Origin of the sequence: Streptomyces sp. NPDC051976 (assembly GCF_040680795.1) — a bacterium.
In the GTDB taxonomy this organism is placed as follows: Bacteria; Actinomycetota; Actinomycetes; order Streptomycetales; family Streptomycetaceae; genus Actinacidiphila.
Window position 1 is genome coordinate 1 of the sequence record NZ_JBFAXL010000057.1, and the last position, 54,544, is coordinate 54,544.

Annotated in this window: 34 protein-coding genes and 1 pseudogene; 12 read left to right on the forward strand and 23 right to left on the reverse strand. The window is 68.2% G+C overall.

Annotation, left to right across the window (positions count from 1 at the left end):
- Positions 1-284 precede the first annotated feature (284 nt).
- Both AB0M29_RS36475 and AB0M29_RS36480 read left to right on the forward strand, forming a co-directional pair.
- Positions 285-737 (forward strand): hypothetical protein, encoded by a 453-nt coding sequence (locus tag AB0M29_RS36475; RefSeq protein ID WP_365390875.1) that lies wholly within the window; start codon positions 285-287, stop codon positions 735-737.
- A gap of 257 nt (positions 738-994) precedes the next feature.
- Positions 995-3,442 (forward strand): Helicase associated domain protein, encoded by a 2,448-nt coding sequence (locus tag AB0M29_RS36480; protein WP_365390877.1) that lies wholly within the window; start codon positions 995-997, stop codon positions 3,440-3,442.
- Positions 3,443-3,657: 215 nt separating this feature from the next.
- Here the strand turns inward: AB0M29_RS36480 and AB0M29_RS36485 are convergent, their stop codons facing one another.
- On the reverse strand, positions 3,658-5,835 hold the full coding sequence (locus AB0M29_RS36485) for a DEAD/DEAH box helicase (RefSeq protein ID WP_365390878.1): 2,178 nt from the start codon (positions 5,833-5,835) through the stop codon (positions 3,658-3,660).
- Positions 5,835-7,181 carry a BREX system ATP-binding protein BrxD gene (gene brxD, locus AB0M29_RS36490; protein WP_365390880.1) on the reverse strand — a complete coding sequence of 449 codons (1,347 nt, stop codon included), beginning with the start codon at positions 7,179-7,181 and terminating at the stop codon, positions 5,835-5,837. The genes AB0M29_RS36485 and brxD overlap by 1 nt, the downstream gene beginning before the upstream one ends.
- Before the next feature lie 184 nt (positions 7,182-7,365).
- On the opposite strand from brxD, the gene AB0M29_RS36495 reads away from it, so the two are divergent.
- Positions 7,366-9,183: a DUF262 domain-containing protein gene (locus tag AB0M29_RS36495; protein WP_365390882.1), complete on the forward strand. Its 1,818-nt coding sequence runs from the start codon at positions 7,366-7,368 to the stop codon at positions 9,181-9,183.
- Positions 9,180-10,220 (forward strand): CBS domain-containing protein, encoded by a 1,041-nt coding sequence (locus AB0M29_RS36500; protein ID WP_365390883.1) that lies wholly within the window; start codon positions 9,180-9,182, stop codon positions 10,218-10,220. Before AB0M29_RS36495 ends, AB0M29_RS36500 begins: the two co-directional genes overlap by 4 nt.
- A gap of 18 nt (positions 10,221-10,238) precedes the next feature.
- Here the strand turns inward: AB0M29_RS36500 and pglZ are convergent, their stop codons facing one another.
- The 5 genes from pglZ to AB0M29_RS36525 all read right to left on the reverse strand — a co-directional run bounded on the left by pglZ (position 10,239) and on the right by AB0M29_RS36525 (position 28,057).
- A complete protein-coding gene (gene pglZ, locus AB0M29_RS36505) occupies positions 10,239-13,130 on the reverse strand; it encodes a BREX-2 system phosphatase PglZ (protein ID WP_365390885.1) in 2,892 nt (963 codons plus the stop codon).
- Complete coding sequence (locus tag AB0M29_RS36510) at positions 13,130-17,020, reverse strand: phage resistance protein (RefSeq protein WP_365390886.1); 3,891 nt, start codon at positions 17,018-17,020, stop codon at positions 13,130-13,132. The genes pglZ and AB0M29_RS36510 overlap by 1 nt, the downstream gene beginning before the upstream one ends.
- A gap of 65 nt (positions 17,021-17,085) precedes the next feature.
- Positions 17,086-20,691: a BREX-2 system adenine-specific DNA-methyltransferase PglX gene (pglX, locus tag AB0M29_RS36515; RefSeq protein WP_365390888.1), complete on the reverse strand. Its 3,606-nt coding sequence runs from the start codon at positions 20,689-20,691 to the stop codon at positions 17,086-17,088.
- Positions 20,688-25,340 carry a BREX system serine/threonine kinase PglW gene (gene pglW / locus AB0M29_RS36520; protein ID WP_365390890.1) on the reverse strand — a complete coding sequence of 1,551 codons (4,653 nt, stop codon included), beginning with the start codon at positions 25,338-25,340 and terminating at the stop codon, positions 20,688-20,690. The genes pglX and pglW overlap by 4 nt, the downstream gene beginning before the upstream one ends.
- A 368-nt stretch (positions 25,341-25,708) precedes the next feature.
- Positions 25,709-28,057 (reverse strand): Helicase associated domain protein, encoded by a 2,349-nt coding sequence (locus AB0M29_RS36525; protein WP_365390892.1) that lies wholly within the window; start codon positions 28,055-28,057, stop codon positions 25,709-25,711.
- 183 nt (positions 28,058-28,240) lie between these two features.
- Here AB0M29_RS36525 and AB0M29_RS36530 point away from each other — a divergent pair, with 183 nt between their 5' ends.
- The 4 genes from AB0M29_RS36530 (at position 28,241) to AB0M29_RS36545 (ending at position 33,878) form a co-directional block, all read left to right on the forward strand.
- Complete coding sequence (locus tag AB0M29_RS36530; protein ID WP_365390894.1) at positions 28,241-29,281, forward strand: TniQ family protein; 1,041 nt, start codon at positions 28,241-28,243, stop codon at positions 29,279-29,281.
- A 190-nt stretch (positions 29,282-29,471) separates the two neighbouring features.
- The gene (locus AB0M29_RS36535; protein WP_365390896.1) at positions 29,472-30,227 is read left to right on the forward strand and encodes a TnsA-like heteromeric transposase endonuclease subunit; all 756 of its coding nucleotides are present in this window, start codon (positions 29,472-29,474) and stop codon (positions 30,225-30,227) included.
- 17 nt (positions 30,228-30,244) lie between these two features.
- Positions 30,245-32,605, forward strand: a complete 2,361-nt coding sequence (locus AB0M29_RS36540; protein WP_365390898.1) for a transposase — start codon at positions 30,245-30,247, stop codon at positions 32,603-32,605.
- 121 nt (positions 32,606-32,726) lie between these two features.
- On the forward strand, positions 32,727-33,878 hold the full coding sequence (locus AB0M29_RS36545; protein WP_365390900.1) for an AAA family ATPase: 1,152 nt from the start codon (positions 32,727-32,729) through the stop codon (positions 33,876-33,878).
- 255 nt (positions 33,879-34,133) lie between these two features.
- Here AB0M29_RS36545 and AB0M29_RS36550 read toward each other — a convergent pair whose 3' ends face one another.
- From AB0M29_RS36550 to AB0M29_RS36560, 3 genes are all read right to left on the reverse strand, one after another.
- Positions 34,134-36,599 carry a caspase family protein gene (locus tag AB0M29_RS36550; protein ID WP_365390902.1) on the reverse strand — a complete coding sequence of 822 codons (2,466 nt, stop codon included), beginning with the start codon at positions 36,597-36,599 and terminating at the stop codon, positions 34,134-34,136.
- Positions 36,596-36,967: a hypothetical protein gene (locus AB0M29_RS36555; RefSeq protein WP_365390903.1), complete on the reverse strand. Its 372-nt coding sequence runs from the start codon at positions 36,965-36,967 to the stop codon at positions 36,596-36,598. The genes AB0M29_RS36550 and AB0M29_RS36555 overlap by 4 nt, the downstream gene beginning before the upstream one ends.
- 258 nt (positions 36,968-37,225) lie before the next feature.
- A complete protein-coding gene (locus tag AB0M29_RS36560) occupies positions 37,226-37,513 on the reverse strand; it encodes a hypothetical protein (protein WP_365390904.1) in 288 nt (95 codons plus the stop codon).
- Between the two features lie 125 nt (positions 37,514-37,638).
- Between AB0M29_RS36560 and AB0M29_RS36565 the strand changes: the two genes are divergently transcribed.
- On the forward strand, positions 37,639-38,811 hold the full coding sequence (locus tag AB0M29_RS36565) for a hypothetical protein (RefSeq protein WP_365390906.1): 1,173 nt from the start codon (positions 37,639-37,641) through the stop codon (positions 38,809-38,811).
- 113 nt (positions 38,812-38,924) lie between these two features.
- On the opposite strand, the gene AB0M29_RS36570 is transcribed toward AB0M29_RS36565, so the two are convergent.
- From AB0M29_RS36570 to AB0M29_RS36610, 9 genes are all read right to left on the reverse strand, one after another.
- Positions 38,925-39,197 carry a hypothetical protein gene (locus AB0M29_RS36570; RefSeq protein WP_365390907.1) on the reverse strand — a complete coding sequence of 91 codons (273 nt, stop codon included), beginning with the start codon at positions 39,195-39,197 and terminating at the stop codon, positions 38,925-38,927.
- Positions 39,198-39,288: 91 nt separating this feature from the next.
- Positions 39,289-39,552 (reverse strand): hypothetical protein, encoded by a 264-nt coding sequence (locus AB0M29_RS36575; RefSeq protein ID WP_365390909.1) that lies wholly within the window; start codon positions 39,550-39,552, stop codon positions 39,289-39,291.
- A 436-nt stretch (positions 39,553-39,988) separates the two neighbouring features.
- Entirely contained in the window at positions 39,989-40,747 is a 759-nt protein-coding gene (locus AB0M29_RS36580; RefSeq protein WP_365390911.1) for a helix-turn-helix transcriptional regulator, read from the reverse strand.
- Between the two features lie 9 nt (positions 40,748-40,756).
- Positions 40,757-40,990 carry a hypothetical protein gene (locus tag AB0M29_RS36585; RefSeq protein WP_365390913.1) on the reverse strand — a complete coding sequence of 78 codons (234 nt, stop codon included), beginning with the start codon at positions 40,988-40,990 and terminating at the stop codon, positions 40,757-40,759.
- A 510-nt stretch (positions 40,991-41,500) separates the two neighbouring features.
- Positions 41,501-41,656 carry a hypothetical protein gene (locus AB0M29_RS36590; protein ID WP_365390914.1) on the reverse strand — a complete coding sequence of 52 codons (156 nt, stop codon included), beginning with the start codon at positions 41,654-41,656 and terminating at the stop codon, positions 41,501-41,503.
- Between the two features lie 270 nt (positions 41,657-41,926).
- A complete protein-coding gene (locus AB0M29_RS36595) occupies positions 41,927-43,285 on the reverse strand; it encodes an SMC family ATPase (RefSeq protein ID WP_365390916.1) in 1,359 nt (452 codons plus the stop codon).
- Between the two features lies 1 nt (position 43,286).
- A complete protein-coding gene (locus AB0M29_RS36600; protein ID WP_365390918.1) occupies positions 43,287-44,459 on the reverse strand; it encodes an exonuclease SbcCD subunit D in 1,173 nt (390 codons plus the stop codon).
- Between the two features lie 383 nt (positions 44,460-44,842).
- Positions 44,843-46,660: a hypothetical protein gene (locus AB0M29_RS36605; protein ID WP_365390920.1), complete on the reverse strand. Its 1,818-nt coding sequence runs from the start codon at positions 46,658-46,660 to the stop codon at positions 44,843-44,845.
- Between the two features lie 225 nt (positions 46,661-46,885).
- Positions 46,886-47,194, reverse strand: coding sequence for a hypothetical protein (locus AB0M29_RS36610; RefSeq protein WP_365390922.1), 309 nt, complete (start codon positions 47,192-47,194; stop codon positions 46,886-46,888).
- Between the two features lie 266 nt (positions 47,195-47,460).
- Between AB0M29_RS36610 and AB0M29_RS36615 the strand changes: the two genes are divergently transcribed.
- Entirely contained in the window at positions 47,461-47,718 is a 258-nt protein-coding gene (locus AB0M29_RS36615) for a hypothetical protein (RefSeq protein WP_365390924.1), read from the forward strand.
- Positions 47,719-47,946: 228 nt separating this feature from the next.
- Here the strand turns inward: AB0M29_RS36615 and AB0M29_RS36620 are convergent, their stop codons facing one another.
- From AB0M29_RS36620 to AB0M29_RS36630, 3 genes are all read right to left on the reverse strand, one after another.
- Complete coding sequence (locus AB0M29_RS36620) at positions 47,947-49,227, reverse strand: hypothetical protein (RefSeq protein ID WP_365390926.1); 1,281 nt, start codon at positions 49,225-49,227, stop codon at positions 47,947-47,949.
- Positions 49,228-49,496: 269 nt separating this feature from the next.
- On the reverse strand, positions 49,497-50,735 hold the full coding sequence (locus AB0M29_RS36625) for an IS110 family transposase (protein ID WP_365390928.1): 1,239 nt from the start codon (positions 50,733-50,735) through the stop codon (positions 49,497-49,499).
- Between the two features lie 367 nt (positions 50,736-51,102).
- Positions 51,103-51,609, reverse strand: coding sequence for a hypothetical protein (locus AB0M29_RS36630; RefSeq protein WP_365390930.1), 507 nt, complete (start codon positions 51,607-51,609; stop codon positions 51,103-51,105).
- 201 nt (positions 51,610-51,810) lie between these two features.
- On the opposite strand from AB0M29_RS36630, the gene AB0M29_RS36635 reads away from it, so the two are divergent.
- Positions 51,811-53,130 carry an ISAs1 family transposase gene (locus AB0M29_RS36635; protein WP_365390932.1) on the forward strand — a complete coding sequence of 440 codons (1,320 nt, stop codon included), beginning with the start codon at positions 51,811-51,813 and terminating at the stop codon, positions 53,128-53,130.
- On the opposite strand, the pseudogene AB0M29_RS36640 reads toward AB0M29_RS36635, so the two are convergent.
- Positions 53,083-53,255, reverse strand: a pseudogene (locus AB0M29_RS36640) (IS1380 family transposase); the annotation flags it as partial. The gene AB0M29_RS36635 and the pseudogene AB0M29_RS36640 overlap by 48 nt on opposite strands.
- A gap of 420 nt (positions 53,256-53,675) precedes the next feature.
- Between AB0M29_RS36640 and AB0M29_RS36645 the strand changes: the two are divergent.
- Positions 53,676-54,254, forward strand: a complete 579-nt coding sequence (locus AB0M29_RS36645; RefSeq protein WP_365390934.1) for an SMI1/KNR4 family protein — start codon at positions 53,676-53,678, stop codon at positions 54,252-54,254.
- Positions 54,255-54,544 lie beyond the last annotated feature (290 nt).

Sequence of the window (54,544 nt, forward strand, 5' to 3'; positions counted from 1 at the left end):
CGCGAAGTTGTCAGGCGTCAGGTGTTGTTGGCGAGGTTCTGCAGGCCGGCGTAGGCGCCGTTGAAGTAGTCCTGGTCGCCGGGGAAGACGCCTGCCTCGTTGCGGCCGAGGGGGTTCGCCGGCAAGCCGGCGAGGCTCCGCGTTGCGGAGCCTGGGCCAGGTCCGCTTCGCTCCCCTGCCTTGGTCTCTACGGCTTCGCCTTCGAGCCCTGGCCCGCTGTCGCGGGCTGCACCTGGGGTCAGGTGGCGGCTTGCCTGGCGGCCCAGTTGGGCATGGTGGTCTTTATGACTGATATGTCCAAGCCTCAGATTCGTTTACAGTTCACGGACTTCCTCCTCGACCCAAACGATCCGGACGTCATGCGCAAAGCCCTGACCCTGGAGGCGGACGTACTGACCTTCGAGGCGGGCCAAGTCACCTTCTGGCTGCGGGGCGTTGAAGTAGCTGCCTTCCCTTGGGATGCGGTGCGCGCGGTGGAGCTGGCTTCGGGCACCTCCTTACCGGCTGCTCGCGCCTACTCGGTGGACGAGGTCAGGAAGCAGCACGGCAACGCGTACCAGAGATGGTCGAAGGAGGAGGAGCAACTGCTCGTTGAGCTCCACTCGGCCGGGCACGGTGTCGAGGCTCTTGCGGAGCGGTTCTCGCGTCAGCCGGGTGCGATCCGTTCCCGGTTGACGAAGCTCGGAGTGGAGGAGCCCTCGGTCGTGGGTCAACAGGACGTCTCTCCCTCGATCTGACGGGTGCCCAGCTGTCGGTACGGACTCTGGCACTGCCAAGGAAGTAGGGCGGTATCCCATGGTCTCCTTCTGGGGTTCGAGGATGTCCTGGTTCCGCTTCGGGTCGTGGATGCTCCTGCCACAGTTGGTGGCGTGCGTACGCCGTGGAACGCCTGGGCTCGTTCGATCAAGGAGTTTGCATCATAATGGCCTGAGATAGAGTTTTCTCTCATGGCCTACTGCCCCCGTTAGGGGGCGAGGGAAGGCGGGTAGATCGCGTGGCGGGTAGGCAGCGGCTTCGGGCACATCAGGTCGAGGCGGTGGACGCGGTGGTGCGCGCGCTGGGCGGGCTGGCCGGTCCGGAGGTTCCTGAGGGTGGGATGCGGGCCCAGGTCGTTGCCGCCACTGGATCGGGCAAGAGCCTTGTCGCGGTCCATGCGGCTCAGCAGTTGCGTGCCGGTCGGGTGTTGGTGCTGGTGCCCACTCTTGATCTGCTGGCGCAGATGCTGGATATGTGGCGGGCGAGCTGGCGTGGCGGGCTCATGTTCGGGGTGTGTTCGCAGCGGGAGGGCACAGGACTGGGGGTTCGGTGCTCGACGGATGCGGGCGAGCTGGCCGAGTGGCTCAAGGATGCCGACCGGTGCACGGTGTTCGCCACGTATGCGGCGGTGGGGCTCGGGGTTGTCGAGCGGGCGCATGCAGCCGGGGTCGACCGGTGGGATCTGGTGGTGGTGGACGAGGCGCATCGGACCTCGGGGGCGCTGGGTAAGCCGTGGGCAGCCGTCCATGACGATCGCCGGGTGCCGGCGCTGCGACGTCTGTATATGACAGCGACGCCGCGGCTGTGGGAGGTGTCGGCGGAAGAGGCTGCGGATGGTGGGGGGTCGAGGGACGCGCGGTTGGTGGCGTCGATGGACGATGAGGCGGTGTTCGGGCCGGTGGTGTACCGGCTGACGATGTCGCAGGCGATCGAGCGGGGGCTGATCGCGCAGTACCAGGTGGTTTGTGTGGACATTACCGATCCTCGCGTGCAGGCCGCGCAGTTGCTCGGTGAGCAGGCCCGGACGGATGCGGTGCGCGGAGTGCGGCTGGCGGCGCTGCAGACGGCAGTGCTGAAGACCGGAGCGGAACACCGGCTGCGCAGGATCTTGACCTTTCACCATCGCACCAGCGAAGCGGAGGCTTTCGCAAGCGGGCTGGGTCGGGTGGCGAAGGCGCTGTGGGAGAGCGATCAGGAGGTATATGCGGAGCCGGGGCTGGTGTGGGCCGACTGGTTGTGCGGGGAGCACAAGACAGTTCACCGGCGCCAGGTGCTTGAGGAGTTCTCGTCGGGGATCGTGGACGAGACGGTGATGGAGCACGGTGTGCTGTCGTCGGCACGTGTGCTCGGCGAGGGCGTCGATACCAAGAACTGCGATGCCGTCGTCTTCGCCGACGTCCGGGGGTCCACGCCCGATGTCGTTCAGGCCGTGGGGAGGGCGCTGCGGATGCAGCCTGGTGAGGGCAAGACAGCATCCCTGGTCGTGCCGGTGTTCCTCGGGCCGGGCGAGGAACCGGACGAGATGCTTGTCTCCAGGGCCTATACCGACCTGGCCAAGGTGCTGACCGCGCTGCGCGCGCACGACACTGAGGCCGTCGAGCAGCTCGCTGTCCCTCAGGCTCCCAGTCGTCCGTCCGCCGGCGGAACCGCGATGGCGGCGGACGGTGAAGGAGGGGTCAGCGGGCCGGCTCAAGGGCTGCTGACCTTCTCCACACCGCGGGATCCGGTGAGACTGGCGGCGTTCATCTCCGCGCGGGTCCTCAAGCCTGAAGGCGAATACTGGCGCCGCGGGCTGCAGGCCGCCCTTGCCTACTACGAAGACCACGGGCACCTGAACGTTCCCATCGGGCACACGGCGCCCGATGGATTCCCTCTCGGGGCATGGATCGGCCGGCAGCGGCACGCGCACCAGCGCGGGGACCTCACCGAGGAAAGGGTGCGGCAGCTCGACGAACTCTCGATGATCTGGTCCCACCACGCGGTGGCCTTCGACGAAGGACTGGCCGCGGCGTGCGGATGGGCCGCCGAACACGGGCACCTCCTCCCCCCCACCGAAGCCACCTGGCAGGGCTACCCGCTCGGCATCTGGCTCAAGAACCAGCGCGCCGCCGCCCGGCGCCCTGCCCAGTCCCAAAAGGAGGAACGGGCGGACGGTGCGGCGGCAGGTGCCCTGAGTGCGGAACGGCGTCAAAAGCTGGACGATATCGACCCGGCATGGTGCCCCGTGTGGCCAATCGCCTGGCAACGCTGCTTCCATCTCGCTCGCACCCACCTCGCAGGTGGCGGGTTCCTGCCCGAGGAGGACGGCCTGCTCATCGTCCAAGGCGAGGACATCGGCCGCTGGGCCCGCGTCCAGCGCGCCGAGTGGGACACGCTGACTCCTCCGCAGCAGTGGCTGCTCACCGAGATCCTCGGCGTCGGCCCGCTCGACGAACCGGAGCCGGCTGCTGTTCGGACGCCTGTGCCGCGGCGCAGCCGGGCCGAGATGTGGGCCGACAACCTCACGGCCGCACGCCAATACGCGCAACGCGAAGGACACCTGAACGTACCCCGATCGCACATCGAGAACATCGGCGGTACCGAGCACGCACTCGGCGTGTTCATCGCCAACTCCCGGGCACGCAAGAGCAATCTCGCATCCGAACGGGTCGAGGAACTGACCGCGATCGGCATGAGATGGAGCTGACAGATGAGGTTCCCGGTCCTTGGTGTAGCCCGGTCCAGCAAGGTAGGTCGGCGGCAGTGCTCGGATCTAGAGGCCGCGGGGCCGTGACGTTTCATGATCCCTGCGGAATGACGGCGAGCGTGCGAGGGTCGCCGCCCGGTACTCGTGCGTCGGCTGCATCGTGCAGCGCGTACCCGGTCAGTCGTCGATCCCCGGCAGGGCGGGATATCGCCTCCTTAGCCGGTGCCACCGACAAGGTGGAAGCGGGCAGGTTCTGCCAGCGCCGCTCGCGCTCCCTCGAAGTCCGCCAGCCGGGCCGCGACCGTGGCGACGGCGAGCCTGTCTGGGAGCGCGGCGGAGAACTTCAGGCCGCGCACGGCTCGCGGGTCCACGTCGGGCAGTACGAGACGTTCGCCCGCGCCGTTATGGGCAGCGCGCCACAGGTCCGGAGTCAGGTCCTCCCGTAGCCGTACCCAGCAATCACTCGGCCGCTGTACGGGGTCTGCGATCGAGGACAGGGTGGCGGCGAGCGTGGCGTTCGCCCGGTATCCGGCCCAGGTCCACCAGCGCACGTCGTCTGCGATCCGTGTCACCAGCGTCCCGCCCGGGTGCACGCTGCCCGGGGCGTCGTCTTCGCGTACTGCGGCCAAGAACGCCTCTGCGCGGCGGGTCAAAGACACCGGCGGGTCGGTGCCGAGCAGCACCTCGCGCATGGCCCGCGTTAGCGCGTAGGACAGTCCGGCGACGCCGCCGTTCATCCACTTGGCGATCCCGCCTCCGTCCGCCGGCTCGACGAAGACCCGCTTGCGCACCCAGTCGATGAAAGTGACCTGCCAGCTTCGCCCGCCCAGCAGTAGCCGCCTCGGGCCTGGCCGTTCCTCGGTCAGTACGGACGGGTCTGTCTGGCCGATCTCGGTTCGGCCGGACAGGACGGTGAACTGCGGCGGCGCGGTGAAGGAGGCGGTGAGTTCGATGAAGTGCCGCCGCCCGAAACGGCGTTCCGCTTCGGGGCCGACGAACAGCAGCCCGCCGTCTTCGTCGAGAAAACCCTTCTCCAATAGGTGTCGCAGGATGGGAGCGGCCGAGCGATCGAAGGGCGCGAGTCCGTTCCATTGCCCAGGCCACAACTGGTCGCCGAGTTTGTGCTGTTGCAGGGTGACGGCGAGGAGCTGTTGCGCGACGAGGTGGCGTGGCTCGGGCGGTGCTGTCACTGGCTCCACCCAGCCGCGTCCCCAGAGCAGCAGCAGTCCGGCCGCCTGCAGGAAGGTCTCCTTGCGGGTGGCGAGGAACAGGCAGTTGCGTACGGTGTCGGCGCGTCGGCCGGTACGTCCGATGCGCTGCAGGAACGAGGCGACGGTGGCGGGTGAGTCGATCTGGATGACGCGGTCCAGGTCGCCCACGTCGATGCCGAGTTCCAGGGTGGAGGTGGAGACGATGACGCAGTCCCGTGCCTCGGCGAACGCCTGTTCGGAGCGGGCTCGCTCGTCGGCGGCGAGGGAAGCGTGGGACAGGAAGACGGTGACCTCGCGCGCCCGCAGTGCCGCGCCGAGTTGTTCGACCTGCCGGCGTGAGTCGCAGAAGACGAGGCGCTTTTCGCTGCGGTGCAGGGCGGCGATCAGTTTGGCGGCGTTGTCCAGCGACCCGACGTAGTCCAGCTCGACCTCGCCTGCGGGCCGGGGCGCTTCCTTCGAGGGAGTACTGCCGGGGGTCTGGGCTTCGTCGGCAGCAAGGACGGTGCCGGGAGCGATGACTTGGCCGGGCCGTGTCCCTTGGCCCGCCCCCTGCAGCCAGTGCAGCATCTGGTGCGGATTGCCTACCGTGGCCGATAGCCCGATCCGTTGGATGGGCCGTGCGGTGACTTGCTCCAGCCGTTCCAGTACTGCCAGGAGATGCCAGCCTCGGTCGTCGCCCGCGAATGCGTGCACCTCGTCGACGACGACGGTCCGCAGGGTGCCCAGCAGGTGCGCGTGGTCGGTCTTGACGCCGATCAGCATGGCTTCGAGGGACTCCGGCGTGGTGAGCAGGATGTCCGGTGGCTCGGTGCGGATGCGTTGCCGCTGGGACTGGCTGGTGTCGCCGTGCCAGAGCGCAGCTCGTCGTCCCAGCCACTGGGCGTAGGAGTCGACGCGCGTGAGGAGGTTGTTGAGCAGCGCCTTGAGGGGGCACAGGTACAGCACCGAGGTGCCGGTCCACTTCTGCTCGGCCATCGCGGACAGGATCGGGAAGCAGGCCGCTTCGGTCTTTCCGCCGGCGGTAGGGGCAAGCAGCACGGCGTCCTTGCCGTCCATGAGGGGTGTGATCGCCGCCCGTTGCAGGGGGCGCAGGTCCGGCCAGCCGAGGGTGTTGACGATGTGGTGCAGGACGACGGGGTCGAGTCGGTCGAGGACGTCGGCGCCGCTGGCGTCTGGCGGCATCACAGCTCCAGTTCGATGTCGTCGGCAGAAGCGGATGCGGTCATCGTGGCCGCCAGGTTCCGCTCCACATCGGTGAGTTCGCTGCTCTCGACGGTCAGTCGGTAGTGCTGGCGGGGGTCGAAGTCCGCGAACTGGTCGACACGGTCGAGTACGTCCCCTACGAGCTTCTTCAGGAACAGCCGGGGCGCGACTCCGACCTTCCCGCCGAGCGCTCCCCCGACGGCCTTGGCCAGGTCTGCGATGTAGGCGTCGTCCACGGTGGCTACGATCCGCTCGGGTGACTGGGCCCCTGCCGTGTACAGGTTGCGGATGGTGACGCCGAGGCCCACCAGCGACTCCTGGGTGAAGCCGGGGAGTCTGATCTGCACAGCGCGGGGGTTGTCGAAGCGCGGGTCGGTGGTGAAGTCGGTGGCCAGTCGCTGGGCGAGGGGCGCGAGCCGTTGTACGCCCTGCTGTCCGTCGTAGAACGCAGGTGTTCCGGTGATCACCAGGTACAGGCCGGGGAAGCGCCCGGAGTGCACCTCGTCGATGAGTTGTCGCAGCGCGTTGAGCGCTTTGTCGCGGGCATCGGAGCGTACCCGTTGAAGGGTCTCGACTTCGTCGAGTACGACGAACAGTCCTGCGTGTCCGGAGTCGCGCAGCACGGTGAGCAGGCCCTGCAGGAAGCCGAAGGCTCCGAAGTGGTCGAGGTCGCCGCGTACCCCGGCGGCCCGGCGCGCGGCGGCGGCGACGTGTGGCTGCCCGCCCAGCCATGCCAGCACCGCGGCTGCGGTGGCTTCGTCGCCGTCGGCGAGGGCGGCCCGGTAGCCGCGCAGCGCGGTGGCAAACGACGGTGCGTGCCGGGAGACCTCGGCGAGCCGCGCGACGAGCAGCTTCTCGACTTCCTGCGGCAGCTCCTCTTCGCTCGCCCCCGCGGCGAGGGCGTCCTCTTCCAGTGCGTAGAACCAGGCGTCGACGACGGGCCGCATCGCGCTGGGTGGGAAGCTCGCAGTGGTGAGGCGTTCGGTGAGCCGCCGGTAGACGGTCTCCAGCTTGTGCAGGGGTGTTTCGGTCTCCGATATTTGCATCTCGGCCACGGCGAGGTTCCGGCGCTTGGCCCGCTCTCCCAGCCACCGGGTGAAGAAGGTCTTACCGGACCCGTACTCGCCCCGCACGGCTTTGAACACGGACGCCCCGGACGCGACCGCGTCCAACTCCGCGTCGAGCGCCGCCTCGAACCGGCCGAGCCCGGTGGCGAGCAGGTCCAATCCGCTCTCGGGCACGGCTCCGCGTCGCAGGGCATCGATCACGGTGCGGCGGCGGGCGGCACTGACCTGCGCGGGGCGCTTGGATCCGGTGGCACTCACGTACGTCAGTGTCCCATTGCCGCTGTTCTGTCGTTCGCCAGCGGTTCGTGGCAGCGCACGTCCCGCCCGGGGTGGTCATCGCACCGTTTGCGTCGGGTAGGGCTGAATCGGTTGACGGTGACCCGATGATGTTGATGAAATCACTCTGCGTACAGGGTGGTGGGCAGGGTAGGGGGAGTTTCAGGTGGCTGCGCTCGACAACGTCAAACTCAAGGAAGTGCTGGCCGATGTCGCATCCGGCGCGCTGCAGTTACCGGACTTCCAGCGTGACTGGAAGTGGGACGACGACCGGATCCGGGCCATCATCGCGACGGTGACGCTCGACTATCCGCTCGGCGTGGTGATGACGCTGCAGACCGGCGGCAGCTCGCGTTTCCGGGCCCGTACCCTCACCGGTGCTCAACTCGACGAGGAGCGAGAGCCCGAACTCCTGCTGCTGGACGGGCAGCAGCGGCTGACGTCGCTGTTCCAGGCTCTGTGCCTGGATGTTCCCGTGGAGACGGCGGACGCGCGCGGCAAGCCCATCGAGCGTTGGTACTACATCGACATCGCAAAGGCGGTCGGGCCCTCCGCCGACCGCGACGAGTCGATTGTGTCGGTACCAGCGAACAAGCTCTTACGAACGGACTTCAACCGCACGATCGTCCTTGACCTGAGCACCACGGACAACGAGTGCGCGGCCGGGCTCTTCCCCCTCCATTTCGTCTTCGACAGCCAGCGGGTGAACTCCTGGAAGAAGGCCTACATCAAGGCCGACGAGGACAGGAACTGGGATCTGTGGGGACAGTTCGACGAACTGGTCCTGCAGCAGATCCGGACCTTCCAGGTCCCCATGATCCGGCTTGCTGCCTCTACCTCGATGGACGCCGTCTGCGCGGTCTTCGAGCGCGTCAACACCGGCGGTGTGCCGCTCAATGTGTTCGAGCTGCTGACGGCCACGTATGCGGGAGACCGCGACTTCGTGAGTCAGACCGGTGACTACTACCGGCTTCCCGACGTCTGGCGTGAGATCAAGCAAGGCCTGGCCGGCAAGTACCCCGTGTTCGGCCGTCTGGAGCAGGGCATCGAGCATGGCCTGAGCAGCAGCGACTTCCTCCAGGCTGTCGCACTGGTACGTACCTGGGAGCGCAAGCAAGCAGGAGCCGGTGCCGCGGTCTCCTGCAAGAGGCGCGATCTGCTGGAGCTGCCACTCGCCGACTTCGACCGGTTGGCGCCCCAAGTGGCCGAAGCTTTCGCCTGGGTCGGGGACTTCCTCCAGCAGCAGTGCATCGTCCGATCGGCTGACCTTCCGTACCGCACGCAGCTCGTGCCGCTGGCAGCCGTACGCGCCATTGCCGGCGAAGCCACTGAAGGTCTGCGCGCGGAAGAAATGATCACGCAGTGGTACTGGTGCGGTGTGCTGGGTGAGATGTACGGCGGCTCCACCGAGACCCGGTTCACTCGCGACGTCGAACAGCTCCTTGCCTGGATCCGGCGCGAGGGCGATGCACCGGACACCGTCACCGAAGCCTTCTTCATCTCCGACCGTCTGGACAATCTGACCACCCGCAACAGCGCCGCCTACAAAGGCATCTACGCCCTGCTCATCAAGCAGGGGGCTGTCGACTGGCACTTCACCGGGGCGCCTTTGAACCCCGGGCGCCTGGACGAATACGCCGTGGACGTCCGGCAGATCTTCCCGAAGAGCTGGGCGCAACGCGCAAACGGTCAGAGCCGCCCCACGAACTCCATCGTGAACAAGACGCCGCTTTCCTACCGTGCCGCCCAGGACATGACCGGAGCGCCCGGCTCCTATCTCCCCTCCCTCGTCGCGGCTTCGGACATGCGACCCGAATGGTTCGACGATGTCATCACCACCCATCTGATCGATCCCGACGCCTTGCGCAGCAACGACTACGAGCGGTTCTACGCCGACCGGTCCAAGCAGCTGCAGGACCTGGTGCACGCCGCGATGGGCAAGCGGACCATGCACCGCGATGCGACGGGTGACGACCGACGATGACAGCCAAGCCGACCGAGCAGCAGCTCGTGGCGCTCAAAGGCACGACCGTGCCCGTCCAGCGCATCCTCGATCTCTTCGACGTGCGGGTGCGCAATCACCAGACCGTGCACCGCATCTCTCAGTCGCTCACGGACGCCGGCCTGACAACCCTTCCTGACTTCGCTGTCTGCGGCTCCCGCGAAGAAGTCGATGTCGTACCCCTGACAGCCGTTGCTGCGCCACCGGACGAAAACGACGCGGACGAGGACGAGGAGACCCTGCCCTCGCATGCCCTGCCGCAACGCCTTCTCCTGGGGGACATCCCGTCCGCGCGCAGGGGCGTGAGATGCGTCAGCCCCGGCCATTCGCTGACGCAGACCACGTATCTGATGCGCACCAGGGGGCTCGCGCAGGTGCCGGTGACCACCGGGATGGCCGCCCTGCACGGCGTGGTCACCTGGCGTTCGGTGGCCAAGATGTATGAGACGGGGAAGGAGCAGACCCTCGAGAACGCGATGGACAAGGACTCCCTGCCGGTCGCCGACGCCCGCCAGGAACTGTTCATATCCCTTCCGACCGTCAAAGAACACGGGTATCTCCTCGTCCGTGGTGACGACGGATGCCTGTCAGGCATCGTGACAGCCGCCGATGTCACGGAGCGCTTCGAGGGAGCGGCACGCCCCTTCTTCATCGTGGGAGAGATCGAGTCGCTGCTTCGCCGATGCCTCGGTGCGGCACTGGACCAGGAAACGATCAAGGCCGTCCAGACCAACAAGAAGGCCGAGCACCGATCCGGAATGGTCACGGATCTCATGTTCGGCGACTATCTGAAGCTGCTGGACGGTAACCAGACAAAGACAGCCATGGCTGCGCAAGCCGACCAGAACTGGGCGACGCTCAACTGGCCTGCCATGGACCGGGCTCAGTTCATCGGCCATCTGGAGCGGGTGAAGGACATCCGCAACAGGATTGCCCACTTCGACGAAAAGCCGCTCCCGGAGCAGCAGGTTCGCGAACTGACGACCTTCGCCAAACTGCTCCGGGATTTCGTCTCCTGACCATGGTGGCGGCCTGTCCTACCCCAGTTCGAACTGATCGCGGAGCAAGCCCGTACTCAGCCGCAACGTGCGGCCGTCCGGAAGAGTCTCCAGCACCTGCACCCCGTCGTAGTTGAGGAGCTGGCGCAGTACGGCGGCGAAGCCGTCGCCCCGGGTGGGCGGCAGGCCGATGCGCTGGGCCAGGGCCGTCACCGGGAGGGTGCCACCCGCGTCGAGGAGCGCGCTGAGCGCCTTCTCGACCTGGTCCGGCTTGGGCCGGCGGGCCAGGAGACCGATCTGAGCCTGGTATGCCTCCGAGGCCAGGAGCAAGGAGACCAGAGCCTTGTCCGGGGAGACCAACGTGGGCGTGACGAGGGCATCGTCCCCGCCGGGTGCCAGGGTCACCTCGAAGAGGGAGTCGTGGGTGCGGGCGAGTTCGGCCTGCTCCTTCTTCGGCTTCGCGGTCGTATTCTTCACGGCTGCAGCCGCGGACAGGGGCTGCGGCCGGGCGGGGGCTTCCTGAGCGTCTACGGACCACCACACCGGGCGCTGGTCGCCCAGCTCACGCCACCCCGTAGGGGGTTCCGCGCCGAACGGCAGGAAGGCCAGGACCGGGATGGTGAACTCGGCGAGTGAGGCTCCGCCGTGGTAGCCGGCCTTCAGCGCGGTGTAGTGGGAGTCGGCGTCCCACAGGGCGACGATGGACGCGCCGGGCTGCGGCCAGATCACACGGGGGCCGGACAGAGCAACCTCCCGGTCGGCCAAGGTGCCGCCGGGCAGGCGGTGGCGGGCGGAGGCCGGCTCGGCGGCGTCGGCTCGTACTCCGTGCCGGTCGACGACGTGGCCGTGGTCGCTGGTGAGGATCACCGCCATGCCCTGCGCGGCAGCCACCCGCAGCAGGTCGCGGAGCTTGCCGATCTCGTCGATGTGCCAGGCGCCGTCGCCGAGCTTCTGCTCCTTGGCGAGCCGGTCGTCGATGGTGTTCAGGACGACCGCGACGTGCGTCTTGCCGTCGGTGAGGGCTTCGGACAGGGCCGGGCCGAAGGCGTCGCCGGCGGTCTCGGTGCGCAGGTCGTCCTTGTGGAACACGGCGGCCGGTGCGCCGCCCCACAGTCTGTGGCTGGGGAACAGCCGCTTCTCGTCGGCCTGGGTTCCCTTCATCAGGGTGCCGGCGAACAGCGAGGTGCGGGAGACGGCCGTCAGGGTGGGGAGGGCTGCGGCTATCGCGCGTCGGTGAGGTGCTCCTCCTGGCAGCGGGTCGAACTCGGCCCACGACTGGCGTAGTTCCTCGCCGAGTTCGCTGGCGATGGCCGCGCTCATGCCGTCCAGGACGAGGAGCAGGACGCGTCGTCCCACGGCGTCCTTCACGGCCGGTTTCACGACCTGGTCGAGGAAAGTCTCCACGGTGAGCATCGAGCCGGGCGAGGTGCCCGCCTCGGTCCAGACTGCCAGTGAGCGGGCGAAGGCCCGGTCGATCTGGTGACGTCGTTCGCGGACCCTCGCGGCGAGGGTGTCGTAGGCGGCCTTGAGTTCGGGGTCGGGGTCGCCGCCGGCTTCGATGTGCTGCAGCGCCAGGTCGGCCCAGCCCGTCTCGGCGATCTGGCGCTCTATGGCGGCAGCGACCGTAGGCGACTCGGCGGCCGGGTCGGTGGCCAGCCACTGCGCGAGCCGCTGCCCCATCCGCGCCCGTTCGATGCGGGCACGCGCGTCGGGATCGGCGGCGAGCAGGTGATCGTCCAGGGTACGGACTGCGTCGGCGGCGGCCTGGGAATCGGCGGCGGCGAGTGCGCGGCCCACGGCTGTGAACCGGGATTCAAGTCCGGCTGCCATGACGGGACTCGCCTCGACGGCCGCGCCGGCTCCGAACTGGCGGGCCAGTGATGCCGCCCTGTCCAGGACGGTGCTAGTGATCCTGCGGGCCTCACGCGCCTCTTCCACCTCGCCGTTCCCGGTACGGGTTCCGGCGGCCAGCAGCGCTGCGACATGGTCCTCGGCGGCTTGGCCGAACACGGACACCAGGGTGTCGAGCTGCTCACCGGCCGCCGGTGGCCGGTCACCGAACCAGCGCTCGGCCCGGCCCCGGGCCCGGTAAGTCTCCGCATCCGGCTCGGCGTGCAGCCACAGCGTCGCGCACACCAGGCCGAACGCCACCGCGTCGGCCCCATGCTCGGCGTCGACGAGAGCGAGCAGGACGCGGCCGGCAAGGCCCGCCTGGTCCTGCTCGCCGAGGAACGCGGTCAGTCCGGCACGTTCAGGTCCGCGCAATGCGACGAGGCGCTCGGGGCCGCCGCCGCTGAGGGACCAGCGCAGCAGGGCGTGGACGTCGAGGCGGTCGTCGCCGGAGCGGCGTACGTCCCGGTCGGTGTCGTAGCGGCCCAGGCGCAGACGCCGCAGCGCGAGCGCGGTGAGGGCGTCCCGCCGGGACAGTAGGCCGCCGGGCAGGGGCGGCCAGCCGCCGGGCGGGGTGGCGTCCAGGAGTGCCTCGGCGGCCCAGTTGGCGTCCTTGAGCCGGGGATCGACCTGCTGGGCTGCGAAGGCCTCGCGGACCACGTCCCAGCTGTCGACGGTCTCGATGCGCTGCTTGTGCACGCGGGCGAGGATCGCTGGGTCGAGTTCGGTCTGTTCGCGGTCGGTCAGCACGACCAGGACGTCCGGTCCAGGGACCCGGCCCGCCAGATGGTCGAGCAGCAGTTCGTGGACGGCGAGCGGTGAGGGCGCGACCGCGACGCGGGCGGTCCGGCTCTCGCCCCATGCGGGCTCGCGGGGGCCGTCCCACTGGGGCGCGGACCTCAGCAGGACAACCCTCCGCTTACCGCCTCCCGCGTGTGTGAGGGAGGCGGCGAGGGATGACTGGGACGACAGGTACTGGGTGACGGTCGCGGTGTTCAGCCGGACCGCGCCCGGTACGGAGGCAGCGGTGATGATGCTCATCAGTCGACGACCCGCCAGGTGATCTCGATGGTGGCGCCCGGTTCGCGGGACGCCAGCTCGGCCAGTTCCGCCTGGAGTTCGGCTACTGCGCGGGCTGCGGTGGTCCGGCCGCCGCCCGAGCGCCGGGCTGTGCCCGACCCGGTGGCGCCGGCCTGCTGCGGGATCTCGGGGACAGGCGGGTGGCTGGTGGGCGTATCCAACGGGACGTCGCCTGCTGTGGGCGCGGGCGGCACAGGAGCGACGGGTGCCGGTGGCGGGGTAGCCGCCGCCCGGTTGCGTTTCACCAGTGCCAGCACCTCGCGCTGGGTGCGGGACAGCGCGTCCCGCAGGTTTCCGGTGCGCTGATCTCCGCGGGCCACGTTCCGCAGGGAGTCCAGCAGTGCGGCGCCCTCGGGGCCTTCGGACGAGGCGAGGTCGAGGGTGGACCAGGAGGCCGCTGCCAGGGCCTCGGCGACGGCGCGGGCCTGGGTAATGGATGTCCCGTACCGGTCGGCGCTGACGACGCCCAGGTCGAAGGCGGCGAGCCTCTCCACGGTCTTCTTCGCGCCGGTCGCGCCCTGTCCGGCCGTTGCCGTGAGTGCCTTGAGGAGTTCCAGCGCGCGGCGGGCGAGCACGAGCCGTCCGGTGTCGTCGGTCTCGTCCAGGCCGAGGAATGCGGCGTGGTCCTCCAACTGCCGTACGAGGTCGGCGGCGTGGTCCTGGAAGGAGCGGGCGGATTCGATGATCTGCCGTGCGAACTGGTTGACCATCCGTCCGCGCTTGAGCGTGGGCGCCTTCTGCCCGAAGATCGTCTCGTACCGCTGCCGGGCGGCCTCCCAGTCGCCGTCGCTCGGCAGGGGCTGGCTGCGCAGCGCGTCGTGGTCCTTGATCCCCGACAGCTCGGGCGCCGGGTCCAAGACGGTGCCGCCGCGTACCCACACCCGGTCGTCCATCTCCGCGAAGGCGGCGACGACGAGCCTGGCGAGGAAGTCGGGCAGGCCGCGCGGGGTGGGCTTGTCGGTCCAGTCGGTGAGCGTGATCAGCGAGAGGTCACCGGTCACACCCTGGCTGCTGGCGAGCTGGCGGAAGTGGTCGGCCCAGTAGCGGGACAGCTCGAAGTACGCCTCCTTCTGCTGCCCCAGCCGCAGCGGCCCCGCGATCCGCTGCATCAGTTTGCGGTCGGCCGCCGGGACCTCGATCCGCCCGTCGCGGGCCTCGGCTGCGGCCCGTACGTGCGTGAACACCTTCCGCGCGTCGGCGGGCTTGACGGCGCTCTCGGTCGCGTCGGGGTCGAGGTTCGGGTGAGCAGGGTATTGGTGGGCGAGCAGCTTGCCGGCGACGTGCCGGATGCCGTCGTGGAGGGACTGCCCGAAGGACAGGGTGAGGTCGTCGACGTCGGGCAGCGCCAGGAGGTGGTGGTCGAAGTCGAGCGCCACGTCGGCGGCCTGCTTCTGCGCGAGGCCGTACGCCTGCTTGAAGGCGCCCTTGACCTGCTTGAGCAGCGCGTCGCGCTGAGTGGTCAGGAGGCCCTTGGCACGGGCGCGGTTGTCGGCGTTGAGGTGGCCGGCGTACTGGGTGTCGAAGCGCTGGTCGTCGGCGAGGGCCTTGTCGATGACGACGAGGCGGCGGAAGTCGGCCAGGCGCTGCGCGGACAGGTGCGCGGGCAGCCACGCGATGGTGCGGGACCGCTCGCCCTGCTGGCGTTCACGCAGCCGCTGCATCCGGTTGGCATCCTCGGCAGGCCCCCACTCGCCCTCGTCGAAGGGAATATCGACGGCTATCCGCCAGCGGCCCTCCTCCTGCGGCATCAAGTCGTGGTCGGGCAGCTCGTCCTCGTCGGCAACGTTCCCGAAGACGATCTCCGCGGTACGGCTGGTGCCGCGCCACACAAAGCTCAGATCGTCGCTGAACTGCCCGTGCTCGACCCCGAGTTCGGCCGACAGCAGCCGCTTGGCGAGGGCGAGCCGATTGCCGGGGTTGTCGTTGACCTGGGCGTTGGCGATGACGGAGTCCACATCGACGCCGGACAGCTCCAGCCGGACGCCGGGATTGGCGTCGGTACCGGTCTCCTTGATCTCAGGGAACCGAGCCGCCCACTCGGCGACCTTGTTCTTGATGATGCCGACCTCACTGCCCGGGATGGGCGCCATGACCGACCCGTGGTTGAGCGCACCCAATCGGCGGATGGTGAGCTCGGACAGGGCGGGCACGCTCGGGGCAAGAGCGGACAGCAGGAGGGTGCAGGCGAGCCGGTTGTCGCCGGTGAACATGCGGCAGCGATTGGCCAGTTGGGGATCGTTGAGGGTGTCGGGCCGGTTCAGGTACTGCTCGACGTCGTCCTCGGTGACGTCGTACGAGGTGAGCAGATACGGCCGCAGCTTGGTCTTGTAGAGCTTGTCGGCGGCCTCGAAGACAACCTTCAGGCTGTCGGTGAACGGCTTGTCGCCACCTCCCGCGATCACCGGGTACAAGTCGCCGACGGGGATCAGCTGCCCCAGCCGCAGCTCGTTGCGGTGATCGGCCAGGAGCTGGCCCATCAGCTTCAACCCGGTACGGGAGCGCTGCAGCGCGGACGAGATGTGGACGAGGGTGTCCATGAACGCCGGCGAGAACGGATACGTCAGCCGAAACGACTCGGCGTCCGCACCAGTCGTGGCCTTGTCCGAGCCGAGCAGGGTGTCCCATATCTGCGTACCGACCCGCTTGGTCTGCTCAAATGCGGCGTCGACGAGCCTGGTCGCCTCGTCGTCCTTCGGGCTGAGGAGCCGGGCGTGGGCGATCTGCGGGAGGTTGCGGTCCTCCAGCGTGATCTTGTCGAAGCGACCAGAGGCCAGGTTGAGGGTGTCCTGGATCGACGACTCCGCCGCGCCGGACACCTCCTCACCCACAAGTTCTCGCAGGTCGCGCTGGCGGGCGATGAACGACACGATGGGGACGGCGCGGCGGGCATCGCCGCCCTCCACAAAGTTCGTGATCTTGCTGGCTTCGCGAGCGACGAACTTCTGGTCGTGGATGAGGGTGGCCAGCCACAAGATCAACTCGTCCATGAAGAGGATCAGCCCGTCATAGCCCAGCGACTTCGCGTGCTCGGCGATAACGGACAAGCCCGCGTCGAGGGAGACAAAGCCGTGCTCGTCCTCAGCGGCATTCTTCGCGAAGCCAGGGAAGAGATACGTGCTCGCGTCCTGGACCAGGCGGGCCCGCAATTCCGACGGTGTGGAGGGGCTGACCAGGTTCAGCGCCACTCCGGCCTCGTGCACCTCCTCGGCGCCCAGCGCCGCATCCAGGAGCTCCGGGGTCCAGGCGAAGCCCTCGCCCCACTCGTCCTCCTCATCCCCGCCATCAGCCCCAACGCCCAGTCGGCGGATGACAGCTTCGTCACCGAAGTTGGCACGGTTGGCGCGGATGTCGTCGAAGAGGCTGTCGGTCCGGTACACCTGCGGCATGGACGCCTGCGGGTGCAGCTTCTTGACGTGGCTGACGTATCCGCCGAGGACCCGCTGCTCCAGGGCCTTCGCCCCCAGCATGTGGTACGGCACGAGCAGGAATTTCTTCCCGTCCGTGCCGAGCCACGCGTGCTTGGTCAGGACCGGGTCGAACTCCTCGCGGGCCAGGGCGGCCCGGTTGCCGCTGAGCAGCGCGTACAGCACGGCCATGAAGTGCGACTTACCGGAACCGAACGAGCCGTGCAGATAGGACGCCTTCGACCGGTGACCATCCAGGGCAGACTTGATGAGGTCCAGTGCCTCATCGAAGTTTGCCAGCAGCCGCTCCGTGACCACGTAGTCCTTCAGCGCGTACTCGGCGCCCTCCGAGGTCGTCGCCTCGGCGAGGGACAGAACAAAGTCCGAGGTGGAGATGGACTCCTTGATGGTGATGACATCACGGAGGAGGGGCTGCTGCTGGACCATCGTCGGTCTCGCTCTCCTTACGGGTGGGGCAGTTCGGCATGGGGGGTGGGCTGGGCTGGCCGGTGTCACTTCGCCGCGGCGCGGCGGCCGCGAGTGGCTGCCGCAGGGCGCCAGTTGCGAAGATCGTCGTCGGTCAGGCCGTGCTCGCCCTGCTTCGTCTGGCGGTACCCGGCGAAGAAGTCCGCCGGAGAGCCGCTGTACGCCATGTCGAACTCGCCATGCCACTGATACAGCCACGGCTGGAGCTCCAGCAGACCCGCAAGGAACGGCGTGATCTCCTCCGTCGACAGCGCCTGGTTGGTGAAGTACGTGGCCACCGCCTGCGCCTGCTCGCGATGATCCCAGCCCGCCCACCCGTACAGCTCCGGGGTGGCGGTGTTCGTCGGGGCGTAGGAGATGAACCGCTCCTTCGGCACGTCCAGCTTGCCGCGCGCCTTCCAGTAAGAGGGGCGAAGGAAGTCGGCCAAGTCGTACTTCGGCGGCACGGGGATCCTGTCGCGGACCTTGCTCTTGGCCATCTCGTCGGGCGCAGCGTCCTCTTGACGCTGGAGGTCCCACACCTCCTCCCAATCGGCGCGCTTCTTCAAGCCCGAAGGTTTGTAGCGCAGAGCAGAAATGAACGGCACGTGCTCGTCGGAAAGCAGTTCAGCAACGACCATCGGAAGGTCCTTGCGGGGCGAGTAGAGATTGGCGACGGAGACAAATTCCTCGTCGCGCGAAAGAGCGTCCGTGAGCCGGGAGAGGGTAACGAGTGCGGGCAAATCGTTCTCGTCATACCAATGGTTCCGGCTCCCAATCCGGTCGAGCAGCCAAGATTGGAGTGCCTTTTCCTGGAGCGCGTCCCAGCCCTCGGTTGCCCAGCGACGCTTGTACTCCGGGCGCTCGACCATGCCGATCGCACGGGACGACTCGATGACATCAATGCGCTTCTGGACGATCTCGCGGTAGGAAGCGGGCCAGTTGGCTGGAATCTCGGTAGTGGGGGTGGACTTGTGCTGCTTGAACCATTCTTCGGAAGCTTCCCCCGCAGCAACCCGGCGCGCGAGCACAATCTCAAACGCACGCTGCCCAAGAGCGATCTCAGGGATCGCGATAGAATCAGGATCTTCGGCAACGCGTAGATCGTGTGGACAAAGATTATAGAGGAAGTAAACTTGCCAATCCAGTTCCTCCTGCAATGCAATCATCCGCGCATAGATCGACATCCATTTTCTTCGGGCCTCACGGAGGGCCGTAGCCGTAGGGGCACTAGAGGCAGCAACAACGGCAGGGCTTGCTTCGGTCAATCTCCCCGCAAGTGAGTCCAAAGAACTAGCGAGACCCATTGGGAAACCTGAGGGAAGTGGCAGCTTCGCTACGTTAGTTCCAGTGAATTCATAAACCCAGGACCAAGGCTTATCGGACTGTCCGCCACCAGACTCAGGGCTTCCCCCCTTGGGATGGCTTACCTGCTTAAGCCAAAATCCAGCTGTCGAGCTATTGAGCAGTCCCAGCAGACGGAGATGTTGATCCCCGTCCGCTCCGACGTGCAATTTAATCACTGGCGCCGTCTGCTTGAAAAGCGACTCCCCTCGGTCAAGGACAAACTGACCATGAGACGAGTCGCGCGCAAAAGAAATAACCCATGCGTGGGCGCCCTCATCCTTAGGGAGCTGGTGCCACTCCCACCAAGCCCTCCCCGCCGAGTAATAGGTACCACCAGAAAACGTGGCGCGACTTCCCAGCTCGGTTCGGTAAGGCCACAGCGCCGGTGAACCGGCTATCTCCGAGGTCAAACTGAGCAGGGCCCGGTCTTTCGAGTAGGGGTAGAAGGCGAGATTCTCAGTGGTAGCACGCCAGTCGCGTACCCCACCTCCGGAAATTACCGGGCGCAGCAACCCATCCAGAATTCCCCGCCAAGCTCGCTTGGGACGAATCATCACATCATCTGCAGCCGTCATTCCCACATACCCGAACCGCTTGGCCTGATGCTTCAGGATGATCGATGAGTTGGCACCTATAGTCTCGTTCAGCTCAAGTCCCCCATCAGCTAGGATCCATGGCTGTTTGGCGAAGTAGCGTCCTCGATCAAGGTCGTCAACGGATACCCAGGGACTGATCGATCGCGGATTGTCGACCTGATTGACGATGGCGCGCCAAACAAATCCCTCTTCCGCGACCTGAGGGGTCTTGGGCTCACCCTGAATACTTCTCACCGTGCGGATCGTGGGCGAGCGGTCGGGACCCTCACGCCTCTTGCCGATTAGGATAACGGTTGGAGTACCGTGCTCCGGAATGTAGGCACCTGAGGTGTCAATCACCTCCGTGAGCTCGACCTTGTGCGCAAAGTAGTCCTCGATCAGCTTCGCCCCGAACTCGCGCCTCATGAATGAGTTCGCTGTAATCTGCCCAACCATTCCGTAGCCACAACCCCGGCCGTTGCCACGTTTGGCCAACTCGAAGAAGCGTTGAGCGAACGGCACCGATAGCGCATAGGTTCCGCTGCACGCGTCGTACAGATCCCTGTACAGGGAATTAAGATTCTTATCCTTTACTGTGATGTATGGCGGGTTCCCGACCACGACATGGTATCGTCCCTCCTGCAAAATCCGGGGATGGTCATGCAGGTCCTCCGTTGTGTACGCGAACGCCGCCAGTTCGTCCTCGCCTTCGATCTCATCGAAGAGTCCAAACTGCCGTGTCTTCATGAGCGAATCACCCACCGCGAGGTGAATTGGCCACTGATACTTCGTTGCATCCGCCATGCTCCGCACGCCGCTCGCCGCCATCGCGGCAACCAGCAGACGGAACCGGGCAATCGCGACCGCGAACGGGTTCAGGTCCACCCCGTGCACTGAGTCCAGCGCGGCGCGCACCCGCTCGTGCACGTCACGCCCGGGCTGGCCCTCACCCCACAGCCTCACGAGCCGACGAAAGGCGCCCAGCACGAAGTGGCCTGACCCGCAGGTGGGGTCGATCATCTTCAGGTCCTCGTAGCCGAACTCGCGGACTGCCGGGTCCATCGTGCGATCGAGGATGAACTCCTCTACGAACTCCGGGGTCTGAAGGAGCGCGTACGTTTTCCGGGCGGACTTGCTCAGGTCCTGGTACAGGTCGCCCAGGAAGCGCGTGTCCCAGCCCTTTGTGCCGTCTTCGTTCAGCGGGTCCGTGAAGTCGTGGACGAGCGTGCCGGCCTCGTTCCTTCCGCGCCAAAACTCGACCAGTTCGCGTGCGCCGTCGTGGGACAGTGGGATCTGGTACAGCGGGTTGTGGCCGCTGTCGAACAGCAGTCGGCCCGCCTGCCCCTCGCCCAGCTCTGTGAAAGCTCGTCGCAGCCACCCGCGATACGTCGGGTCGTCGTCCACCTCCACGTACGCCTCGTACCGGGCCTCTGCCAGTTCGCGGCGGTTGCCGTCCGCGCCCGTCAGGTACGGCTCCGGGATCAGCCGGTTGTCCTCGCAGAACCGGACGAACACCGTTCCCAGGACCCACGCCACCGCGACCTGGGTGACCCGTTCATCGAGCCACGCATTCCACGTCGCCGCTGTTCGGCCCAGCTTGCGGGCCTGCTCGTACTCGGCCTTCAGACGCGCTCCGACCTCGGCGACGGCCTTCACCTGCCGTGCGAGGTCGGTTTCGACCGCCTTGACCTGCTGCTTCAGGTCATCTAACAGAGCCTTGCGGTCGATCACTTCGCGTCTCCTTCGGCACTGACAATGAACTCGCCGGACGCCGCGCGGTGGGCGTTGCCCACCCAGGTGTCCGGAAGCTGTATCCACTCGCCCAGGCCGGCCTGGTACGGCACGGCTGTCTGCCCGAGACGTGGCTCTCGCGAGGGGTCGGCCTGCGGGACGAGCAGCCACAGGCCGCGCCCGCCCTGACGCGCCGCTTCGGCCAGCCGGTCCAGGACGCCCATGGCGTCGTAGCGCGCGAACACTCCGGCTTCCGTGAGCAGCACCGGGCCGCTCCCAGAATTCGCCCCCGAGGCGAGCGGTTTACGTATCCGAGGTTCGACGGCGCCCCAGGCGGTGCGTGCGTACTCTGCGAACTTCAGGGCGCCGCGCGATCCGGGTTCGGCCACGTCCGCCTTGAGCAGCGTCTCCCAGGTGGGTTTCGTGCCTGGCGCAACCAGCCCGTGCATGGACTGCAGGAATAGCTCGGTCACGGAGACGATGAAGGCCCCGAGGCGGTCGCCGCCCAGCTCCCGTATTGCGTCCCGCGCAAGCTGCTGGCGCACGGTCAGCACGCGGTAGCCGTCCCGCCGCGCTGACGCGAGCAGCCGCTCTTCGGCGCGGACCGCACCGGCCAGTTGCGGGTCGTCCGCGTAGCGCGTCACGGTACCGTCTTGCGTGGACTGCCGCCAGGCTCCGCTCGTCAGGTAGCTGGAGGCATGGTCCATGCGCGTCGGCAGGTAGCGCAGTGTCTTGGTGTCCTCGCGCGTGGACAGGGACAGGTCGAAGCCCGCGTCGCGTAGCGCCTTGGTCAGCGGGCCGTCCGTCGGCAGGCCGTGCTGCAGGCCGCCCTTCCCGTCAGGGACGACCAGCTCGGGGAAGCGCGCCCGGACCCGTTCGTGGACGTCCTGGCCGGTCAGGCCGGGCTGGCGTCCCTCGGGGACGCCGGGGATGAGCGGCACGAGGCCCGCCTGTGTGAGTCGCAGCGCCCGTACCAGGGACAGGTCGCGCGGATACACCTCAAGGCGGGGGGTGGCCGCCGCGTTGAGGGAGGCGGCGGCGGCCAGCTGGACCATGCGCCGCTCGTCCCACTCGATCGCGCCGGGCGGCACGGTCAGCACGCCGAGCTCGGCCAGGACCGTCGAGGCGGTCGGCAGGGTGTCGAGCTTGGCCAGCCGGTCCGCTGTCTTCCCCAGGCGCATCGCGTAGTCGAGGAGGCCCGGGGCGGTCGGTGTGTCCGGTCCGTCGTCCTGTCGGACGTCCAGGGCCAGCAGGCCCGCGCCGAGGGACTCCTCGGTCGCCTTGCGGTTGGGCTGGTGCTGGAACTCGGCCTCTTCCGGGTCCAGTTCCTCGACCTCGACCATGCCCCGTACCGCGGCCAGGGCCAGTGCGCGCCGCTGCTCGCGCTCGGTGAGCTGGGTGCCGCGCCGGACTGCCAGCGCGTCCGCGATCTCGAGAGCAGACGCGACCCTTCCCATGTCGGCCAGCAACTCCAGGATCTCCTCGCGTAGCGCCTGGAGGGCCGGGTGGTCCTTCCAGCGCTTGCGCTCCTCCTTGAGCATCTGCGAGATCCGGCCGGCGCTCAGGCCCAGGGTCACCGCGACGTCCTTTGCGTGGGGCCAGACACCGATGTCTGGCAGGACGCCGTGCTCGTCGGGCAGGCGCAGCAGCAGCCGCACCATCTCGGCCTTGTTGCGGTTGGAGCCGTTGTTGTTGATCGCCGGGACGAAGATCGTGGCGAGGGTGTCGAGGCTGAGGGAGCGCAGGGTCCGTGCCGACAAGCCGCCCGCGGCGTTACTGGTGGCGTGGTCGCCGGTGAGGGCGGGCTCGGCGGCGGTCAGCTGCTCCAGTTCCTCCTTCGCGTCGGCTCGTCCCTTCGGGGTGAGCGGCGAGGCGGGGACCTGGCGCAGCTTTTCGCCCCACTCGCGCTGTCGCCGTTGGACCTCGTTGCGGGTCTTGGCGCCGAGGCCTGGGGCGTTGACGAGTTTGCGGCGGCTGTAGTCGAGCAGCTCGCCGACCGTCGTCACGCCGAGGCCGTAGAGGAAGGACTCGGCGGCGCCGGTGAGACCTGCCACCGACAGAGGGGTGCCCCTGGTGACCTCTGCGGCGAGCCGGTCGCGCTGCTGCTCGGCGGTCTCCGGCTCGGCCTCGGCAATGGCTGCCGCGGTCGACTCGTCCGCGGATTCCGGGTGGCGGCTGCGGTGGCTGGACGGCACGGTCTGGGATGCGTCGAGGAAGATCTTCTTCCAGGCGTCCCGCATGTGTTTGAGTTCGGGGTAGCGCTTGGTCGCGTCCCGGTGGAGGGCCTTGTGGAAGAAGGCGGCGAGCCCGTCGCGGACGGCCGGGTCGAATGCCTCGGCGGCGATCGTCGGGAACGGCCACTTCTTGTGGTCCGTCATGCGCGGCAGGACGGAGCCGTCGCCCCATTTGGGGAGCTCGCCCGATGCCATCTGGTGCAGGGTGACGGCCACCGCGTAGCGCTCGGCGTGGGAGTCGTAGGACCCGCGCGTGATGATGTCGACGAAGGGGTCGAGGTAGCCCTCGGTGCCTGCGTCGATGTTCTTCGCCGGGTATCCGGCGAGCGAGAAGTCGATGAGGACCAGCTCGCGGGTGCGGTTGGGCCGGATGCGGATGGCAATGTTGTCCGGCTTGATGTCGCGGTGCCAGACGCCCTCGCCTTCCAGGAAGTCGACGGCGCCGAAGAGGTAGTCGCCGTACGCCTCTAGCTGGTCGACCGGAAGGCGTCCGCTGTCGCGGAGCTGCCGGGCGACCGTCTCCTGGCGGCGCCGCGAACGTGAACTTCCCTCCCCCGCCTCGCCGTTGTCGTCGCGCTCGTCGCCGACGTACTCCAGCGCGAGAACCGTACGACCGCAGATGTCCAGCGGTTCGGGCTCGACGAGGCGGATGATGCGCGAGTCGGGGCGCAACCGCCCCATCACCTCGGCCTCGTGGAGGAGGATCTCGCCTCGCCTGTCGGACAGCGCGACCTTGAGTACCGCCAGCGGGCGGGTCTTCTTCGCCTCAGCTTTGAGGTCGCGGACGAGGAAGGCGCGGCTGGTGGAGCCGGTGCCCAGGCGGCGGCGGACCTCCCAGCGGCCGGCCAGCACATCGCCGGCGACGGCTTCGAGGGGATCCTTCTCCGGTGCGTCGCCGGCGTGGGGTACCTCGGGGTCGGCGGGTGCCGGAGCGGTGAGGGAGTCCTCGACGAGCTCCAGCATCTCCAGGAACTCGGCCACCGTGGACAGGCGCTGCTGCGGCCGATAGGCCGTGGCGGCCTGCACCAGCTCGTCGATGTCCTCGGACAGGCCGTCCACCAGGGAGCTGGGACGCAGCCCCTCCCCCGCCTCCAGGCGGACCAGCAGCTCGGCCTGGCTGGCGGCCGGGGCCCTGCCCGTGACCAGCAGATAGGTGAGGACGCCGAGTCCGTAGACGTCCAGGTACACCGGATCGGCGTTGCGGGCGGTCAGCTCGGGCGCAAGGTACGCGTCCGAGCCCTCGGCCAGGTGCATCGCCGACAGCGCCGTCGGTGCGAACCGTGTCGCGCTTTGGCCTTGGGACGAGTCGCTGCTGCGCTGGGTGGCGATCTGCCAGTCGGAGATCTGCAGGTGCGGGGTGAGCCAGGCGGCCTCGTCACCTACGGCCTTCCCCTGACGGCCCCGGGGGCGGGGCATCACGTGCACGGAGCGGGCAGCCAGCGCGCGGTGGTGGATGCGGCTGGAGTGCGCCGACCGCATGGTCTCGGCGAGCTGCCGCACCAGCGCCATCCGGCTGAGTATGTCCAGCTTGTCCCCGTACTGAACCAGGTACTCATCCAGCTTCAGGGTCTGCGGGTGGTGGTCGAAGATCAGCGCGGGGCCGGCGGAGTGCCCGGAGGGGTCGTACTGCTTGAGCTGGACGACGCCGGGGTGGCGGAAGCGGCGCAGGACCGCGGCCTCACGCCGGGCGGCATTCTCAACGGACTGCCGGATCGAGGCGTCCGAGCCGCGTTCCCGCAAGTAGATGCGGACACGGGCCAGCTCGGGCAGCTCGCTGTGGCGGGCCAGGTAGTCCGCCCAGGTCGGTCCGGAGTCGAATGCCTTCCGCTCCAGTTCGTAAGGGCCGACCTTGTACTCGGCGTCGCTGCGGCGGATCCCGATCCGGTCCAGCGCAGCCTTGATCTCGCGGGAGCCGGTCGCGGTGATCCGGCGCCGCTCGTCGCGCGGCGGCTGCTTGAGCAGCTCGACCAGCTGGTGGACGGTGTACACGCCGTTGTGGTCATGGGCCGGCAGATGCACCCGCAGCGAGTTGTCGGTGAAGCAGACCGCCTCACCAACCCACACCCGCTTGCCGTTCTGCCCCAGCAGACCGGCCAGCTCCTTGGCCTTCTTGTTCACCAGATGCAGCGGGTTGCCGTGCGTGCGGCGGTGGCCGCCGGGCGTGGTCTGTACCCACGTGCCGTTCTCGGAAATGACCGAGCCGTGCCAGTCCTTCAACTCGACCAAGCACACGCCGCCGGGCGCGACGACCAGCAGGTCCACCTCACGCACATGCCCGGTGTTCGCGGTGAACGTGAAGTTCGACCAAGCCCGCCACGGATCGGCGTCCGGCAACTCCCCCCGGATCGCCTCCAGGCCCCGGCGCTCGTGGTCGAACTCGGACTCGGTGACCGTCGTCCACCGGCCTTCCCGCATCAGCTGCCCCTGCTCATCGATCCCTCGGGGCTGCTGTTCCAGATGACCGGTCCCCCCGCCTCAAATCCTAATATCCGAACGGGAGTTGAGGAGACCCCGACGCGAGACGGAAGCACCAGACGTTCAGTCCGCGCGGCAGGAGCTCCCCTGCCTCCCGCCGCTCGGGCAGGCTCCGCCGTCGTCGGTGCCAGAAGGAGGGAGCGTACCCGTTTCAGCGTATGCAAAGCTGTTGGGTGCCGTGAGGGGCCTTTGGCCCGGCGTTCTTCACATTGCTCTACTTCACCGATCAAGCGCTGCCGACTGTGCCAGGGCCGCGCGCATCGATCCTCGACGGAGTGCTGGCCAGCGTGCCGCGCGCCAGACGGTGTTCAGTCCCCGTGGGAGCGGGGGCGTGGCAGCCAGCGCATGTCGAGGGCTTGGAGCGCGTCGAGCTGCTCCCGGGTCAGTGCCCCCGGAGCTCGTCGCTTGTCGGCGATCCATCTGCCGAGCAGGAACCTGGGGCCGTCCTGGCGGCAGGCGTACGCGAAGGGGACGTCGAGGTGCTGGTGAGCGCGCCAGAAGGTACGTGCTGCGCGCAGGCCGCGGGCGAAAGCCCATTCCGAGGCGCCCCGGGGGCGGCGGAGCAGGAGGGCGAGGGGGTGCTGGAGCGGGAGGGCGCCGAGAAGGTTGTGCTGGTTCGGGTGCAGGGAGGGCAGGGCATCGATCTGCTGGTCGAGCCAGCGTGTGAGGGGGCTGTCGTCACCGTCGGGCCGCAGGTCGGGAAAGGCGAGATCGCCTTTGCGGGCTGCGGCCAGGGCCTTGGTGTAGGCGCGGTTCCATGAGCTGTGCCAGCGGGCGTTCCACCAGGGATAGATCTCGTTGAGGGCGCGGTGGTAGCAGAAGGGGAGAGTGCGCTCGCGTGCTTCTTTGCGGCGCTCGGCGACCCAGCGGCCGAGGTGGATGCCGCCGTGGCGTTCGTCGGTGCGTGGTGCGAGGTGTCCGTGGCGGGCGGTGTACTCACGGGCGACCTGGAGCGTGTACTCGATGCTGTGCCGTGGGTGTTCCCAGGTCATGCCGAGGGTGTCGAGGGCGTTGATGCGTTCGGGTAGGAGCATGTGGTTCTGGCGCAGGGAACGTTGCTGGCCGATCCACCAGCCGAGGTAGAAGCGGTCGGCGCCCAGGTGGCGGCTGGGGACGTCGAGGTGGCCGTGCTCGGCGTGGAAGCGTTCGGCGCTTTCGAAGCCGTGTTCCCACACCTTGTTGGGCGGGGAGGCGTGGGTGAGGCCGAGGAGAGGGATGATCTCGTCGGCGCGTTCAGGGCGTGCGGCGATGTGGGGGCGGTCGGCATCGTCGTCGTGCCGCAGGTATTCGACGCGGTGGAAGACGTGCTCGTCGTAGACGCTGAGGGCGATCATGACCTGGTAGAGCAGGTGGAACGGGGTCCTTTTGGTGCCTTCGCCGAGGTCTTCGCCCGGGGCGATGTAGACGGGGACGATGATCCGGGAGATCTTGCCGTCTCCGGGTGTCTGGCGCAGGGCGCGGCCGACGGCCTGGACGATCTCGACGGAGCTGGTCTTGGGGTCGGCGAAGAGGATGGAGTCGATGGTGGGGATGTCGACGCCTTCGGTGTAGCAGCGGCAGTTGGTCAGGACCGCGCGTCGCGGGGGTGTTCGCGTGGGCTGGGTGTGCAGGGGCGTGGCGACGAAGTTTTCGGTGGCCCGGTGGCGTTCGAAAGGACTCTGGCGGGAGTTGACCGTGCAGACCTGGAGGGGTGCCTGCGTGGTGGCCGGCATGAGCGCGGCGGTCTCGTGCAGGGTCTCGGCGAAGGTGGTCGCGGCTGCCACGAAGGTGTGGAAGGTCAGGGTGCGTCTGAGGTCGTAGCGGTGTTGGGCGCGTAGCAGCGCGACTTGAGCGGCAGCGACGCGAAGCCCTTCGGCGGTCTGCGTGCTGGTGGTGTGCCGGTTCAGGATGCGGCGCAGGTCTTCGTCGGTGATCTCTACGGCGACGATCTCGTAGTCGGCCAGCAGCCCCTGGTCGATGGCCTCGGCGAGAGAGATGCGGTAGACGACCGGGCCGTACAGGCTCAGGTCGTCCATGGACGCGATCTCGCACTCGGGCGCCGGACGCAGACCACGGCTGACCGCTTCATGATCGAAGATGCGGGGGGTCGCGGTCATGTAGAGGCGGTGATGGGCGGGGAGGGCGTCGTTGCTGTGGATGATCGCCCATGTCTTGCCGAGGTTGCCCGCGGAGCGGTGGGCCTCGTCGGAGATGAGCACGTCCCATCGCGGCAGATGGAGGTCGCGGTGTGCGGCCTCGATCTTTTTCAGTGAAGCGTAGGTGCTGAACACGTTCACCGGGCCGTCGGCACGTGCGCTTGCGGCCTCGGCGGCCAGGTGCTCCGGGGTGTGGACCATGGTGAGGACGCTGCGCAGGTCAGGCTCTTCGGGCGCGGGCAGTGAGCAGACTCCGAGGTAGCGGCCGCGGCGGCCTTCCCGGCGCCAGACGGCTGCTGTCTGCTCCAGCAGTTTCAGTGTCGGCATGACCACCAGGGCGTTGCCGTGGGGGGCTGTTTCCTGGACGGTGTTGAGGCCGACGAGGGTCTTGCCGGTTCCGGTGGCCATGGTGACCGTGACGCGCGGAGTGCCCTGGGCGAAGCTGGTCACGCAGGAGTCCACGGCGATCTCCTGGTGTCCCCTCAGCGGGGTTCTCAGGCCGTTGGCGGTCAGCGTGGCCACGGTCTGTACCTCCTGATGGGGTGCGGCGCGGTGCGGTTGCCCTTGATCACAGGGTGGAAGGGCATCTCAGGAGCGTGCCGGGGCCTTTGAGGTGGTTCACCGGAACGAGTGATGAGGGTCTTGACTGGCCGCTTTGGAGCTGGCGATGGTGCGGTGACGGCGTCTGGAGTGAAGGGGAGAGCGGTGCTGGACATCCCCGTTGTGTACGGTCCGCGCCGGCCGCTGCCGCTGTCGGCGCCGTACCTTGTCGGCGAGTCGACGGGCTCGTTCGTGAACCGGCTCGCCCACCGCAACGGGATGGAGCTCCACGAGTTCCTCGACCGTGTCGGCCAGGGAAAAGCGTCGGAGGATCCTGCACGGGTCGGAAAGTACCCCCCGTACACCGAGATGTATGTGAACGCCGCAGGCCTGCGCTACCTGGCCGTTCTGACGGGCCAGCCGGAGGCGCTCCTGCAGCGGACACTGCCCAGCCTCGCCGATCAGCACCTGCTGCCCGGCACGGACGAGGCAGTGTGGAAATGGCCATGGGAACCGTCCGAAGGGCACGTCGTGCGCAGCTGCACGCTGTGCGCCCAAGACCGCGGGGTCGCAGAGCCGGCATGGCTGATGTCGCCGGACAGCTGGCGGGTGTGCCCGCGCCACCTTCGCTGGACGGATGACTCCCGAAGCGATGCCCCCGCCTTCGTAGAGCTGGCGGAGCTGCCGGAGACCGTCCACGCGCACCGGCAGCGGCAGCAACTGCGGCGGCGGTTCGGGCCGGCGGGCGAGGAGCTGTTCGCCGACGCCTTCCAGGCCGCTATCCACTGGTGGACGAGCATGCCGGACACGACACGCTGGGTGCGGCGGGCACAGTCTGCCAAGCTGGAAGCCCGCGCGATGAGGACGGCGCCGCTGGTGGTCTACCCCGAAGCGGCAGCGCTCGCGCTGGCCATGCTGCGGTTCGAACAGGACGGGAAGCGTGACCCGGCGGGGCGCGCCCGGTGGCTGGCCGGTATGCAGCAGCTGATGGACAGGTGGGAGGTGGACTTCGGGACCGGGAAGCAGCCCTTGCTGGCGTGGCTGGAGCTCCATAGTCAGGCGGCGCTGCCCGCCCGAGCCCACTCCCCCGGCCGTCGCCGTCTGACGCTGGCTCTGGGACACAACCGCATCGCCACCCGGACCGGCTCGCTGGACAGGCGCTCCTGCCTGCCCTGGCAACTGGGCATGGCAGCCGCCGAACTGTAGATCTGGTCGGGGCGTCACGTGCGTGCTCGATGTCAAGAGCATGTTCCTCGTTCGGGTGACACAAGCAGCCGTTCTGGCGGGCCGCCACCGGCACAGCGTCACGCTGGTGGTCGGTCGCGTAGGAGGTGCTGGTGAAGGTCGTCGTGGGGGCGGCACCGGGAAACCGGCGCCGCGGCAGGTGGTAGGCGCCGTGAGCGCGGTGGTGGACTCCGGCGGCCTGCCAGACGAGGCGGTGCCGGGCGCGGGGCAGGATGTCGTGGCCCTGTACCGGGAGCCGTATGGGCCGGTGCACTCGTCCGGCGCGACCGGGCTTCGGGGGGTGGCGTTGGAGGAGTTCGGGCCGGTGAGCGAGCCGGTGCCCTACCGGGGCCGCAGGGGCATCATCACCTACTGGCCGGTGGCGACCCGAGAGCAGACGGTGGTGTGCGGCAGTCTGCGGCAGTGGCGGCTGGCAGTGGAGCTCGACTTCGAGCCGGTCTGGGTGGCGTTCAGTGCCGGCCCGGTGGAACTGCGGTGGCGGGCGGGCGGCCGCCTTCGCCGGTGGCGCCCGGATTTCCTGGCGCGCACGGCCGATGGCGTGCGTGAGGTGCTGGTGTTGAAGCCGCCCGGCCAGGAGAGCCTGCCCGTGTCGAGGCTTCAGGTGATCGAGGAGGTGGCGCGGACAGCCGGGTGGCAGGTGCGACAGGTGCGTGAGCCGTCAGGACTGCGCGGGCGCAACCTGGGGTGGCTGGCCGGCTACCGGTTTCCCACGGGCGACGAGGAGGGCCAAGGGCGAGCACTGCTGGAGGCGTTCAGGGCACCGACGGGTCTGCGGGCCGGGGTAGCGGCAAGCGGGCTGGACGAGCTGACGGGGCTGGACCTCGCTTACCGGATGCTCTGGCAGCGGCGGCTGCTGTTCGACATCACGCAGCCCCTACTGCCCGATGCCGTGGCCTGGACGGCCTGAAGGACAGGGAGGGGCGCATGGCGAGATCGGGTGAGGGCCGGCTTGCGGGCTCGCTATCCATCGAGGCGCGAGTGCGCTGGCAGGAGCGTGAGTGGGAGGTGCTGGAGTGGCAGGGGCCGCAGGTCACGCTGGTACCACAGGACGGCGAGGAAACGCCCCGGGCGGTGTCGTACCGGTGGCTGGTCGGCGCGGACGACTTCGCTGTCCTCAGCGGCGGCGGGGCGCCGGCCGCGGATGGCACGGCTCTTGAGGGGTGGGGGCGGCAGCAGGACCGGGAGGAAGAAGCCGCGCGGTGGCAGGGGCGCATGGTGGAGATCGACACCGGTCTGGCACCGGGCCGGAGCGAGCATGAGCGGGGATTCGGGCCAGGGACGACGCTGGCCCAGCGATGCGCCGCAATGTCGGCGCGGCTGGCCGCCGAGGGTATCCGCTATTCCGCCCACACCCTCGCCGACAAGCGGCGCAAGTGGAAAGCAGCCGGGGAGAACCCGGTCGTCCTGCTGCCCGGGCCACGGAAGGGACGGCCGGGTGGCTTCACCGACCCGCAGTGCCTGGCCGCCATACAGGAGGTGGTGGCCCGGCGCGCGCACGAGTCGGATGTGACCATCGACGTGATCCGCGAGGAGGTCGAGGATCTGCTGCACGCGCGCTACGACAAGGAACTCGGCGATCCGGCCGCCGTGGCGGCCCTGCTGCCCTCCCGGTCCACCTTCTACCTGCGGATGAAGGAGTCCGGCCTGGCCGATGTCCTGGATCGGCCGACGCGGGCCCGGGCCGCACTGGCCTCCACCCCGCCCCTGCCGCACGGCGGACGCGAGGCAGTACTGCGGCCTGGACAGGTCACCCAGGTCGACACCACGCCGCTGCGGATCCTGGCCCGCGGCGACGACGGCCGGCCCACCGCCACCGAGATGTCCTCACTGATCGACGTGGCCACCCACAGCATGTGCGCGCTGATGATCACGCCCAGTCGCCCCCGGGACGCCGAGAACGGACACGCAGGCCGGGCGACCCGGGCGATCGACCTGACCCTGATGCTGGCCCAGGCTCTCGCGCCCTGGCCGGTGATGCCCGGCTGGGACCCGCTCAGCGCGGCCGCCGCCTCCAGCCTGCCGTTCGGGGCGCTGCGCGCGGCGGACGAACGGTTCACCGAGGCCACCGCCGCCCGCCCGGTCATCCGCCCCGAACTAATCATCTACGACCAGGGCAGCCCCTACGTCAGCGAGCACTTCACCGAGGTCTGCGACCGGCTGCGCATCGCCCGCCGCCCGGCGCGCAAGAGAACCGCGCCCGACAAGCCGCTCGTCGAGCACTTCTTCATCACCCTCGCGCACCGCTTCAGCCAGCACGTGCGGCACGGCTGGCAGGGCCGCAGCCACAAGAAGCGCGGCCGCGGCATCGAGCGGATGCCGCTGTACACGATTGCCGAGCTCCAGCAGATGGCCCAGGAGTGGGTGGCACTGGAGTACCAGCAGACCCCCGATGCGGGGCTGCGCGACCCGTTCCGGCCCCACATGGTGCTGTCACCCAACGACATGTACGCCGTCCAGGTGGCCCGCAGCGGCTACCGGGCCGTGCCGCTCTCCCCCACCCAGAACCGCTTCTTCCTGCTGTCGCAGTGGGTCACCCCCGGCAAGGGCGGCTTCATGATCGACTATCGGACCTATCAGCCCGTCGCGCAGGACGCCGGGCACTACCGGGAGATCCTCCTGCGCGGCGGCTCGAAGCTGCCCGGCCGAGCGAACCGGTGGGAATGCCGCTTCAACCCCTACCGTCCCGAGCGGGTGTGGCTCTACGACCATGCGGCGGGCACCTGGGTCACGTGCGACTTCCGGCTGCGGCACCTGCTGCACGACCCGTGGACCGCGGACATGTGGCAGGAACACGCCGAGCAGCACCGTGCGGCCGGCGGCAGCGAGCAGGACGAGGAGGCGATCGCCCTGGCCCTGGCCCAGCGCGACCGGCGCCGCCGCAGCCGCAAGCCGCCACCGAAGCGCACAGCAGCCGAACCACCCTTCCAGGGCCTGGAGTTGGAGACCGAACAACCCTCCCACGACCCCTACGCGGACCTGGAGGAGTTCGACCTGTCAACCCTGCGTCCCTACCCGGCGCTGCCCATCTCTCCTCTGGCTCCCCCGCCCGCGCCCGCCCCGCCGGCGCTGCCCGCCGGCACGGGCGGCGCGGACCAGCCGTCGGACAACGGGCAGGCCCGGCATCCGCTGGCAGCGCTCTTCCCCGACGACGACGACGGCAGCCCGCCGGACGCCCCCACGGCCGAAACACCGGCAGTTGCCTACGAGGTCGTCGAGGCGGAACTCCTCGACGACCTCGATCCGGACGGTGATGACGGTGCCGAGGACGACGTATGGGAGATGTAGGCGGCCGGCGCAGGGGCCGTGGACGACGCGGCCGTGTGCCGGCCCCGGGGGCGGACGCGTCCTCCGGGGCCGGGGCCGGTCTGGAGGTGTGAGGCAGGAACCGTGATGAGGGAGAAGCGTGATGAAGGCGTCCGTCGAACTGCGTGACAAGCGTGAAGCCCGTCTGCGTCAGCAACTGAGGGACACTCCGATGCGGCCCCTGCCGCTGTTCCAACTCACCGGCTGGAACCACTTCGTCGACGAGGAGGTGAACCCGCCCGTTCTGGCGGCGGGCAGCAGTCCCACCGAGGGCAGGGAGACGGACGAGCAGGCCATCGCCTACCACCGGCACCTGCGGATAGTGCCCACCGACGCGATGACGCACATGCAGGAGACGGTCGTCGAGGCGGTCCACCGCAACAGCGGGTGCCGTGAGGGCCTGATGGACCATGTCATCGACGGGCCCGCAGGCACCGGCAAGACCTGCCTGTTGCGTGCGATCGGGCGCACCGCCCAGCAGGAGGTCGAGGCCGCCACGAACGGCAGGCAGCCAAACACGATCCCGGTGGTGCACATCACCACCCCCGCGGACCCGGAGCTGAGGGTGAACTGGGTCTGGGAGATCGGATCCTACCTGGGTCTCAACCCCGAGCCGAAGAGCCTCGCGGAAGTGCTGGAGATGCGCCGGCACCAGGACGTGACCCTGCCGGTCAACTACGTCCTGGAGACGGCGCAGACCCGTCTGCTGCTCATCGACGACATCAACCGGGCCTCACCGCAGCAACTGGCGAACGTACTGTCCTACTTCGACTACCTGCGCGACAAGCTGGGCATCTCGCTCATCTTCTCCGGCACCGGCGCCAGCCACCTCCTGCACCAGGCCCGCATCCTGGCCCAGGACCTGACCCGGGTCAGCGAGGAAAACCGGGTACGGCTCGAACAGGCGGGACAGCCAGCCCAACCCGTCTCACCCTCACCCACCGCGCTGCTGCCGGTGACCTGGCTGCACCCCCTGCCCCTGGGCACCAAAGCCAAGGAACAGGAGATGTTCCGGCGCGTACTGGCGGGCTTCGAGGCCGACTTGAGCCTGTACCGGCTCGAGGAAAACGCCCTGAGCAAACACGCCGCCGAACTGCACCGGCGCACCGGCGGCTACTTCAAGGCCCTCACCTACGTCATCTCCACCGCCGCCGTCATCGCGATCCGCACCGGCAGCGAGAACATCACCGACAAGGAGCTCAAAGCCGCGACAGCCCAGCTCGGCTCCTGGCAACCAGCCGCAGACCAGACGTGAAGCCGGGCTAGCCCTGATCAGCTCGGCTACCGGATGGTCGGAGCCCGCCTGGCGAGCGCCACCCCATTCCGGCAGGAGGCCGCTGTCTTGCCGGGTCGGTCACCGGCCCAATCGGCGCGCTCGTACCTCCGGGGGCAGGAGCCCCTTCGCCCCGACCCGCATCTTGCCCTTCGGCTTCGCCCGGTTCTGTTCAAACCAGCTTCGAAACGTCATCTCCTCGATCTGCGAAGGGGGGATGCGACAGAGTGCGTGAACTCACCTGTCTGCGGCATCTTGCTGACGGTGCGACAGCCGATCCATGTTCGTGTGACGGTGACCGGCGTGCCTGGCGATCGCCCGGTCGAGGTCTTCCGGTGTCGTGTTGAGGCGGCTGCCCTCCAGCGACATCAAGCGCAGGCCGCCGTGCTCCTGCCGGTAGAACCACCAGAGCGATCGGGGCGGCTTCGCCCCGGGCCTGAGCCACATCATCAGGGAGTGCTGGGCGGTGGGCCGCTGGGCATGGACGATGCCGACGCTCTCGATGTCTCCCCAGGGGACGCGCAGGGACTGGGGGCGGAGTCCGCAGACGGTCAAGGTGAGCCCACTGGTCCCCACGTGGAGCTCAATTCGGTGACGACCCGTCAGAAAATAGGCTGCGAGGACCGCGTAGGGGAGGAAGGGGAGCAGAAGGGCGCTGAGTGCGGCGATCGGTGGGGGCAGGCTCCCCGCGTTGTACCAAAGAAGCATGGCGATCAAGGGTGCCGTGCTCACGCCGAAGAGTGCCACGCTGGCCCGCGTCGGTCTGAGGCCCGAGACGGTCGTTCCGTCCTTCGGTGCCTTCGTGGTTCTGGTGGCCTTCGGTGCCAGGGGCCGGAGCCAGCCGTGGGCAGGGGGGACAGCTTGTGATGTGTCCGCGAAGCGGTTGAGGGCGGCTCGGAGCCTGTGCGTGTTGCCGGTGACTTCTGGGAGCATGCAGAGGGTGACGCAGCCATTGTCTAGTTTCGGCAGGTAGAAGGCCGTGCGGCCGACCGGCGTAAAGTCCGGCCGGGCAACGGGACGCAGTACCAGCAGGTCGCAGTGCGGCAGGCCCGGCAGGTTACGCGGACCCCGCTGCCAGGGGAGGATGCCGATGTGTTCGATCTCGGACCAGGCGTAGGTGGTCCTCGTCCGGGCACGAGCGAGCGACACGCCGGCCGCGCTGACCACCAGGCGTACGGGATGGACGACACGGGAGAGAGCGAGGCACGCCAGTCCGGCGGCAAAGGCCGCCGCGCCAAACAGCGGCGAGAAGGCCATGGAGAGGGCCCCGTAGGCGAGGAAGGCGGCGAGCAAGGCGACGCCGGCGAGAGCTGCCCGGTCCGTGGAGAACGTCGCCTCGGATTGGTCGTCAGGAGCTGGACCGAGCTGCCCGTTACTGGGCGTCCACGCGGATCCTGCAGCCTGCGACAGCATCTTCTCCACCGCAGCAGGCGATTGGTTCAAGTGCCGCAGGTTGGCAATGCGCAGGGCGCCCGTTGCCTTGTCGCGCCGGGGGCCTGGCGCGCCTCGCTTGGCGGTCTTGGGCAGGACGCCCGGCTTGGGCCGTAACAGCAGCGTGTAGCTGGTGCCGAGGAAACGTCCTCGGTACCGGGCGGCCACCCAGACGCGGCTGACACGGTGCCACGGGTAGTAGAAGTGCTGGTCCTCGTAGCGCACCTCGATGCCGTGCTGGCCTATCACCAAGGAGTAGTCGTTCGGAGCGCTCCGCCCCAGCCACGTTGCGGGTAAGAACAACGCGCCGAACAACGCGACCAGTACGCCGTGCACCGATATCAGCGATCCGCCGCCGCCCGGAAGAGACTTGGCGATCCCCCAGACTGCCGCTCCTGCCAGTAGCAGGCCGGCCAACTGGCGCAGTAAGTAAGAGGCGTTCAAGGACAGCTGCGTCTCCGGCACACGGCCCGTGTCCCGTTCGGCGGTGTGCTGCCGTGGGCCGCCCGTAGCCGGCAGCCGTCCTTGTGGCGCGGCCCGGTTGCGCACCAGCGCCAGAGCCGCGTGGTCATCGGAGCCCTGCTGGCGCGGACTCGGCAGCCGGCGCCTTTCCAACGCCGAGCTCAGTGGCTCGAACAGGACGCTCAGCGGGAGGAGTTCGGGACCCCCCGGCAGCCCGTCGCGCAGGAGTCTGACGAGTTCACCGGTGAAGGCGGTGTACCGGTCGCCGGGCGGCGCGTACGACTTGAGCTCCGCGGAGGAGGACGTGAGCAGGTAGGTACCGCGGATGTCCAACGGCACCCCATCGTGATCGTTACCGCCCATCATCGCGTCCAGGATCCAGCCGCTCTGGCAGCAGTCGAGGATGAGGATCTTGTTGCGGCAGGCGGCAGTCTCGAAGATTTCCCGGATCGCCTGGAACGGGACGGTCGTCCATCGCAGGTCGCTCTGATCAGTGCAGGTCAGTGCCAGATGCAGATGGGTCAGATCGTCGCTGAGGATCCCGTGCCCGGAGAAGTAGACGAGCAGTGTGTCCGAGGCCTCGCGGGCCGCTTCCCGGATCGTGCGGCACACGCCCCGCGGGTCCGACGAATCCTGCACGACGGTGCACCTGCCGGGCATGAACGCACCGCTGTCCGAGGTGAGCAGTTCCTGGAGCACCTCGAGGTTGTTGCGCACGGCCAGCAGGGGTTTGAAGTCCGGGCTGTCGTAGGCGGATGTACCGATGAGGACAGCCCGCGAGATGCGGGGGTCCGGCAGCCTGACGGTCACGGCTGCGGCGGGTTCACGTGTTCGCGCATGGCCGCCTCCAGCAGGGTCCGGGCGTCCTCGGCAGAGTCGGCGGTGACTTTGGCGCTGCGGCCATCAGCAAGGGTAATCTCGACGGATGTGGGCGAGCGGCGGGCGCGGAGCAGCGCGGGCAGCGTCCCGAGGAACGCGGAGAGGGCGCTGCCGCTGCCCAGAAAGACGGCCAACAGTGCCGGCCCTCCGCCCATCTCGCCTTCCGCCGGGCTTTTGCGCAGGACGTTCACGTGGCCGCGAAGTTCTGGCTGGGCTGCCAACTGCCTGCGCAGCGCAGCGGCATCGGAGTCGGTGGTGTTTTTTCCGCTCTCCTCGACCAGACGTAGCTGTATGTGCACAGCACGGCTCCTCTCCCCCGGTGGGCGATCCAGTGTGCCGCGCACGAGAGCATGGATGCAGCGCAAACGCTGGTCAAGTGGGCGGGGACGACCGGGCCTTGCCCTCCACGCGGTCAGCGTGCAGAAGACGCTCGCCGAACGGCCTGAGTGCGAGTGTCCTTCCTCTTCCTCGTGGGGTGTGCACCGCCTGGCCGGTGCCGTCCGGGCGTCGGCCGCATCGGGGCCGTGTATCCACCGCAGGGCAGGAAGCCGCGTACCTCAGTGCTGGCTTCCCCTGGCGCCCCGACGCTTGGTCCGCGTCCGCTGTGCGCTGGCGTGGGGGTACCAGGGGGCGAGGCGAAGGAGGAGCTGGAGGGTGTGGCGGGCGGCGGTGCGGTGGGCGGGGCGTGGGGCGTAGGCGGCGCCTAGGGCGAGGGCGGCGGTGAGGATCAGGAGCAGCAGCAGGGCGGCGCCGACGTAGGCGAGGGCGGCGCGGACGGCAGTGGTGGGGGCCAGGAGGAGCGCGGCGGCGGCCGTGCGGGCGGGCCATCGGCGGCGGGTGGGCATGAGGGCGGGGCTCCTTGGCAAGTAAGACCCGGGTGTGCGGGCGTACGAGATGGTGTCCTGCCTCAGTTCACCGGGGGCGGCGCTGTGTGCTTCTCGGTGCCTCGAGGGGTTCTAATGTGGTGCGGGTGGTCAGAGGAGTGCCGAGCCCTGCGGATCGGGAGCTGATCGAGCGCCTTGCGGCGCTCGACGTGGTGGTGTCGGGGGCGCAGCTGGAGCGGTGGCGGGCGGCGGGACTGCTGCCCGGGCATGCGCGTCGGTGGCTGGGGCGGGGGCGTGGCTCGGTGTCGGTGCTTGTCGAGGAGGCGGTCGCGGTCGCGGCGGTGCTGGGGCGGCATGCGCGGCCGGGGCGGGATCTGCGGTGGACGGTGATCGCCTGGTACGCCGAGGCCGGACTTCCCGCTGGGCCTGGGGAGTTGGCGGTGCCGGAGCCGCCGTGGCCGGCCGTGCGCGAGGCGTTGGTGTGGGCGATGGACGGCTCACCCGCCCGGCGGCTGGTGGTGCAGGCTCGGGCCGCGGGCGGCGGGAGCGAGGAGGCGCAGGACGCCTTCTACGCCGAGGCAGGGCGAGTGGTGGGGCGGGGTCCGGCCGGGCTGCCACATCCGGACGAGGTACGGCGGCTGGTCGAGGACCCCGAGGGTGAGTGGGAGCCAGGGCTGGAGCGCGCGCGGCGGCGCGCGGCGGTGCACCTGGCCGCGGCCGCCGGGATGGGGGCCAGCGAGGTCGGCGGTGAGGCACTCATCGAGGCGCTCGCCACCCTGATGCCCGGCGTGGACTGGGCACCGGTCGCCGGGTCTGCGCGGCAGGCCGAGGGGGACGGCACCCTGGAGGACTGGGTGCAGGCAGGGACACTGGTCGACCCGCTCGCCCGCCTGTCGGCGGCCAGCGAGGCCGAGATGGCCGCGGCGCGCGGTGCGGCGCGGATGCTCACCATGATCGGTTTCCTGTACGTGACGCACGGGCTGCTGATGCCCGACAACCCCGCCCTTGCGCGCCTGCGGACGAGGATCGACGAGTCCGGGTTCGCCCTGCTCGTCTCCCAGTTCGTGCCTCAGATGGTCAGTCCGTCCGGCATCCCCCACGCGCTCGCGATGTGCCTGTCTCCCGAGATGGCCGCGCTCGCCGCCTGGCTGGAGGCGCCGCTCGCCGAACAGACTGGTACCGGACAGGGGTTGTTCCGGCTGCCCGGCGCCGAGGAGGACGGAGCCGAGGCGTTCATGCAAGCCTGGATCGGCCGCCTCCACGACCTCACCGATCGTGCGCGGGCAGGGCGTACTGGTGCCGAGGCATCCGGCCGGTGATGGCGGCGTAGCCGGCGAGCGGATCGGGACGGCGAGGGGCGCGCCGTGGCCGGGGAGATCGTGCCTTGGGTGCCGCCGCGTCGCACTGCTCACGGCCGTCACCGTGGTCCGGCTCAGGGCCGGAGGTGGTCCTGCGTCGGCGTTGTGCGGAAGAAGGCGTCCAGGGGTTCATCGACGGCGCGTTCGCGGTTGGTGCCGGCGGCCGCGGCGTCGAGGAGGGGGGCGAGGTCTTCAGTGTCGCAGGGGGTGAGGACGAGCCAGCGTAGGACGACCTGCCGCACGGTCAGCCTGAGGTCACGCAGGGCGGCCAGCTTCGTCCTCTCGTCCTGGTCTTTGAGGACGTCCCCGTGCACGTACTTGGAGCGCGCGCTGTACGCCTCCTGCACGATTGTCTCGACCTGCTGGCGCAGGGACGGGGTGGGGAACAGGGCCGCTGCGCGAGACCGGATCTTTTCGCTGATGCCCTCATGTTGGTCGTTAGGCAACCAGGCGGGTCGCGTCCCCCAGGCCTGATCCGCCCAGGAGCGTGGACCATCGGGGCGCCCAGTCACCATCGGCCTTGCCGTACAGGTCGCGGTGTTCGGATTTCGGCGCGGCGCCCACCACCGCGTTGGCCACGGCATCGAACTCCGGTCGCGTCGACAGCTCTGCATCGGTGATCGCCTGGGGTATCGGGGGCAGGTCCCGTGCCTGCTCGAGCCAGGCGAGGACGGCCTGACGCAGTGGGGCGGTGTCTTCCATGCGGCACGAAAATAGCGCACCTTCACCCGCGAGACTCGACCACCGGGCCACCGCTCCTGACCGCACCAGCGATCACCTGCGCCCCACGGCCTTCAGCCCCTCGGCTTCGCGGAGGGCGACGACGGCGGCTTGAACTGGACGTCCATCGTGGAGAACGCGTGTCGCGGTGGGATGCCCCCGGTGCAGCACGCGGGCGCTTCACCAGCCCGGACCGTTCGCTGCACCGTGCGCGGACCACGGGGCCGCGGCGGCCGAGCCGGGGACGGCGTCGACTGCCCAGTTCGTCCTCACGCAGGGGGCTTACCAGGGCCACGCCGTGGATACGCCAGACACCAGCGGACTCGGCCGCACCCACGGGCCGCCGCTGACGGTCGCGTTCGGCGTCGCCTGCGGGGGCCTCTAGGTCGAGGCCGCCGACTGGCGTGCTCGATCGCTCTTACCCGGTAGTCGTGACACCGAGCTTCAGCCGCTTTCCGTTCTTGGGGGCAGGGCGGCCGCGAGCGAACTGCGAGCGCTGCGCGCCCGCGTTGCTCGTCGAGCGGCCCCGGCCTGACGGGGGCTTGCGTTCGATCCAGTGGTTCCACTCGTTGGGCTTGTGCAAGTTCTTGAAGATTTCGTTGTCGTACCAGGAATGCTTCTTGTCCCACACCCGGGACAGAGCGTCCAGCCAGTCCTGGTGCTCACGCTCGGGCACGTCACAGACCGTGAGGAAGGCCAGGATCTGGTCCTTGCTGAGCATGGTGGTGCCGTCGAGCATGCGGCGCATCGTGCTGCGCGGCAGGCGCCCCAGGCCCGCCCGGCGTTCCATCTCGCGCAGTGGCATCGCACCGGCCCGGTGGTACATCTCGCGCAGAGCGGCACGTAGTTCCGCCGCATTCTCGACCAGTCGAGGGCGGGGCGCGCTGCCGAAGGCAAGCGCAGCGCTGTGCTCCACGGCGCGCGCGTGGCGCCAGCGGCGACGGGCCTGCTCCAACGATCCGCCGCAGGCCATGGCATACGCCTCCACCACCGACAGGCGCGGGACGCGCTTGCCACTCGCAGCGCGCTGCAGCGTGGTGGCCGAGTACGCGTTGCCGGTCCTCGCCGCGAGCTCGACATACGTGAGCTGGGCGTTGGTACGGATCTCTCGCAGCCACCTGGCGAGAGCCAGGAGACCCAGGTTGAGCGTCGCGATCGGCTTCTCAGGACGTCCCATGACACCCCCTCAAACTATTGGCAGGGGCAGCGGGACCCGGCGGCCGAAGCGCAGTGTCACCACGGCCCCCACCGCGATCAGACCGGCACCGGCGAGGAGTTGGAGGACAGTGCCCGGATCCATGCCGCCCCACGCGAGTGCGACGCTGGTCAGGACGATGACGATGATGACGGCGGTTTCGGTTCCGGTGAGACGGTGCGGGGCGGGCGTACGGCCCCCCGCGGCATGGCGTTTGCGGCTCATGCGAACTCCCTGTTGTGATCAGGCGGCTGCACTCGTGGATGCTGCCGCCGGTCGGCTGCGGACTCCTCACCACACCTGGACGGTGACACGTCCAAGGGGTCTAAGTGCATGGTGCCCTACCGCCTGCAGGAACCCTGGCAGTTGATGCGTCCACGGGCCCCTTGGCAGCCCTGTTAGCTGGCTCCGTAAGCAATCCACGCGGATCAGCCCCGCTGACCTGCAAAATTCTCGCGCGGAGTACGGAACCCCGTACGGTTGATGCACCGGCGACCCAGCTTCGGCACGGCGAGCTTGCACCCCCGTAGGCAGGGATGCGACGCTCCAATGACAGGTTCCAACTCCCCGGCGGCTGCGGACTCCTCCCTACCGAACGGGCCAGAACCTTCGGGCACCGGCGTGTGTGACAGCACCCGACCCAACCATGAGGGCCGACCTGGACTAGGTCGGCCCTCTGCCATGCCGTGGAGACGGCGAAAGACAGCACCCTGTTGTGCGCGGGGACTCGTGCGGTCAGGCGGCGAAGCCCACACTCGTACAGAACTCGTGGGCCCCGTACCGGGATCCCAGATCGGGCAGGATGCCGTCGGTCCAGGCCTCGTCCAGGCGCAGCCGGACGAGATCGCCCAGGAGTTCACCGACCGGGCGCTCGGGCCTCGCTGACCTCATGCCCACAGTAAGAGCGGGCACTGACACCCACCCCGCACGCCTGACCAGCACAGACTCGCTCTGCCTGACCCACCCAGCAATAGCGAATCCTTCGACGATCACCGGATTCCGAAACGATCACTGGACTCGCACTTCAGAGGGCTCTTTGACTCCCGGTCCTCAACGGAAACCCCAGCTCAGATCAATCCGCCACAACGACTAGAGATCCCGTAACGATCACTAGATCAGCAGCTCAACGCATCGCTCATGCAGTGATCCTTCGTGGATTTGTCACAGCGCGGCGGCGTGCTGTTCGCTCAATGCCTGGGCGGCCTGAGCGTCGGTGAGGCGCTTGTCGAGGGAGGCACGGTCGGCGGGCGCGGTCTCCAGCCAAGCAATGGCGTCGGTCAGGTCCTGCGCGTGCTGCTGGCGTTCGGCGTCGATGTGCTCCAGTTGCGTGCTGAGCGCGAGGACGGTGGCTTCTTCGGGCAGCCACTGGCCTAGGACAGCCTGCTCGGACCTGGCCTGCTGTTCGGCGGCTGTGAGCTCGCCGGCTGCCAGGCCGGAGCAGGCGGTGGGCAGGGCAGCGCGGCGGTCTGCTTCGGTCTCTTTCGCAGTGGCGTGGGTGGTGGCAGCGGTGTTGGCGGCGTGCAGCAGCGGGGACATCTGCTGGGCGCGGCGGGCCTGCTCTCGGCGGGCCTGGAGGGTGTCGATATGGCCGGCCTGTTGGTCGAGGAGTTCCAGTGCCGCGCTGGCGTTCAGGTGCGCTGCCTGCCGTTGCGCCAGAACCAGGGCCTGATCCCGCGCGATGTGTGCCTGCCCCAGTTCGCCCTTGGCGAGGGCGGCCGCGGAGACGGCCTGCCCATCGGCGGTTGCGGCGGCCGCCAGCAAGCGCTCGGCCCAGGCCTGGGCCGAGCCGGTGATGGTGCTGGGGTCCTGTGCGGTGGGGGCGCCCTGGTGCGGTTCGAGGTCGGGTCCGGCTGCCTGCTGGATCCGCTCGGCCAGGCGCAGGATGTCGTCGCGGGCAGCCTGGCATTCCTTGTCCAGGCCGCGGGCGTGGTTGGTGAGCCATTGCTCGATGGCGGCGAAGCGGTCGGTGTGGAAGAGCTCGCCGAGGAGTTCCTTGCGCTGGACGGGATCGGCGCGCAGGAACACGGCGAACTGGTTCTGCGGCAGCAGTACCACTTGGCAGAACTGGCGCCGGGTCATCCCGACCAGGGCCTCGATCTCGTCGGCCGCCTCTGCGTGGGACCTGCTGACCGGGTCCCACGCTCCCCCGTCGCCGGAGCCGGGTGTCCAGTAGCTCAGGAAGGTCTCGGCCTTCTGCTCGGTCTCCCCTGTGCCGCTCCGCTTCGGACGTTTCTGCGGTGGGGTGCGGATGATGCGCACACGGCGGCCGCCGATGGTGGCCTCGAGTGTCACTTGGGTCAGCAGGTCGCGGTTGGCGTGGTGGCTGCGCAGGGTGGGTGCCTTGCGGTCCGGCGGCTCCCCGTACAGGGCTAAGCACACACCGGCGAAGACGGTGCTCTTGCCCGCTCCGGTGTCGCCGTGCAGGAGGAACAGCCCGTCGGCGGTCAGCGTGTCGAAGTCGATGGTGTGGGTGCCGGCGAAGGGGCCGAACGCCTGCAGGGTCAGGGTGTGCAGGCGCATGTCAGACGGTCTCCTTGTGCTGGGCCTGGACGCGGGTGGCATCGACTGCCCGTATCAGCAGAGCCCGTTCGGCGTCGCTGGGCGGTGTGTTCCTGGTGCGCAGGACGAAGTCGCAGGCGATCTCCAGATCGCTGCGGCCGCGTACACGCTCGCGGTAGGTGGCGCCGCGGGTCTGGTCCGGTACTGTCACGGGCTCGAATTTGATGTCGAGGGTGTGGGGGAAGCGCTGCCTCAGGCGGGCCATCGCCTCGTACGGGCGGTCCGGGTCGGTGAGGACGAATTGCAGCCAGGCTTCGGTGAGCGGTTCGTGTGCGGGGTCGGCGAGCAGGTCGGCGATCATGCCTTTCAGCCGTGCCAGGGGCAGCTGGTCCCGAAAGGGGACCGGAGTGAGCACCGGGGGGGCGTCTGCGGTCAGGTCGACCAGCGTCATGGACTTGGTGTGCCCGGTCTCGGAGAAGGAGTACGCCAGCGGGGAGCCGCTGTAGTGGATGCGGTCGGTGACCTGCTGGGGGCGGTGGAGGTGGCCGAGTGCGGTGTAGGTGATGCCGTCGAAGATGGCGGCGCCGGCGTGGGCCACACCGCCCACACTCACGTCCCGCTCGCTCTCGGAGGTTTCGGCGGGGGCTGCGCCGGTGATGAAGGCGTGGGCCAGCACCACGCTGCGAGTGCCGGCCAGGCGGTTGGCCAGGTCGGCGCGGATGTGGCCCAGGGCCGCGGACAGCACCGCCTGGTGTGTCGCTTCCGCCGCCCCCAGGCCGGTGTGGACCATCGACGGCTCGAGGTAGGGAATGCCGTAGACGGCCACCGGACCGTCCTCGCCGTTCAGCAGCAGGGGTTCGGCGCAGGCACCGGGATCGGTGACCAGGTGCACGCCGGCGCGGGCCAGGAGCTTGGCCCCCACTCCCAGGCGGTGGGCCGAGTCGTGGTTGCCGCTGATGATGACCGTGGGGATACCAAGGCCGGCGAGCTGCTCAAGGCAGTGGCTGAACAGCCGGACGGCATCAAGGCTGGGTATGGCCCGGTCATAGACATCGCCAGCCACCAGGATCGCATCGACCTTCTCGGCCTGGGCGGTCTCGTACAGCTGGTCGAGGAAGGCACGCTGGGCGTCGATCAGATCTTCTCCGTGGAACCGGCGGCCCAGATGCCAGTCCGAAGTGTGCAAAAACCGCATGACGACGAACCGTAGCGGTCACCGTGCACCCATGATGCCGGTTCAGAGACATTCTTCCTTACTTATGAGTAAATAAGGCTGAATGGTGAAACGTTTCTTCTCTTGTCCGGCCGCCTGAGTGCTCGAGGGTGATTGTCAGTGGTAGGCGGGAAGATATGAGGGTGGGAAGGAGGAAAGATGTCCTCTCAAAGGCCTTTACGCATGGGTTGTCACCCTGCGCCGGGGGGTTGCCGGTGGTGCGGGATCGATGCCCGCTCGCACGGCCGTCAGTGGGTCGAGGATCAGGGCTGGCATGCGTGGACAGCACCGACTTCGGCGCAGCTTAAGGAGCGGATGCTGGCTCGGCGCGCGTGGCGCGCCGGTTCGTCGGCCGACCGCGGGGGTCAGTGAGCCAGCGCTTGCAGCTCGCCGAAGACCTGGCGTAGTTGCTGGGGGACGTCCTCGGGCTTTCGCAGGTCAGCGGTCAGGGCGTAGAGCATGGTGGGCTTGCCGTTCGGGCTCTTCTCGGTGGCCCCGTTCTTGATCATGTTCAGGATGCCACTGCTGAACTTACCGCCACGGTGGGCGGCGAAATCGCCCGGCTCCCAGGGGGTTTGGCTGCGAGGCCAGTGCCTGTTGGCCGTGGCGGCCCACACCTGGTCATCGAAGAGTTCCTCCAGTTCGTTGAAGCCCTGTGCTTCCCCCACGTAGGAGACCTGGGTTGTCGGGTCGATGCCGCAGCGCTTGAGGCGGTCTTCAGCGAAGAACTTGTTGGTACGGCTGTCCGCGTCGACCATCAGGTGGACGGTCCGCTCATGCTTGATCAGATAGCGGGCCAGGTGCAGGGCGCCTTCGTTGTTCTCGCACTCCCACAGCGCGATGCCGGCTGCCTGCAGGGATAGGCCCTGGGCGAGGCGGAACAGCACTGGCACGCTCTGCAGTTCGGTGTCGCCTTCCACCGCCAGGAAGCAGCGTTCGTGGAGCAGGACGGAGTTGCGCAGGCCCAAGGCCGCCGCGATCTGCCCGAGATGGAAGTCGATGCCGTCGTGGGAGTCGTCGGTGAGGCGCTCGATGCGCGTGCGGCCGTCCTCGCCGAGCTTGAGGTGGACGACGTCGGCGATGTCGACGCCGTCGATAAGGTTCATCGAGTGGGTGGCCACGACGACACTGGTGTGCGGCTGGGCGCACTGCCGGCGGATGATGTCCATCACGGTGCGCTGATGGCGGTAGTCCAGATGGGTGTCCGGCTCGTCGTAGACGACGATGGTCTGCCTCGGCGGTTCGCCGCCCGGCTGCTCGGCGTTTGCCAGTTCGGCGTCCTCGAGGATGTTGCTGGTCCATTCCCAGATGGCCAGCGCTATGCGGCGGGAGCTTCCCTGGCCGGAGCGGGTCAGGTCAACGGGTTCGCCGTCGGCGCGTGAGATGTGCAGCGGGGCGCGTTTGAATCCGCCCTTGAAGGAGACTTCGGGTTTGACGGCGACGCCGACCAGGTCGCTGCAGTGCGAGCGGATGTGGGCGCACAGCGAGTCCGCGTCCTTCTCCAGCCGCTGGGTGACGTCGGCCTCGATGTCACGAACCCGCCCTTGGAGGGCCTCGTCCTGCAGATGCGCCTCATAGCAGCTGCTCAGTGCCGTGCGCACGGCATCGTCGGGACGCTCGTCCTTCCCGCTGAACGACAGCAGGCGCGGCAGCCTGGCCTGCAGCGGTCTGGGCAGCGGCAGCCATCCCTGCTCCTGCCTCACGCTCGCCGCGTGGTCGGTGAGGGTGGCCAGGAGGTCCTCCTTCAACGGGCCTTTCGCGGTGAGACCGTATTCCTGGACCAACTCGGCGAGAGCGGGCTTGAGGAGCTTGTCCAGGCCGCGCAGGCGCTCGTCGGCCGGCTGCGACCCGAGGTACTCCCAGCAGGGCGCGCCGCCGGCGACGGCCCGGCGACGGATCTGCAGGCGCTCGGGTAGACCCGAGGCGCGCTCACTGGAGTCGAGGGTGAAGTCCCCCTTCACCCAGGTCTCTTGGCACCGCCCGTCGCCCGCTCCGGCGCCGCTGAGGTAGGTGCGGTCCTCGTCGCTCAGGCCATGCTGGTCCAGCAGGAACGCCAGGGCGGTCAGCACGGCGCTCTTGCCGCCGTCGTTGTGGCCGGCCAGGACCGTAGGGCCGCTGATGGGGATGTCCTCGACCAGGGCTAAGGACCGGAACCCGCAGGCGGAAAGGCTGTTCAGATGCACAGTTGCGCTGCTCCGTAACGTCGTACTCGGTCCCCCGTAACGGCCTCGGCCGCCCGGGGCCGCAGTGCGAGCGCGTGCGACGGCGTCGAGGCACCCCATCGTAGGACTCGGCGGCATCGTGGAATGCCGTTCCGCGCTTTTCCGGTCACAACAACGCGTATCTCTCCCCTCCACCGTCGTCGTGACGGCGCACTGGGACCGGCGCGCAGGCTGGCGTCCCCTCCCCTACCGGGGCCGCGAGGTGCGGATTTCCAGGTGGATGATGTGGGCCTCGGGGTTGATGCGGCCGGTCTCCACCAGGAAGGCGTGGACGGCTGCGGTGACGTCACCACCCGCAGCGTCGACACGGGCGGCGAATTCGGCGGCGTCGAAGCCGCCGGTCTGAGCGGAGCCGTAGGAGCGTTCCTCGGTGTAGTCGGCGCGCTGGATGACGCCGCGGCGGATGCCGGGTGAGTCGGTGCGGGAGCCCGAGGGGTGGACGTAGCCGGTCTTGGCCAGGCGGACGGTGAAGGCCAGGCGCAGTCTCCGCGTCACTCCTGGTCCGGAAACGGGCCCGGAAGCGTGGGGTAAGCTCGCCGCCCGCAGCCATCCCGAGGCTGGCTCCGGCTGGACAGAGACGGCTGCCCCCACGACCCCGCGGACTCAAAAGACGAGCCCGCAACGCCACCCGCTCCATCCCCATTCCTCCCGACCTCGTCCACCTACTACGCACCCGCCTCGAGCACTACGGCACCGCACCCGACGGCCGACTCTTCCGCGCAGTACAAGGCGGCCGCGTACACTCCACCGAATACTGCAGCGTGCTGGCCGACTTCCGCGAGCATCTCGCCCCGGGTGATCGCGCCGACCACCTGCTCAATCTCGCGCTGGCCCGTTTCAGAGGCACGGGGCTCGTGCGTGAACGCACCACGCAACGCACCGATTCCACCCGTGTCCTGGCTGCGGTGCGCGACCACGCTGGGGCGACTTGGCAGTCACCTGCTCAAACGGGGCTTCGTTGCTTTTGTGACGGGCTGCCGCCGGGCCGTCACACCATTGCGACCCTCAAATCCTCCTGATCACCAGAAGTTGAATCAGCTCTGGGGACGCGGCAGGCTCCGAACAACCCCGGCCGTTCCCCGTCCAGGCTCGCAACCGACGCGTCTGCGCCAGCAGACCGCACACGCCGACGACAGCGTTTCGAAAACAACCCACGGATCACATCGTCTACTGGCGTGGAAGGAAAAGGCTGATGCACCATCCGCCTCGAAACGGCAGTCGGCGCAACAGCCTTCATAACCTGTCGCTCACGCGGCGGAGGAGGCCTCATCGTCGGCCTCACGCAACTCGATGCGCCCGCCGCTCGGGTCGATACGGGAGATCTCCACCAAGATCTCCTCACCGACGTCCACGAAGCCGTTGTTGAGATCATGACGCAAATCCTCCCCCATCATGGAGCAGTGCAAGATCCCGCAGCGCTTGTTGCGCAGCTCCACCTTCAGGAAACCGCCGCGACGGCCGCCCTCCTCCGGCACCACCTTCAGGACTCGCCCATAGGTCCGAAATCCCTTTGACCACGCAGTGCCACCATCATCAGTGACGGACGAGACAGCAGGCGTAAGTACCCGCACCAGTCGCAGCTCCACCTGCCGACGCTCCACGTGGAGACCAGTCACCTCGACTTCGACCCGGGCATCACGTGCGAGACCTGACCACGCGGTGACCGTACGCGCCGGGATCAGGCCGTTGATTGCGCCATCAACGCGGACGAAAACACCGATCGTCTCCCTCACGGAATGAACCGTGCTGATGAAGCAGTGTCCGACGCCGTGGCTCTTCTCAAGCTGTTCCCAAGGGTTGCGAGTACCGGCCAGCAAGCTGTACCGGGTTCCCCCGTGAGGCGTCGAAACGAACGCACCTTGCAGGCGCTGACCTTCACGGAACCCGCGCATGTCCTTGGGAATCTTTGAGTAGCTGACGTCGCTGAGGCCTAGGAGACCGCGGCGGCCGTCGTCGGCGCGCACGACCGCGAAATCTTCATGGACAGCTTCAACGGTGGCTGCGGCGGGCTGAGCCCCATTCGCGTCATCCCCCATCGGTATCAACGCCATCTCGGTAACGGGCTCATCGCTGATCGCTATCAGTTGTTTCTTCAACTCATCGGTCATCCGCTGCATATCGGTCCAGTACGAGGAGAAGAGGATCACGTGATAGAGGCCCCGCACATCACTCGGCACGTCGTCGAGGTCATGTGCGAGAATGATCATCCGCTTGCCGAGTATCAGCGCCATGCCGAACTCGAGCGCGACGTTGGGTGCACGTCCGCTGAAGACCACCACCACGACATCGGCGCGCTGCATGCCTCGCCAGATCCGGTCCATCACCGCCGGTGGACCGTAAATGTCATCGGCGCGTTCGACGACCGTACTCCCGCCGTCGATACTGCAGCCTTCAACCGCAGGTACAAGCGACTTCGAATGAAACTCTTCGAAGTCAAATTCTTCCCCATTGGACAAGTTCTTCTTGCCGAACGGCATCACCAGGAATACACGTCCTCGCTCGGGCCGCGCGTACCGCAGGTAGTTCATGATCGATCCCTTCCGTTTTCACCCTCTTGGGTCCTACTCGAAGGGAAGCGGATGCGACAGCACTCGACTTCTGACACTATGGCCTTTCTCATGGGCGCATGTAGCCGCTCCGTCCAAAAGGTCGATCTTTCCATGGGGCTGCCACCGAAAGAGCTATGAAATCGTCGCCGCACCGCCAACAAAGGCAGAGAAGTCCAGGGAAAAAAGTCGATTCTATTTCCAAGAGTTCCTAGCCTCGATCTGCTCTGAAAATGCCCAGCCTGCCCAGGTCACGCGGTCTGGTGGGGCTGGAGGGACACGTTGTAGCCCAGCTGCGTGAGCTGGCTGACGAGTCGACGGGTCTGCCGAGACTTGTGGATTCGGTTGATGAAGTGGTCGGCTCCGAGGTCTTGGTAGGGAATGTCTCGGGTGAGGATGTGCCAGACGGACACGAGGATCGAGTGTTCGACGGCGACGAGGGCCCGCTTCTTGCCTCGATGACCGACGAGCCGGCGGAATTGCGCGGAGAGGTAGGTGCTCTTCGAGCGGGCGGCTGCCGCGGCGGCGATGCCAAGGACTCCTTTGAGCCAGGCATCGCCGTGGCGGGTGCGGCCGCTGGTGACCTTGCCGGCGGACTCGTGGTTGCCCGGGCAGACTCCCGCCCACGAAGCGAGGTGGCCCGCTGTGGGGAACCGCTGCATGTCGACGCCTATCTCCGCGATCACAATCTGAGCGGCGGTCAGGCTGATGCCCGGGATGGTGACCAGCAGCTCGACCTGCCGCTGGTACGGCTGGAGCCGACGGTCTATCTCCGCGGTGAGCTCGCTGATCGTGGCTGTGGCGGCGTCGATCCTCTGAAGCATGGCCCGGGCGAGGTAGGCGTGGTGATCGCTGAAGAATCCGGTCAGTGCCTGGATCAGCTGGGCTTCTTTGTCTCTCAGTTTGCCGAGCGCGAGCCGGGCCAGGGTCTGCGGATCGCGCTCGCCGGCGATCAGGGCCTCGACCATGGTCCGCGCCAACCTGCCGCTGAGATCGGAGACGACGCTCGACAGCTTGATGCCGGGATCTTCGAGAAGCTTCTCCAGACGCTGGATCTCCCGCGTGCGTTCACGGGTGACCTCGGTGCGGTAGCGGGTGAGGTCACGCAACTGCCGGATCGGCTTGGGCGGGACGAACGACGGTCGGACCAGGCCGTGTTCCACGAGCTGGCAGATCCACTGGCAGTCCCGCACGTCCGTCTTGCGTCCGGGGACGTTGCGCATGTGCTGAGCGTTCAGCAGCCAGGTCTCCATCAGCTCCTCGAGGATGCAGTACACGGGCTTCCAGTAGGAGCCGGTCGCCTCCATCCCGACCAAGGTGATCCCCTCGGAGACGAGCCAGTCACGCAACGCCAACAACCCCTCGGTCATGGTCGAGTAGGTGCGGATCTCGGTGTGGCGACGCCCGTTTCGGCCCGGCACCCGGATGCACACCTTGCAGTCGGCTTTGCCGATGTCGATCCCCGCACAGCGCTCGTGGACAACGTCCATGCCCGTCTCCCTCCCATGCCGCTTCGCCGCGTGAAGTGGACGACCGCCGGGCGAGGAACCGGCAGGAGGGAAGAATCTGCTCTGCGTGCTCAAGGCAACACTTCGGGGTGCCTGCGCTCGGTCCTCAGCGCCAGACTTTCGTACAGGCTCGACTCGGCACCAAGATCGAACGACGTCAGCCCGGCGGCCGCCCATCCCGATTTTCACGGCTCCAGGGTGTCCTTACCAGAGGTCCGGTTGACTTTCGTGATGGGCCGCCGACGGAGTCGGCGGCCCATCACGTTGTCGGTGACCGAGGGCGGGCCAAGGCCTCGGCAAAGTCCTGCGATGTCCGTTTTGGGAGAGCGCCGGGTGTGGCGTTTACTCGTCAGCGCAGTGAGTGACGCCGGTGGTTCGCCTCAGGGAGCCCGAACGTCAGCCCGTTCTCGTCGAGGGCGTTGACGATGGTCAGCCGCTCCTTGGGGAAGAGGAAGCTGAGGTCGACCGTTCCTCGGGCGAGGTCGTCGCCGGTCCATTCGAGGAGCTCGACGTCCTGGAGGACCTGACCTTGGAGGGCGTGCAGCTCGGGGCGCGCGTCGTGGCGCCACTGCAGGTCGAAGTCGGGCCACAGGACTGGCTTGTGGGGGTCGATGCTGTTCCAGGTGATGGAGAGGTCGTCGAACTTGTAGTGGTTGATCTCGACCTGTTCCCCGTCGAAGTCGAGCAGGACGGGGCAGTCGGGGAACCATTCGTTGTCCTGGAGGTCCCAGACCAGCCAGGCGCGGGTCAGTGTGCGGCCGCTGAGCGCACGCAGCCGGTCGCCCTGGGTGGCCATGACAGCGTTGCGGCCGGTCAGCCACTGCGGCCGGTAGCTCTCGATCCCGAAGTCGAACACGCGAGGATCCTCTCAGGGCGTTGCACGCTCCTGAACCGCCCAGCTGCCAGCCAGCCGGGCGGGACGGACAGGAACGAAGCAGGCACCGAATTCCATGATCATGTGAGTGTCGAGTTCCCATGATCCCTACGGAAGACCGTGCCTGCACCTGCATCCTCCCTGATCCCTCCCGTTCTTAACCAGCTCCGCGATCAGCCTCCCGTGCAGCTGAGCGAGCATCCTGGCCTGCTGGAACGTCTGGCCGAGGTCCCCGATCCGCGAGCCGCGCGCGGGATACGGCACGCTCTCGTCTATGTCCTGGCGCTGGCCGCCTCGTCCGTACTGACTGGAGCGACCTCTCTCCTGGCGATCAGCGAATGGGCCGCCGACGCCCCGCAGTCCGTGCTGGCCGCCCTCGGCGGCCCGCTCGACGTGCTGACCGGGCACCGCCCGGTGCCCGGCGAGGCAACGCTGCGGCGAGTCCTTTCCCGCGTCGATGGCGACGCCCTCGACCAGGCCATCGGACGCTGGCTCGCCGACCGCCACCAGGCAACCCCGCAGGCCGCCGGCCTGCGCGGGATCGCCGTCGACGGCAAGAGCCTGCGCGGAGCCGCCCGCGCAGGAGGCCGCAAGATCCACCTCCTCGCCGCGCTCGACCACACCAGCGGCCTGGTCCTGGCCCAACTCGACGTCGGCGAGAAGACGAATGAAATCACCTGCTTCCAACCACTCCTGGACACCATCGCCGACCTCGCCGACGCGGTGGTCACCAGCGACGCACTCCACACCCAGCGCGAGCACGCCACCTACCTGACCGGACGCTCAGCGCACTACATCGTGATCGCCAAGGGGAATCAGAAGAAGCTCCGCAAGCAGCTCAAAGCCCTTCCATGGAAGGGGATCCCGCTGCAGGACCGCACACGCGCAACCGGCCACGGCCGCAGCGAGATCAGACGTATCAAGGTCTGCACCGTGAGCAACCTCCTGTTCCCGGGCGCCCAGCAGGCCATCCAACTCAAACGCCGCCGCATGCACCGCAAAACCCGGAAAGTCACCCTCCACACCGTCTACGCGGTCACCACCCTGACCGCAGAACAGGCGACGCCCGCCCAACTGGCAACACTGATCCGCGGACACTGGGCAGTCGAATCACTGCACCACGTCCGGGACACCACCTTCGCCGAGGACGCCTCCCAACTACGGACCGGCAACGCACCCCGTGCCATGGCCACGTGGCGCAACCTCGCCATCGGGCGCACTCCGACTCGCCGGCACCACCAACATCGCCGCCGGCCTGCGACGCAACGCCCGAGACCCCCACCGACCCCTCGCCCTCCTCGGGATCACGTGATCACGAAACGGACGAAGCGTCACTTTGCCGAGGCCCTGGAGGGCGGGCAGGTCGAGGGCCAGCCGGGTGTCGTCTCGGGTGGACGCCGGGTTCCACTGCTCCGGGCTGGACCATCTTCTCGTAGGGATAGGCGAATCGGCTGGTCAGCCGGGGTTTGGCAGGAGCGCGAGTCGTTCGAGGGCGCCCTGTGATCTCCCTTGCCCACGCCAGTGCTGGGTGAGGCGGAGAATGCGGCGCCGGCCAGTGGTGACGAGCTGTCCGGCCGCAGTGAACAGGCAGACCGCAGGCGGCGGGGTTCCCAGAGCCGGGCCGTGCCGGGAGACCTCGCCGACCGCCACCTCAGCGTCTGCTCCGTAGCGTTCCTGCAGCTGTACAACCACCTCGCCGAAGGAGCCTCAGTACGGCGATGCGCCAACCAGAACTGCGGCCGGCAGTTCGTCCGCCAACGCGGCCGCGCCGAATACGGCCAGCACCGCACCACCGGCATCAAATACTGCTCCCGCGAATGCGCCCGCGCCCAAGCCCAACGCGAACCACGACGACGACGCAAACACCAACCCCACCACACCGGATGAGCCGCCCTCACCAACCGAGGACCTGGATGCTTGGGATCACAGAACCGCGGACAGGACAGGCTGAAGCGGGCACGTCTCAGTGTGCCTTGTGACCCGCTGCGTCCTGTGGGCCGGCGCCGAGTGTCAGTGGCCGGTGATACCCGTAGGACGTGGAAAATGCTATGCCGGGTGCCATAACCCTCCTGTGTGAAGCCTTTCCGGCACAGGTCCGCCAGCGCCCATGGGGCTGGGAGGCGCTTCGGGCGTGGGAGCACAGGTACGGCGTGGTGCTGCCAGAGCCGTATCGGACGTTCGTGGCTGAGATCGCGAACGGTACTGACGACGGTCCGCCTGACGACGGCGGTCTGCTGCCTGTCGGAGACAAGCCGGACACCTGGGCCGCATGGGAAGCGGACTGTTGGATGAGTCCGGATCCATTCGACGGCACGGCCGTACGCGTGCCCGGTCAACCCTTTCCCCTCGAGGAGGAATGGCAGTGGGAGTACGACTACTACGACCACACCCGCCACTCCCCCTTGTTGCACCAGGCCTACCAGCACGGCTCGGTGCTGCTGGGCAGCGACCGAGCCGGGGAGTACTGGACGCTCGTGGTGACCGGGCCGCAACGCGGCCGGGTGTGGTGGCTCCGAGACGGCTGCGCTGCACCCTATGCCGACTCCCCCTCCGATCACTGCGAGGACGGCTTCCTGCACTGGGTAGAAGACTGGCATGCCGGACGGGGCTGGTGGCGAGCCGAGTAGCCCCACCACACCCAAGCCGGGCCTCAGTCGCACGAATGCCCCCTCGAATCTGATCGTCCGGGAGGGGAACTGCCGGGCGTAGAGGCGGCCTTCGCTTGATACCTTGCACCGTCACAGCGCGGGGGTTCCCGGGCCTGGCAGGCCCAGCCGGATCCCCCGCACCGCGTCACTCGTGGATGTCCCGCAGCGCGGCTGGGGTGTGTCCAGTTAACGGCTGATCTTGATTGTTGGGGTTCAGTTGTTGGCCGGGGTGAGCCGGCCCTCGAAGGCGATCTGGAAGGCGTTCAGGG

Coding starts and splice junctions, on each gene's coding strand:
- AB0M29_RS36590 (WP_365390914.1), bottom strand. CDS start 41,656: ATGAGGTCAGCGAGGCCCGAGCGCCCGGTCGGTGAACTCCTGGGCGAT.
- pglZ (WP_365390885.1), bottom strand. CDS start 13,130: ATGAGCATCATCACCGCTGCCTCCGTACCGGGCGCGGTCCGGCTGAAC.
- AB0M29_RS36485 (WP_365390878.1), bottom strand. CDS start 5,835: ATGCCGCCAGACGCCAGCGGCGCCGACGTCCTCGACCGACTCGACCCC.
- AB0M29_RS36475 (WP_365390875.1), top strand. CDS start 285: ATGACTGATATGTCCAAGCCTCAGATTCGTTTACAGTTCACGGACTTC.
- AB0M29_RS36595 (WP_365390916.1), bottom strand. CDS start 43,285: ATGCGCCTGCACACCCTGACCCTGCAGGCGTTCGGCCCCTTCGCCGGC.
- AB0M29_RS36600 (WP_365390918.1), bottom strand. CDS start 44,459: ATGCGGTTTTTGCACACTTCGGACTGGCATCTGGGCCGCCGGTTCCAC.
- AB0M29_RS36560 (WP_365390904.1), bottom strand. CDS start 37,513: ATGCCCACCCGCCGCCGATGGCCCGCCCGCACGGCCGCCGCCGCGCTC.
- AB0M29_RS36540 (WP_365390898.1), top strand. CDS start 30,245: ATGGCGAGATCGGGTGAGGGCCGGCTTGCGGGCTCGCTATCCATCGAG.
- AB0M29_RS36575 (WP_365390909.1), bottom strand. CDS start 39,552: ATGGAAGACACCGCCCCACTGCGTCAGGCCGTCCTCGCCTGGCTCGAG.
- AB0M29_RS36625 (WP_365390928.1), bottom strand. CDS start 50,735: ATGGACGTTGTCCACGAGCGCTGTGCGGGGATCGACATCGGCAAAGCC.
- AB0M29_RS36510 (WP_365390886.1), bottom strand. CDS start 17,020: ATGGTCCAGCAGCAGCCCCTCCTCCGTGATGTCATCACCATCAAGGAG.
- AB0M29_RS36580 (WP_365390911.1), bottom strand. CDS start 40,747: ATGGGACGTCCTGAGAAGCCGATCGCGACGCTCAACCTGGGTCTCCTG.
- AB0M29_RS36500 (WP_365390883.1), top strand. CDS start 9,180: ATGACAGCCAAGCCGACCGAGCAGCAGCTCGTGGCGCTCAAAGGCACG.
- pglW (WP_365390890.1), bottom strand. CDS start 25,340: ATGCGGGAAGGCCGGTGGACGACGGTCACCGAGTCCGAGTTCGACCAC.
- AB0M29_RS36585 (WP_365390913.1), bottom strand. CDS start 40,990: ATGAGCCGCAAACGCCATGCCGCGGGGGGCCGTACGCCCGCCCCGCAC.
- AB0M29_RS36545 (WP_365390900.1), top strand. CDS start 32,727: ATGAAGGCGTCCGTCGAACTGCGTGACAAGCGTGAAGCCCGTCTGCGT.
- AB0M29_RS36645 (WP_365390934.1), top strand. CDS start 53,676: ATGCCGGGTGCCATAACCCTCCTGTGTGAAGCCTTTCCGGCACAGGTC.
- AB0M29_RS36620 (WP_365390926.1), bottom strand. CDS start 49,227: ATGAACTACCTGCGGTACGCGCGGCCCGAGCGAGGACGTGTATTCCTG.